This window comes from Shouchella rhizosphaerae, assembly GCF_900142675.1.
In the GTDB taxonomy this organism is placed as follows: domain Bacteria; phylum Bacillota; class Bacilli; order Bacillales; family Bacillaceae_D; genus Shouchella; species Shouchella rhizosphaerae.
In genome coordinates, this window is sequence record NZ_FRBS01000001.1 from 1 (window position 1) to 56,979 (window position 56,979).

The following is a 56,979-nucleotide window of genomic DNA, read 5'->3' on the forward strand; positions in this document are numbered from 1 at the left end:
CTATCCGTCGCGGGCGTAGGAAATTTGAGAGGAGCTGTCCTTAGTACGAGAGGACCGGGATGGACATACCGCTGGTGTACCAGTTGTTCCGCCAGGAGCATCGCTGGGTAGCTACGTATGGACGGGATAAGTGCTGAAAGCATCTAAGCATGAAGCCCCCCTCAAGATGAGATTTCCCATGGCGTAAGCCAGTAAGACCCCTTAGAGATGATGAGGTTGATAGGTCAGAAGTGGAAGCGTGGCGACACGTGGAGCGGACTGATACTAATCGGTCGAGGACTTATCCTATATACATTCTTGACAATTGAGTCTATTTCGGATTTAGTTTTGAAAGAATCACCCATTCTTTTCATCCTTACGCTTCAGTGCAGACGAAGTCATTCGCCGCCTCTGAAGCAAAGCGATTGACAAAGAGAAGCAAGAAGGTCAAGGATTGAAAGTGTTCGACTGAAGGAGCGTACAACCGTACGTGACTGAAGAAGAATCACGAACAAGACGAAGAGATTCACCGCTTATCTGAAGTCAAAAAAGAACTACGAAGAGAAGCGAGGAGTTCGAGGACAGGAGTGCTCGAAGAAGGGAGCGTACCCAAACGTACGTGACCGACTGAGAGACACGAACTGGACGAAGAAATCCGAAGCTTATCTGAAGTAGAGTCCGGTGACAATGGCAAAGAGGTCACACCCGTTCCCATGCCGAACACGGCCGTTAAGCTCTTTTGCGCCGATGGTAGTTGGAGGCTTCCTCCTGCGAGAGTAGGACGTTGCCGGGCTTACATATCGTTCCACAGTAGCTCAGTGGTAGAGCTATCGGCTGTTAACCGATCGGTCGCAGGTTCGAATCCTGCCTGTGGAGCCATTAGGAGAGCTGTCCGAGTTGGCCGAAGGAGCACGATTGGAAATCGTGTAGGCGGTGTAAAACCGTCTCGAGGGTTCGAATCCCTCGCTCTCCGCCATCATACATAAAAGGCCCGTTGGTCAAGCGGTTAAGACACCGCCCTTTCACGGCGGTAACACGGGTTCGAATCCCGTACGGGTCACCATTTTTGAAGAGAATAAATAGAATTGTAGGAAATGATGGAGGATTAGCTCAGCTGGGAGAGCATCTGCCTTACAAGCAGAGGGTCGGCGGTTCGAGCCCGTCATCCTCCACCATCGCAATCAAATTAGAGTAACGTAAAATCTGTATTTATTTCTAACGACGCGGGGTGGAGCAACGAGCGCAGCGAGTTGTCTCGACGCACCAAACATCCCCGAAAAAGCTAGCAGAGGAAGAGACAGCCATGCTCTTTCAATCAATAGCACAGCAAAATTTCATTTATTCCTAACGACGCGGGGTGGAGCAACGAGCGCAAGCGAGTTGTCTCGACGCACCAAACATCCCCGAAAAAGCTAGCAGAGGAAGAGACAGCCTCCTCTATCAACCAATAGTACAGCAAAATTTCATTTATTCCTAACGACGCGGGGTGGAGCAGTCTGGTAGCTCGTCGGGCTCATAACCCGAAGGTCGGCGGTTCAAATCCGTCCCCCGCAACCAATACAAAAACAAAAAATGGTCCGGTAGTTCAGTTGGTTAGAATGCCTGCCTGTCACGCAGGAGGTCGCGGGTTCGAGTCCCGTCCGGACCGCCATTTAAGTAGAAGGGCTCGATAGCTCAGTTGGTAGAGCAACGGACTGAAAATCCGTGTGTCGGCGGTTCGATTCCGTCTCGAGCCACCATCATACGATTTGGGCCGGTCTAGCTCAATTGGTAGAGCAACTGAATCGTAATCAGTAGGTTGGGGGTTCAAGTCCTCTGGCCGGCATCACTTATCAAAAAATCATTGACATTTTGATCAATTATGGATATGATAAGTATTGTCTTTTGAAACTGGAGGGGTAGCGAAGTGGCTAAACGCGGCGGACTGTAAATCCGCTCCCTCAGGGTTCGGCGGTTCGAATCCGTCCCCCTCCACCATTTTCATAGGGGCATAGTTTAACGGTAGAACAGAGGTCTCCAAAACCTCCAGTGTGGGTTCGATTCCTACTGCCCCTGCCAACTTGAATCGTTTAAGCATGTATCAATATGGCGGTTGTGGCGAAGTGGTTAACGCACCGGATTGTGGTTCCGGCATTTCGTGGGTTCGATTCCCATCAGCCGCCCCATTTAAATAGCAATGGGCTATAGCCAAGCGGTAAGGCATCGGATTTTGATTCCGTGATCCCTGGTTCGAATCCAGGTAGCCCAGCCATATGCGGAAGTAGTTCAGTGGTAGAATATCACCTTGCCAAGGTGGGGGTCGCGGGTTCGAATCCCGTCTTCCGCTTTAGTTTTTACGGCGGCATAGCCAAGTGGTAAGGCACGGGTCTGCAAAACCCTTATCACCGGTTCAAATCCGGTTGCCGCCTCCAATTTAAAAATAAGTTGTAGTCCTAGATAGGCCGGGGTGGTGGAATTGGCAGACACACAGGACTTAAAATCCTGCGGTAGGTGACTACCGTGCCGGTTCGAGTCCGGCCCTCGGCATCTTATGAAACGACATGAAGAAAATTGCGCCCGTAGCTCAACTGGATAGAGTACTTGACTACGAATCAAGCGGTTAGAGGTTCGAATCCTCTCGGGCGCGTATGCAAACTGACATTTTTAATGTCAGTTTTTTTGTTTTTAGATGGCTTCCTTCTCTTTTAAACGTAACTGCTTTTTACTAGCAGAATAAAAGAAGGAGGCGTTTTCCTTTATGAAAAACGACGAATGGGAAACATGCGAGGCAAAGGAAGAGGACAAGGCTTTTGAGCATTTGACGAAAACGCTGCAACAAATTGAGGATGCAAGGATAGTTTACATCGATGACTTTATTCCTGAAGGGGAAGAAGAAAGTGACCAAACGAAGTATTTTGAAGAAGCGTTAGGCGACGGAAATGTCAAACTGATTTTAGGGCCAAAACGGTATTATGCCACTGTCAAGCTACCAAGTCGAACCGTGTTAGAAGGGCAAGGGATGGAATTAACAACGATCCAAACGCCTAATCATGCGCCAAGTTATGAATGGACGGTGTCGGTAAAGGATAAGGACAATGGTGCCGAGTATATTGCCGTTCGTCATCTAAGCTTAGACGGTAACCGCAGAAGGGGTGTAGAGCCAGCCGGAGGTAGCCGTTCCAGTTGCTTAACATTCCATGGTGTAAAGTACGGCTGGGTAAAGGATGTATTTGCCTACAACAGCACGTTGCATGGATTTGACGTTACGTCGACCGGTCTAGATTACCACTATGGTGGAGATGGGACCGTTGATTCGGGGCCTTCCCAATATGTTTGGATTGATGGCTGTAAAGCAACTGACTGGATCGATGATGGATTTACCACTCACCATAGTGAATACATCACCATTTCCAATTGCTATGCCTATGAACCTAACAGTAGAGGAAATGCAAATGGAATTGAGATCGATGACGGAAGCCGCCATGTGCTTCTATCAAACAATTACTCTATGGGTTGTTATGGGGGTATTGAAATTAAAGCCCATGCCAACTCCAGTGCAGCGAACAATGTCCATATTCTTGGGCATATTTCTAGGGAAGACACACGTAGCTATAACTTCCGCCATATCGGCCATCATACCGGCGATGATCCTGACTCAAAAACGGCCTATCATATTACGGCTACTAATCTCGTATCGCTGCACCCAAACAAAAAAAGGGGGTTCCAGAACAATACAGATCCCCGTGCTCTTGTGATTAGCGCTTATACCAATGTTAGCATTACCAACTTTACGGCAATTGGCGATCTATCCTACGACTTTGGCAATACGCCTGTCATTGCGATTCAATATAAAGCGAAAAATGTATCCCTTAACGGCATTAACGTAAGCCGTTTTCATAACGCCAGCGACGCTATCATTGTATTTGGTGGAGGAAACCGTGGCGACCACATTTCCTTGTCAAATATTCATATTTATGATGCAGGCAAAAATAACGGAATATACGTCGGCAGCGGACATAGCAACGTCTCCATTTCCAATGTCAATGCAATTAATTCTAAGGGAGAGGGAGAAAATGCAGTGGAAGCGGCGACAAACTCTGTCAACATTAGCGGTGTATCCGTGACTGGATACAAGTATGCTGTCCGCAGCGGTGGTGTGGCCTATAAAGAGCCAATTACAGTGATTAAAGGAGGCGCACGGATTGCTTCAAGTACAGGGGCACCTTCCACCGAACAATCGATCATACTTGCTAGCACTTCGTCGCCAACAGCTTCAGCTTCTAAAACGATGGTGGCTGCCTCATCTAATTCCCACGCAGTTGGCGAAGGGGCAATCGTCCTAGGAAGTGCAGGCAATTCACGGGCGCAAGGGCCTCGGAGCGGCATCCTTAGCTCCAGCGGCGCGGTTGCTGGCCAGTCAGGAGGGGCGTTTAGCTCGATGGTACTTGCGAGTAATTTAGTAGCCAACCCAAATGGCTATTCTGTAGTCGGCGGGTATGGGGCTTCAGGCAACCCAAGCAGCGCCAATATCAAGTGGGAGCTTAATAGCCGTACTGGTACAGTCCGAGCTGCGGGCACGCTTTCAAGTGCACAGACATTTACCGATTATGCCGAGTACTTCGAAAGCATAGATGGAAACCCCATTGCCACTGGCCTGCTTGTCACTCTTGATGGAGATAAAATCCGCGTGGCTGAGGAAGGAGACGATATTCTTGGCGCTATTTCTGAAACAGCAGGGGTGGTCCTTGGAGAATCGGCACTTTATTGGCAAGGCCGATATTTAACTAACGAGTTTGGCGGCATGGTCTATGAGCCACAAACAATCCGCACGTATGATGTCGATGAAGACGGCAATACGCTTCCTACGTATACAGAAGAGGTTGTTGAACTGCCGTTAGAAAATCCCCAATATGATCCAAGCCTGCCTTACACTCCACGCAGTAAACGCCAAGAGTGGAATATCGTCGGGCTAACAGGCCAAATTCACGTCCGTGTCTCTGACTCCGTCCAGCCAGGAGATTATGTAAAAGCCAACGGTGGAATAGGCGTGCCAGGAGAAAATGGACCGATAAAAGTCATGCGTCTTACAAAAGCGTACGATGAGGACAAGGGATATGGTGTCGCTTTGTGTTTTATCAAGTAACCATTCATTGTATAGGAGAGCAGCATTTTTGCTGCTCTCTAATTTATTTTATACTGATGGTTATTTTTTTATTAAAAAGTATTGACCATCTTACCAATGCGTGGTATATTAGTTCTTGTCAGTTGATGAGAGCAACCTAGCTTCTCAAAAAATGGGCCGGTGTGGCGGAATTGGCAGACGCGCACGACTCAAAATCGTGTTCCTTCGGGAGTGTCGGTTCGACCCCGACCACCGGTATTAGGTGCCAAACCTAAGTAATAGCAATGCCTATTACACGAGAGCTTTCTACTTTGTAGGGAGCTTCAGCCTGTCGACAAAGTCTCGATTTTACCGAGACAGTCGGCAGGCTTTTTTGTACAATAAAGAGAGAAAAAAGGTACAGGGCCAGGAGGAATATTGGCCAAACAAAACGAAGCTAGAAAGAAGCAACATCTATGCGAAGGCTTAAAAGTAATGAGAGGATTCACTATCATCCTGTGTGCGGTTACACAGTATACTTTTTGGAGTTTTTAAATATTTGTGATAATTTATAAAAGTTAATAATCTAGAAAATTCTTTGGGAATCTGAAGTAAAATGGGTAGGTAATGGAGGAATTTTATAATGCAACTATTTTTTAAAGGGCTGATTAGAGGTTTAGTTCCTTTTGTTATTCTATTAATAATTTCAATATGGAATATGTTACATGGATCTGCAGCCACGGCAAAAACTTTTCTGTTTTATAGTCTAGTAATCTTTTTTCTAGGTCTAGCCAGCGTGATATATCAAATAAAACAATGGAGCTTTATAAAGCAAATTATTGTTCATTATATGGCAATGCTGATTACAGTGTTTCCAGTTTTACTTCTATACGGTTCCTATCCACTAAATTCTTTTATGGATGTGTTAAAGGTGTATTTCCATTTTAATGAAGTTGGTCTTATTTTATTTATTTCTTCATTTCTTATTATTAAATTGTGCAAGAAGTTTAATAAATCCAAAGAAGAAAAGAGTGAATCTTTATAATAAAAGGATTTACAATAAATGTAATACCCCGGCTACCGGTACCATATTAGCTGGATGTGCTCCCGCATAACATCACATAAATATAACCAATGTAATCTTTACAGTATGAATCCTTAGATGCTGATTTGTTTCCTACTGTTCCTTTAACTTGTTAGGCACTGTATGAACTGCCTACACGTACTGATCGTTCGCTTCGGATACTTAAAAAACCCTTTATCCAAAAGCACAGCAAATAAAAAAGGGAGAAGTTATCAAACGCCACTGGAGCATATTTCTCTAAACATGACCTTTTACCGTTCCATGTTAATTGAAGAGAATCGAATCTATCCGTTTCAAGCGAAAATGGAGACGATCATTAAGGATAAATTAATGGAGGGGTGGAAACCTGCTCAGGAAAACGCCCCATTAGCGATATCCAATGAATTGCTGATCGAATACCTCGGATCGGCTTTCATGGGAATTGTCATTTGGTGGATTAAAAACGATAAGCCCCTTTCTACAGAGGAGGTTTCATCTCAGTTTAGTAAAATCGTTGCCTATGGGCACTTAAGAGCTGCCGGCATCGCCATAGAGGAATAAAATGAGCGAGAGTAGAAGCGAAATAATTAGGATTGACATATCGCAAAATGTAGATATAATAAAAGGCATGGATCCAATTGAAGTATTCAAAGCGTTGTCTAACGAGTCGAGATTACAGATTTTACAGTGGCTCAAGGAGCCTGAAAAACATTTTGTGCCCCATGAAGGAGTGGATATGAGGAAAATCGGGGTGTGTGTCAGTCAAGTGAAGGATAAGTTGAACATGACACAGTCGACAGCATCGCAGTATTTGTTCATTCTACAACGGGCCGGACTGATTCGAACTGAGCGGATCGGCAAATACACGTACTACAAACGAGATGAAGAGAAGATCAGTGAGTTGGCTGCATATTTGAATCAGAAACTCTAATCTGAACTGAATACTGATACTGAATACCTTAAACGTATTCAGTTTTTCGGCCTTACATATCGACATATCGCGATATGTAAATTAAAAAGGATCCTCATATCGGTAACTGTAAAAACAATAAAAAAAGGAGAAGTGAATGCATTGTCTAACACGTGGAAAGTCTATTTATTGGCTTTAGTTACTTTTTTAGTGGGTACATCAGAGTACGTTATTTCTGGCATCTTAGATAAAATCTCGGATACAATGGGTATTTCCGTTACTTCTGCGGGGCAGTTAGTCACGATTTTTTCCTTTGTATACGCCATTGGTACCCCGATCCTGATGGCGTTGACTGCTAAGGTGGAAAGACAAAAACTGCTGGTTTGGGCGCTAGGTATCTTCGTAATTGGGAATGTACTGTCATTCGTTTTGCCTGGCTATGCATCGTTTCTCGCAGCTCGCGTCATCATGGCTCTAGGCGCGGGAATGGTCGTGGTAACTGCTTTGGACATCGCCGCAAAAATTGCTGCTCCAGGCAAACAAGCAAGCGCGATTGCTACCGTGGTCATGGGCTTTACGGCTTCCTTGATTATCGGCGTGCCTCTAGGACGTATCGTTGCAGCACAGTTTGGATGGAAAGCTGTTTTTGGTATATTGGCACTGGCCGGTCTGGTGGCTATGTTCGTTCTGTACGCCATCATCCCTCGAATTCAAGGGGATAAACCGATTCCATTGTCCAAACAACTTGCCCTTTTGAAAAAAGGAAACGTAGCGCTAGGGCTTGCGATTACCTTTTTCTGGCTCGGCGGATACTCGATTGCCTACACCTACATTTCACCGTATCTACTTGATGTTGCCGGATTGAAAGAAGGGATGCTGAGTGGAGTGCTGTTGGCGTTCGGCATCGCTAGCCTGCTCGGATCCAAATTCGGCGGTTTCAGCACGGATAAATGGGGGGTATTCCCGACACTGTCAGGGGGGATGCTCTTGCACGTCATAGCGCTGCTTCTCCTCTCTTTAACCGTTACCTATACGCATGCATGGCTGCCGATTGTCATCCTCTTGATTTTGTGGTCGTTTGCGGCATGGTCTTCCGGTCCAACGCAACAAGTCAATCTAGTTCGGATTGAACCGAATTATTCTGGAATCATGCTAAGTCTGAACCAATCCATGATGCAGTTGTCCATGGCTGCGGGTGCTGCAATCGGAGGCGTTATGGTCGACCGAGTGTCTCTATCATCCATTACATGGGTCGGAGTGGTTGGAGTCGCTATTGCGATCGTAATAGTGACGTTCTTGAGGGCGCGAATGAGTGCCGGCAGTCAAGGTATCGGAGAGTATCTGGATGAAGTTTAAAAAGGCATGCAATTAATGAATTGAAGTTGCACTTGATGGCAAACGACTAAAATGCATCATCTTCTAGTTTCGGAAGATGATGCATGACAACTAAAAGACACGAGGAGAACCGTATCACAAATAGTGGTAAAGCGCAGGATCAAGGCTGTGATGATGGGTTCTGCAGAATTGGAAGAATTTAAGGAATCCAGTTTTATCCTAACCTGAAGACAAGAACTTGATTCCATTGATGGAAAGGACAGTGCTTGTTCAATCATCTACAGACCTGGCCCTAGCTGGGTAGGGAGGCGGTTACACACCTCAAATGAATTCCTAATCCGTAATGTCTCCGCACCAGCGAGTGATTCCTTCGTTTATGGTTTGCATTGGATTTGGCTCGGATAAAGAAATCGCCCAGGCAATATGTCCATCCGGCCGAATAAGCGCTGTATGGACGTCGTTCCAATCCGCATCAGCATCAGCCAAAGAGGCATGTACAACTTGAAGGTTGCTATACGTTTCCCATTGACTGCTATTCTGTTCATTAGAATGGAAATGCAACAGAAGAAAAGTACCTTTGTGCAGGAGCGAATAGGCGTTTATCAATTGCCCGTCTTTCAGCTTTAAGCGAAGATCCTTGAACCGTTTCCCGTTTAAAGGATGGGAAGGGGCTTCGGCGTCGGGTGCATAATGTACATCTAGGGCGGAAATCTGTGCAGCGATTTGATAATTAGCCTCCGGTATTTGAATCAGATCAGCCAGCATGCTTCGCAGTTCCGTGATGGGAGGAGTCACATCCAGAAGCATGGTTTGGACTTCGGTATTCCGGAGCAAAGCCGTATTCCATGGGAAACGTTCGGCATGATAACTGTCCAATAACCAGTCCGGAGCCCAGCCTTTGATTGCCCCTGCAAGCTTCCAGCCTAAGTTCATCGCTTCTTGTAAGCCAACGTTCATTCCCTGTCCACCAGCCGGAAAATGAATATGCGCCGAATCTCCCGCCAAGAACATTCGACCATTCCGATAGCGTCCCGCTTGCCGCGTCGCATTTCCGAAACGGGACATCCATTTCACATCGTTCAATCCTAGGTCGCTTCCGGTTGTACGGATGAGCGATGAACGAAACTCTTCCAATGTTACGGGTTCATCCTTAGAGATGTTACGTCTCTCCATATCGATCATCAAGACCCGATAGAAATAATCATTGATCGGCATGATGCTGACCAAGCCTTGTTCTGTAATCCGGGAGATGACACTCATAGGAGCCAAATCAGATAGAACGGCATCCCCCAGAATAGCCGTGAATGTCGCGTCTGTACCTTCAAACGATATATTTGCATGTTTGCGAACCAAACTTCTAGCTCCATCCGTACCTACCACATAAGCTGATCGTAATGTTGTTTCTCCATGAGGCCCGGCGATCTTAACGTCAACCCCATCCTCATCCTGGTGCACAGATAGAGCCTCAACCTCTCTCCGGACCTCTGCGCCAAGGCTAAGCGCCCATTCCTCCAGCACCTTCTCCGTCTCACTCTGCGGTAAAAAGAGAGTGTGATTGGAAGAGGAATCCAATACCGAGAAATCTAAGGGGGTTTCTAGTCCGGCGAAATGGCCTCTCGAAAGTAAACGGCCTTGCTTGATTAATTGTGATTTCATTCCACGCATATCTAAAATTTCCAGGGTGCGTGGATGTACGGTAAGCGCCCGTGAATAAGGAGTTGTCTCCTTTAGTCGCTCAATGACGCAGGCCTTTACACCGGCTAATGCCAATTCCCCAGCCAACATCATGCCGACAGGACCGCCACCGATAAGGATGACTTCATATTTCATATCAATAACCTCTTTTCTTAAACATTATGGGAAGATCACGATAGCGTCTATTTCGATAAGCCATTCAGGATCGGCTAGCGCTTGAACGCCTATATAGGTACTTGCTGTCTTCGGCCAGTTAGGGCCAAACACATGAAATCCTGCCTCGAAAATAATCGAAATCAATTCCGGGTTGTGGTTTACCACAAAAATATTCATTTTTGCAATGTACAATGGATCCGCCCGCACGGCTTCCAATGCATACTTGAGATTGGTGAACACTTGAATCGCTTGCGTGTAATAGTCCCCTGAACCGATCAATGATCCTGTTTCATCCACAGAAACCTGACCTGAGATGAAGGCCAGTTTGGAGGCAGTCGTTACCACAACATGAGAAATGACAGATGTAACCTTTTCCGTCAATGTCTTTGGATTCACGATTTCCATAGGCCGGTATGCACCTCCTTCATTAATTATTGTTTCTTTGGAAACTCTTTTATTGCTTATAAAAAAAGGCGTGATAAAGGTTATATATAATTTTAGTTTCATATGAAACAATAATAGTGTACTGGGTCACTCTTTATCCTGTCAACCCCCATCTCAACATAAGCATATCCATTTGTTTCTCTTTGTTTCCCAGAAAACAATCTATGATATAATATAATAAATAAGTCAAGGAGCGAGCATAAGCATGGATACTGCCAATAAAAACAAAAACGCCATTCATGAATTATTCGTTCAGTTTCTTGAGCGAAAAGAGCAATATGAAACTCGAATAACTGCCACATACCTGGAGGATATCCGGAAGCATATTGAATCGGAATTCACTTTGAATATGACGGAACTGCACACGATTGCGTGTATCGGTGAATGGGAGCCAATCAATGTCACAACCCTCGCGGAAAGGATAAATGTAAGCAAAGGGAATACCTCCAAAATTACAAATAAATTACTTAAAGCAGGTTGGGTGCGAAAAGCCCAACTCAACGATAACAAAAAGGAAGTGTATTTTCGGCTAACGCCTGTCGGCAAAAAGCTGTTTGCTGCTCATGAGGAGCTCCACGTGAAGGAAAAGCAACGGATGTACGAGTTTTTGGAAAGATACAACGAACGTGAGCTTGAATTTATCAAACAGCTGTTTGGGGATATGGTTGACTTCTATTGCTGACGTACCTCAAGAAACCAGAAAAAAGTTTTTACCAATTTTCGAATCCTATTCTGAGACGGAGTTACGAACGATCGGAAAATTTATGAGTGATTTGTTGGCGCGTGCCGAATAACTCTAGGGAAGGGAAGTTAGGGAGAATGACAACCTTAAAGATTGAGGATTTAAGATCCAAGATTGGCGGGAAGTAGATTTTAAAAGGGCTTACACTGGAGGTTCATGGCGGCGAGATTCATGCGATTATGGGGTCTAATGGGACGTGAAAAAGCACATTGGCTTCGGCCTTAATGGGCCATCCCAAATGCGAAGTTACGGATGGCAAGGTGACATTGGACGCGGACCTTAACCCAAATCTGTATGCAGAACGGGTTTGTAGTAGAACGAATGGAATAGGCTCAATAATCACTTATAATTTCAGTAATAGTTGGTGGTGTAGAAAATCAATGAACGTATTTTCTAAAAGAACAAAAATGGTATTTGTATTGCTCATTTTATTATTAACGATTACAGGATGCTCCACCAAAATGCCTATATCTTCAAATGAAAATCAATCTTTATCTGATCAACCTCAAAATACGAAATCTGTAGAAAATGCTGTACCTGAAACACCAGTTGCCGAAGTGAAGGACATACCACCAAACAAACCGGTTGATTATGATCCTGCCTGGCCGGACCGTTCGGTGAAGTCTTCTAACGGGCATCTTGTGAATACTTGTGTTCCGGATGAGCTGCGAAATAAAGCAACTACATTAACAACCAGTGATGGGGTGTATCTGTCTGCACTTGTGCTTGGCAGTGGAGATAAAGGAGTCCTGCTTGCACACGAGCAAGGCTATAACATTTGCTCTTTTCTAGACATGGGAACTGAACTGGCTGACAGTGGGTATCTGGTTGTTATTCCTGAATATCGTAATCACGGTGCCTCACAGAATTTTCCGGAGGATAATCAGAATATAGATCGTGATGCAGATGCAGCCTTAGGTGAACTCGAGCGATTGGGTGCAAAAAGAGTATTTTTGGCAGGAGCATCATGTGGCGGTAGTACAGCAATCATTGCAGGCGTTCGTCAGGCGCTGCCTATTGAGGGGCTGATTATTCTTTCTTCTCCTGCACAATGTGGGCCCCTTGATTCAATGCCGAGCGTTGAGAAGATTAAAGCACCGTCCATGTTTGTTTTTTCACCTGGCGATTATGGAGGCTCAATTGAAAAAGAAGTGCGCCAATTATATCAAGCATCTGGAGCAACGGATAAAGAGCTAATTGTGGATGAGAGTGGTTATCACGGCACAGATATGTACCATAGGGGAGAGCACGGTGATGCCTTAAAGTCCAAGCTTATTGACTTTGTTAAAAAGGTATTTAATTAAAGTAAATACCTTTTGTAACAAAACCGTGGTTGATAAGGATTGTCATTCCGCCAAAGGTGCCTTCAAGGTCAAGAGCAAGCCGCTCGTTTCCCGACAGGGGAACTGAGCGGTAACATGATGCAGGATCAGGGGATGACCACGATCTATCTACTTTTCTTATTATCTGCTAGACAGTGTATTTAGATTTGTTTCGAAACGGTTCTGATTCACCAGCTTTTCGTTCTAAAAGATCTGAAGAATGCGCGAATGTCATCGGCAAAAAGCTCTGGTTCCTCTAGAGCGGTAAAATGTCCGCCGCGAGGCATCGAAGTCCAGCGGGTTACATTCAGGTTGCGCATGGCCCATTCCTTAGGCGGCAACAGGATATCCGCCGGGAATAGGGCAAGGCCAGTCGGAACCTCGATGTAGCCGATTGGCGGCAAAGAATGCGCATTATCATAATACATATGCGCTGTCGATCCTATGGTGTTCGTCACCCAATACACCATAATATGCGTAAGGAGTTCATCCTCGCTGAATTTTTGCGCAAGATCGCCGTTACAATCGCTCCATGATCGGAATTTCTCCGTCATCCAACCGGCCAAACCTACGGGCGAGTCGGAAAGTCCATATGCGAGGGTTTGGGGGCGCGTCGATTGAATGGACATATAGCCGCCCTCCTGAGCCATCCATGCCGAAGCCTTATTCTTGTATTGCCGTTCTTCTTCCGAAAGCGTGCCCTGGTCAGATGAAGCTATGAGATCTCGGATAATCCCGATATCGGTCAGATGGATTCCGTATAACCGTTCGGGATGGTTTGCCGCCAGGTATCTAGTCACACCGGAGCCTATATCCCCGCCGGCGGCAGCGAATTTACTGTAGCCTAATTTTTCGGTCATGAGCTTAGCCCACATTTCGGCGACACGAAAATTGTTGACCCCGAGGTGTTTAGGGCGGCTGGAGAATCCAAAGCCAGGTAATGAAGGGACGATTACGTCAAAAGAGTCCTCGGGGTTGCCACCATGGCTGGCCGGATCTGTAAGTAGCGGGATGATTTTGTGGTAACGAAGGTAACTGTCGGGCCATCCGTGAGTTAGAATCAGGGGCAAAGGGTCAGGACCTTTGCCGCGTTCATGTACGAAGTGCACGTCGATCCCATCGATCTTGCAGCGAAACTGGGAGAAGCGGTTCAACTTGGCTTCTTGTGCGCGCCAATCATAATGGTCCCTCCAATACGAAACTAACGATTTTAAGTAATTTAATTCCGTGCCCCGTTCCCAATCCGCATTTTCCAATTGATCCGGCCAACGGATGTGATTGATTCTGTATTGCAGATCGTTCAGGATTTCATCAGAGACCTGGATTTGAAAACGTTCAATCGTCAAAATGATTTCTCTCCTCTTCTTAATACATCGTCATTATATCCCTCAAGCTGGTGTGATACGCTGGCATAAATCAATATTTTAACGGACAGAAAGCTCTAATCGTTTCCTCAAATCGTACCATAAAGTTTTCAGCACGTCCTAAATGAATTCACCATTAACACGGATGGTTTGTCCCGTAACCCGCTCTGTAGTTGAAACGGAGAACTGTATCAAAGTAACGGCAAGTTTTAAAAATGCTCCCCTTTAAGTAAGCAAGTTTAATAAATAAACCGGCTACTTGCAGAGGAGCATACCAGTTATCGTGGATGCCGAATTTTTTGGTGTCCTTTACAAGGGTTTTACCACATCATCTGAATCCGTGGAGTAAGCCAGCTCTTTCTGTGCTTCCAGAGCGGCCAGTCTGTCCAAAAGGACTGTCCGGATTTGGTCATAGGCGTCACTGCCCAACGCCATACGTAGCGGGCCCTCTCCCTGGTTGACTCGGCCAATAATCTGCTGCGCCATTTTATCCGGATCGCCGACACTGGGGCTGAACAAATTTCCGAACTGGGTTTGGATAATCTTCAGCGAAAGAAATACTTTGCGAAGCAAATATGAACCTCAAAAAGTCAGCCACCTGGCTCTGGAAGTCAGGTGGCCAAGGCTGGCGGTTCAATGGATTTTTCCTTTTCATACACTAGATTTCCTGTAGTAATTTTCCTGTAGTAATGCTTTTAATCCTGCCGTATTTATTACATTCCATGGAGTATTTAATTCTGGTTGAAAGAAGAAATCGGCATAGGCCAATTGTTCTAATGTGCATCCAGTTTGAATCGCAAGGGAGACCGTATTAATAGTAGCAGTCAAATCAACTTTAGACATGATTTGTCCTCCTAAAATCTCTAAAGTTGTTGGATCGTAAACCAGCTTGAACATAACGATCGTCTCCGGAGAAAACAAGGGCGTCTCTTGTTCCAAGTAAACAGATTTTATTTCAATGCCAAGCTTTTTTGCCGTTTTATCATTCAAACCAGTTGTAGCGAAATAATAATCGAAGATATGCGCACCTGAAGAGCCTTGTACACCAGGAAGCGGATGAATGGCTTCGAATAAATTTTTTACTGCATAATGTGCTTGACGGCGCGCGTTGGTTCCTAATGAAACATTCATCCGCATTTTACCGGGATTGTACCAAACCGTTGTTGCATCCCCAATGGCGAAAATATCGGGATCGCTTGTACGCATGTATTCATCTGTTTTAATTCTGCCATCCGGCCATAATTCCACTGCGCCTCGCAACCATTCCGTGTTGGGACGATTACCGGCAGACAAGATGACTAAGTCAGCTGAATAGGTGCCTTTTGTAGTTACAACCTCGATGACTCTATCATTTTCATCGCCAACAAATTCGGTGATCGAGTTGCCTAGTACCAATTCCACATCTCGATCTTTCATTTCTTTTTCAAGTACATCCGTAAATTCTTTATCTAAATAGGAGCTTAAAGGACGATTGTTGATGTCCATTAACGTAACCTTTTTCCCTGATTCGGCAAATAATGAAGCTGCTCCAGTCCCAATGTATCCTGCGCCAACAATAACAACGTTTTTAATATTTGGATCTGCAGCATGTTTTCTCATATTAAATAGATCTTGTCGACTGCTCATCGTACCGATGTTTTTTAAATGATGTCCAGGGACAGGAAGAATAAAGGGCTTTGCACCAGGACTTAAAATGATTTTGTCATAACCCTCCTTGCGCGTTTCCCCTGTCGCATGATCGAATATTTCCACTTGGTGTTTGCCAGGTTCTACTTTCGTTATTTCAGTGTTGCTGAAGATGGTTACTCCTTGTTGTTGAATGGATTCAAGATCCTTGGCCGAAGTGGAGGAGAAGTCTCCTTTGTCATACCATTGAACGTTTACTTCTGGACACATCATTCGTAATGCCTCAACTGCTTCAATACCTCCATGGGATGCTCCTAAAACAATAGTTTTCATTATTACCTCTCCTTTAAATACATTTCTGTATCTTATTTTATAATTAGGATACACTATTGTATCTTAAAAGGTCAATTAGATACATATGTGAATCTTATTTATTTAAGATACAGTTTGGTGTATAATGAACGTACAAGGAGAGAAAGAATGATGACGGAACCAAATAAAAGCCGCCGCCGCGGCGACAAATTACAAAATGATATTTATGAAGCAACGTATCGCCTGCTGGAAACGGAAGGGTATAGTGCGATTAATTTTACGCGTATTGCTCGTGAGGCGAATACCAGTCGTTCAGTGGTTTATCGTTATTGGGATACCCCGTTTGATTTAGTGTTTGCCGCTGTCCGCCAACGGATGCAACAAGCAGAAGCGAGATTCGAGAATCTGGATTTTGACAGGGGCAGTCTCCGCGATCATTTAGTATATGTTGGTCAACATTTTATTTTGGAGTCCAACAATGGACCGTTTAGATTGTTTAAAATGCTGTTTTCCGAAATGATGAACCAGCAGGAGCGAGAACGGACAGGCCAGATGTTGGCCGAAGCAACGAAATCCAATATTAAGATTATGGATGACGTTCTTCAACGGGCCATACAACGGGGGGAAATCACAAAATTCCCACCTAAAGCGACCAAACTCATTCTTTTTGAGCAAATTCGCTATACGTTTATGCTTGAAAATGGATTGGTGTCGCCTCAAAAATTGGAAGAGATTGTTGATCATGTGGTGTTGCCGGCAATTTTATATTTTTCTAAACAGTGAATTCTCATCTGGAGTACGAATGTAAAATTACCGGTATAAGAACAAAATAAATACAACAGGACGAGGTTACAGTCGATCGATCGGCGGCCTTGCTCTGCTTATCGGCAGGATAACTTAATTTAGTTGATGGTGCCTCAATTTGGGGTGAGACATGAAGCAACTTAGTATCAATTCAGTTTGAAGTTTTAGGTCTATGGTGTTGGGAATGATTACGATTGTCGACTCATGATGAGCGTTCAGATTATCGTAACCGCAATTTTGCCACTCGGGTCAGGTGACAAGTGGGATAAAACAAGAGCCAACAACTGGCGTCGGTCGATGTCTGCTGTTACAATAGAATTACTGATTTTCAATGTAATGAGGTGACGTTAATTTAATGCCAACTGAAAAATACACGCCAACAGCAACGCCCAAATGGTTGGGCTATGCCCTTCAGTCACTCGTGTTCATGTCCGGCCAGCAAAAGTCGCATTGTGCCAGCAATGAAATTGCTGAACATGTTTGCAGTGAAGCCACGTTAACGCGCCGCGTCCTGTCCCGACTGGTCAAGGCGGGAATCGTTGAGGCAAGAGAAGGGCGAGAGGGTGGCTATGCCCTTCGCAGAAAACCGGAGGATATCTCTTTTGCTGATGTATACCGGGCGATTCAGGTGGTCGATCCGCTTTATACGGGTTTGCTTGATACAACCACCAGCGGGCCTTTTGCCCAAGAAACCCGGGAAATGTTCACTACCGTGATTAATGAGTCGGAAAAACAGTTAATTCAGGTTTTAGAGCGGCATACAATAGCGGATTTGATCAAGAAAATCAACGAGGGAAATTAAAATAACTTTAAACCCCAAACTGTGATTGACAAACACACAGTTTATGAATATAATGTAACTTGAGATATCTCAAGTTTTTTTACTTTAAACTGTGATTTTAAAAATCACAGTATGGAAGGGAGGATTCATTTGACTGACATGCAGGCTTTTTCCATACGAACGATTATCGGTCCTTTAATTGCCGTTGTCGTTGGCATGGTGATGGTCATACTGGACAGCACCATTGTCAATGTGGCTTTTCCAAAGTTTCAACAGGAGTTTGGGAGTACATTGGCTGTCGTGCAGTGGACGTTCACCGGCTATACCCTGGCGTTGTCTGCTGTCATTCCACTTGCAGGCTGGATGACGGACAAATTCGGAGCTAAGCGTATTTTTTTAACAACCGTTGCGCTCTTTACCTTGGGATCCGTACTATGTGGAATGGCGCAAACCATTGAGCAATTGATTATTTTCCGGATTGTGCAAGGTATTGGCGGAGGCATGGTAACTCCGATTGGCATGGCGGTGATATACAGGCTGACGCCGTCCCATAAGATAGGGGAAGTAATGGGTGTGCTAGGTATCCCTATCCTGATTGCTCCTGCGCTCGGTCCTGTATTATCGGGTTGGCTTCTCGATTATGTATCTTGGCAATGGATTTTTCTCATTAATCTGCCGATTGGCATTATAGCCATTGCGTTAGGGATGAAATGGTTGCCAGCCTTTCCGCAGGGTGAAGTGCCAAAGCTCGATACACTTGGCATGATACTGGCCCCGTTGGCTTTCTCGATGCTGGCCTTTGGAGTAGGCGAAGGGGCCGTAGACTGGACGTCCACCCGCACTGTGGTTGCCCTTACTGTCGGAGCCGCGGCATTGGTCGGATTGATTGTAACAGAGCTGCGGCACAGGCAGCCTTTGCTTGAATTGCGTGTGTTCAAATCTTCTGATTTCACACGAGGTATTCTGCTTTTATGGCTTGTGCAAATTGCATTGTTTGGCGTGATGGTCCTGTTTCCGGTATATCTCCAGACTGTTCGGGGATATTCGCCGCTTGATACGGGATTGATCATGCTTGCTCAAGCGGTCGGTTCGATCCTTTTCACGCCTGTTGGGGGGCGTCTGTTTGACAAGGTAGGCGCCCGTCCGTTGGCGCTGATCGGTTTAACCGCCGTATCGGCTGCGCTTTTCTGGCTATCGCACGTTTCACCGGAGGCTGGGCTGACGATGCTTTTGCTGCCCTTGTTTATGATTGGTTCCGGCATGGGGCTTATTATGATGGCGCTAAATACTCACGTCCTCAATTCCGCTCCGCTTGATCTCGTCGGAAGAGTTACTTCACTCACTACAGCAGCGCAGCATGTAATAACATCTTTCGCGGTAGCGGGGCTTACGGGATTTCTAGCCTTTCGAATGAATGAGACGACTATGAATGTGGAGTTACAAAGTATTGCCGCAGCTTACAGTGATACGTTTCTATTGACTGCAATATTGGCAGCCATAGGTATCGTTCTCAGTCTTACACTGCGGAAGCCACAGCTTCTTGATTCAGCCGTTCCGACACAAGGACATGATACCAATAAGTGAATAAAAGAGAGGAGTTGCTTGTCATGCAGACAACGACACAACAACAGATAGCCAGTTCCGCTACGATAGGTAGAACATTAATTGCGGGTTCTGCGGCAGGAGTGATTTCAGCCATTGTATCTAATCTGCTGGCCTGGGGAATTATCGCGGCCAATGATTTTCAATTCGAAATGTTGAATGGGTTTTCGATTACATTATCCGCATTTTTCGCTAATGTAATAGGGGCATTCATTTACCGTTTTTGGCAAAAGAGATCGTCCAGGGCAGTAATATACTATGCAATCTTGAGTTTGGCAATGGCTGTACTGATGACCATCAACACGGCCTCAAATCCGATGGAGCCTCATATTGGAACCGTGGCCAATCCCTTGCATTTTGCAGTCGCGTTATTATCGTTGGTGTTAATCCCAAAATTCATGCAGCGCCCTGCCGCGGCAGTGCCGCCAAAAGGTTAGCAGCCGGGCCGTGTGACGACCGAAAAAAACCTCATTCAGAACAATTCGCAAGGTCATAGATGCTTTCTACTTTGTAGGGAGCTTTTTTTATGTAATGGGTTTTTTGTCTCCACTACGATTTTTGTCAGATCATCTCTAGGTTAATAACTGTTTGATTTTTGCTATTTTTTCTTCTGCTTCAAGAGTGCCATCCATTATATAATCCGCATGTTTGCTGACGATCTCTTCATGTGTAATAAATAGCGGTCTTGCTTCTTCTAAATAACATTTAGCCCATTTTAAAATGTCATTCCCAGAGGAATTCGCAAAATCTCTCAGTAGATACCTTGCAAAGGTGATATCCAAGGGGGTTTTTATATAAATGACTTTATCTATGTACATACCCATTTGTTTGTTTTCATAACCGATTGGATAATCGAGAAAAATATAATCATATTTATCTTGTGCTTCCTTCAAGTCGTTTATCATCCTATCTAATCTATAAGCATTAAAATAATCAGCTGGTTTGTTTAGAATGTTTTTCATATCGGGGGCATTTTCGAATTCATAATGATCAAAGTAAAAAGCACATGCGCTCGGAAATTCCTTTACTAACTGATTAACCAAAGTCGTCTTTCCTCCAGCAGTTACTCCACTAATAGCAATAACTTCAGCACTCATTTACTCAACTCCATTCGGGATTATTTCAATGTTTTAAGGCAATATGAGCTAAATCTAATTAGGTACCAGCATATACCTAAGGCTCGTTTTCTGTTCATCATTCACCTCTCCATCCAAAATGGTAAGCTATATTGCACTTAATGTCACTTGCTAGACTTCCTATCTCTATCTACCAAACCATACTAAATAAAGCTTGCGCCTACAGTTACTGTAGGTATTACAATCAGGATAAAAGGAGGCAGTCAAATGGATGAAACCTATTCAATTGGTCAATGTTCGAAACTGACGGGCGTCCCAGTGAGAACGCTCCACTATTATGAAGAGTTAGGTCTTTTAAACCCACTTAGACAGGCAAACGGGCATCGGGTATATCAGATTGAGGACATGGTAGAATTACAGAAAATATTGAGTTTGAAGGCGCTTGGCTTTAGTCTAACCCAAATAGGTGAACTGTTGAAACTGCCAAAATTTGATCAATCTCTGGTTGAGACGTTGAGGTTGCAACAGCAAGCGTTTGAAGTAAAGCTTGTAAAGATAAAACAATCTCTTGAACTGATAAGCCGTATGATGGCAATCGTTCAGTCTGAGGATCAATTGGAGCATCCGCTATTGTTCAGTCTGATTCGCAATATGAACCAAGAAGATATGCAGCGAGAGTGGGTGGCGAACCATCTATCCGAGTATACAGCACAAACGCTATTTGATCGGTCAGCGGAAGCGTTAAAGAAAATGGATGCGGAAACGGTGCGCTTCTCCCGAGATGTGAAACGATTATCGCATGGTCCGAGCAATTCACAGGAAGCTGAGACCGTGATCGGTGCATACGTGAACTGGGCAATGACTTACATTGATCAGAAGGCAATCGACAATTTGAGAAACTTGGATGAGGAACAGCTTACCCAACTTGACCAATTAGTGGAGATGCCATTAAATGAAAAGGAGACAGCATGGTTGGATAAGGCATTGGCACATTATTTTTCTAAATATATGTTGACTGAGCAAGGCGAGCTAACAGCGAGTGCTCCTATTATTACCCGAGAATCATGAAAGTTTCGTAGAATGTGATCGTTCACTCACAATTAAACGGAGGTGCAAAATAGTGAAAAAAGAAAAGGTGGAACAACAATTCAAGGCATTATTCGAAGACGTCAAACAGCAAGGAAGTTTCAATGGTGTTGTTCTTGTAGCTGTTGGTGGGGAAGCAGTGTTATGTGAAGCGATGGGAATAGCAGAATACAAAAGCGGGGGCGCACGCGATTTAACAACGGACTCCATGTTTGAACTCGCTTCTGTATCCAAACCGATTACGGCTGTAGGTATTATCCGTTTGCAGCAACTGGGGCAATTGCACTGCGATGATCTGATCGCTAATTGGATTCCCGAACTGCCGTATCCAGGGATTACGATACGGCATCTGTTAAACCATACATCAGGCTTGCCTGATTACATGGAGTTATTTGCAAACGTGTGGGATCCTACGCGTTATGCTCGCAATGAGGATGTGTTGCAAATGCTGATTAAGCATCAGCCTGATCCGTTGTTCGCTCCTAATGACAGTTGGATGTACAGCAACACGGGCTATATTATGCTAGCTATCCTGATTGAGAAGATTAGTGGCAAGCGTTATGGCGACTTTTTGGACGAGCAGATCTTTCAACCGCTTGGAATGACGCGAACGAAAGTGTATAATCGCCGGGTGGATCCGGGTCCTGTGCCTGATGATTATGCTTGGGGATACGTCTATCGGATTGGACATGGCGGATATGTGCTGCCTGATGAAGTGCCTGAACTACATTACGTACACTATTTAGACGGCTTGCAAGGAGATGGAATGGTCAACAGTACAGTGGGCGATTTGTTGCGACTGGATCGAGCCTTGTATAATGATGAGTTTGTTCGTCCAATGCTGCGTCAACTCATGTTTTCGCCGGTGAAGATGAATAATGGCGAGACATTCAATTATGGGATGGGTTGGCTGATCGAGCGTGACGAGCAGCTGGGGCGTTTCGTCCACCATACCGGGGGATGGCCGGGCTACTCTACATGGTTTAAACGTTATATCGATCGAGATATGACATTGATTATGCTGCAAAACGGAGAGCGCGACCATGCTTATACGCAGCAACTAGTGAAGAGCATCGAACAGATTATGGCTGGAGAAGAATACGATGTACCGAGGCCTTTGGAGACAAAGAAAGTGATTCCGCTTGACCCAAAGAATGTGGAAACGCTGCTTGGTAAGTACAGATTTGCCAGCGAGACGGAAGGTTCCCTTGATGTAGACGTATATATGGAACAGGATAAGCTCTATATGAAGTTGGACAATGGAATGCGGTTGTCATTGCTGCCACTGACATCGACCCGTTATTATGAAGAACAGACGGCGACGGAGCTTGAGTTTCTTGACAGTGAAGATGGCAAGGGCATGCGTCTGATCTGGTATACAGAGGATGAGCCAGAAGTGGCTGAACGGGTCGGCTGTTGACACACTACGCTTTGTGAAAGAAATGACCATCAATGCTGCCGATTCCGAGCAATGATGGTCCGTTTTGGTGATTTTAATTACCATTCCTGAAGCAAGTGCTCCATGTTAATTTATCAATAGAAAGGAGTGTATGGACTAAATTTTCAAGTCTTAATAACCTTGATTGGAAAGAGAGTCAGCAAACTTCTTCACAGGATGAGGCACAGAGAGATAAAATTACTTCTAATCGTTAATAAATTATCGAAAATATGAGGGGAAAAATGGATATTGACAACAGGAGGTGTTATTTCAAAATGAAAACTTATTACTGTGGCTTAGAGGTTTCTTTAGATGTAATTGGAGGAAAGTGGAAGGCTCTCGTTTTATATTATTTGATAAAAGGCCCAAAGCGGACGAGTGAGTTAAAGAGACTGATACCAACTATTACTCAAAAAATGCTAATTCAAACGCTTAGAGAATTAGAAATGAGTGGGCTCATACTCAGAAAAATGTATAATCAAGTACCTCCGAAAGTCGAGTATTCAACTACTGAACTTGGTCAATCTCTTGAATCTATTTTGGAAGCACTTTGCAATTGGGGTGGGATTTATGCAGAGAGCTCATTCGCCCAAGATGAATTCGAAATTTTGCATATGGATTAAACGTATAACGCTGTACGAATGTCCCCACGAAAGGCGTGGGGACATTCTAGTCTTTATCTGAATTAACATTCATAAACCCAAGCCTAGGCTAATTTACAATAACCAATAATAACATTGTAGGATTTCTGGAGTGGATAAAGGTATTGAGCGAAGTGGCTCACCATAGTCCCAAAAATTTAGTTTTCATTTTTAATCAAGGAATGCGCGTGTATGACTACAATGAAAAACACAATTATTACTTTTTGGTTACTATATAACTAAAAAGTGTGTACTTTTCAATTTGACACGTTTGATTCATAATGACTCTTGTGCGATATAGGGAAGGAATGAGGTTTCAAAAACATGTTAAAGGGGTGTGCCTATGTCCACAAATCAAGTTATTCTAAATATCCGTTTCAAAATAAAACCAGGTAAGAAAGAAATTTTTCGCGACAGTCTCTTTGCCATGATTAACAATTTCAGAAACGAACCTACCTTCGTAACGGCCATCGTCTCCGATGATATCGATAATTCGAATGATCTTGTTATTTATGAAATCTGGCAAGGTACAAGAGATCGTTGGATACAGGAAGAATTTCCAAAGCCTTATCGCAAAGAATACGAAGAAGCTCTTACTAGTTTAATTGATGACAGAATTGTTAGCTGGCTTGAGCCTATCGGTGAATGGGGAAGCCAATTGACAAATGTTACTCGTTAAGTAAGACGTGATAATCCTAGTGGAGGCTTGATAAGCTCCCACTACCATTTTTATTTTTTGGTTGAAACAGCGGTTTTCTTGCCGCTGTTTTACGACAATCTGTTTGGAGAGTCGTTTGGATTAAGTCCTTGAATCCGCTAAAGATAACGTTCCACTGAGCTGTGTTGGGCAAGAGAGGCATGATCGTCCTTGCCTCGGAGAAAAGCAGTATCTAAACAGTAGATGGGGGAATGGCACAAAGCTAAACTTATTTTTAGTTCGGTGCAAAACAGCAGAGAGGAATGGGGCCTCGACAGTTCTTTATTTGTTTAATTATTGAATTGTAAAAAATTAAACTAAAGAAGCTTATTAAATGAATAATACAGAACAGATTGTAATGATTTTACACCTCGCTCATTCCAAAAAAGCTAAAATTTGACCATTATATCACATAAAAAGAATTGCAACTGATCCTTATCATTAAACCAAGCCTTTGGCATATAAATAGAACATTCTTGAAATATGGACTGCTGGCGCCGAAACATGGTACACTTTATACTAAGATTTTATTCTTTGCATAGCGAAAGGAGCTGTATTTAAATGACTGCAACTTTTGAGGTGTCCATTACTTAAAACTGAATATGGGCGTAATACTGATTTAATGGGGATAGTGCCCTTTTCTTCAGTATGCCAAAAAGTAACCTTTCGTGAATACTGAAGCGTTGGTCAAAAGCAACGGTAGCACACTCTAGGGTGTGTTATTTTTATGCAAAATTCTTGAATGGCCCGCAGCAGACAGCGATGAACGGTTGTTTGCTGCGGTATTTTTGCGTCAAGAAATTTTTTGATTTATGCGAGATAGATGTTTTTAAGGGCTTTTTTCGGCAAAATCCGGTCTCTGAATCAAGCATCAAAGCGATCCGGTTTATGCCATCAAAGTAGCCTTTGAAAGTGGAGAATGACTCATCGAGTGCTGGGACAGCTACCTTACTTTAAAAGGAGGCGGCATTTGTAGAAAATAGAGCGGAATATTTACGTAACAAGATGCTCAGCATGTTGCTTGAAAGTATGGGAAAGAAAAAAGGAGGAAAAGCCGATGAGCACAGCATTTCATGCGGCGATTAATACAGCCGAAAAATTATTGATTTCTAAAATTCCGGAATTATTTGGTTTGGAAGGTTATTCCTTTTCTCAAATTCCGCCCCATGATGGAGGTAGGAATTTAGTATACACATGCAAAAAGGCAGGTGAAAAGGAAAAAATGCTTAGGATCGCATTTTTAAGCGACAGAAAGAAGGAGGATTTTTTAAGCGAGCTGGAATATGTTCGCTATTTATACGATCACGGCGGCAGCGTTTCAAATGTCGTCGACTCCCAAAAAGGGAATCTAGTGGAAGAGATCGCATATGAGAACCAGACGTTCTTTGTCAGTCTGTTTGAACGAGCCAGAGGGAAGAAGCTCGCAGAAAACCATTATCGTTATCGGGATGGAGCGCCTATCGCTGAATACTTTTATAATTGCGGTAAAACGCTTGGTAAGCTGCACCACTTATCAAAAGAATATAAACCGGTCCATCGGAGGTACGATTTTTTTGATAAATATAATAGAGCATATATTGATCAATTGCTCCCGGATTCATTATCTCTGGTTAAGGAAAAACTGTTTCAGCTTCTGAAAACATTGGAGGGGTTGAACAGGAGTTCCGACCATTATGGCATGGTTCATTTTGATTATAGTGACGGTAATTATCACGTAGATTTTGAAAATGGCGATATTACTGTTTTTGACTTTGATAACTCTTGCTTCTGTTGGTATATGTACGATTTGGCGAATCTTTGGACGATTGGCGCTGGCTGGATTCGATTTGAAAAAGACAACAGCAAACGCAGGGAATTTATGGACGATTATTTTGAAAACGTTCTCGACGGTTACCGATCTGAAACGGAAATCGATGATTTTATGCTGGAGCAACTTCCTTTATTTATTCAAGCGATACTTATGGAAAATATGATAGACGCATTTGAGGTGATGCGAAACAATGGAGAAGAGGCAAAATGCGACGAAGAACTGTCGTACCTAATAAAATGCTTGGAAGAAGATATTCCATATAAAGGATTTTTCCATAAGATTTACTCATGCGAAGCGCCTTTTGAATATGAAGAACGTAAGATTTAAGGCGGCGGCTCTGTCTGTCCTTACTTCGCTGATGGGGGCCAACAAGGTAGCTAGCTAACCGAGAATGAATGGCATTCTTCGGGCAATGAAGTGGTTCATCCGTCATTATGGCGTTTACCCCATTGAAGGGCGATCCGGGCGACTTCTTGCCAAGAATCAAAGGCTTTGAGCGTTCCAGGCTTCATTTTCCAAACAACCCGTGGCTCTTTCTTGGATGTTTAACTGCACCGGGACGGGTGACGATATAATCAATATGCACATAATTGCTGACAGCCGTTTTCGGCTGATTGGGATGAAAGAGTGCTGTTTATAAATCAGCGCTGACATCGGTGTATCTCCTCCCGGCAGTCGTTCCAGATTTTGATCGAAGGCATCGCCGGAAAGGACACAGCTTTTCGGCATCGTTCAGTTTCATCTTGGTGTACTCGACAGCCAATTAACGATGTCCGTTCAATTTCTAGAAAGGTGATGTAACGGTGCGTATCGATGAGGTCGGCAATAATCGCAACCGTGGAATAGTATGCCGCGGCGGACATGATCAGGTCTTTGCTGGCCAGTCCGGCTAATCGATTGCCGAGGCCGTTTATCGCAACGCCAATCTCTTGACGGATGATAGTAGTAATGAAATCAATTTCCTGGGTGTAGACTTCGATGGACATCCCTTTTTGAATGAAAGCCCGTCTGAGTCTGCCATGCTGAAATGCTTGGAAGCCGCGTATTTCTTGAGTGAATCGTACTGTGATTTGGGCAACTTGACGGTGATCTTGTTCGTTTTTTCTCTTCTGGCCAATAGTATCTCCTTTCTCTAAGACTGTTGTATAGCGCCATTCGATTGTCGGAAGGAACTACTAAAAAATGCCAGTGGAAGTTCTGCTTTCATGCTGTTTTCTCGCAAAATGACATTTTGCTATTCCTGCCTGTACACTACTCCCAAGAGTCCCAATTGGAGGGCCTCTTGGAGAGTGGAAAATCTGAAAAGAATAATCAATGAGAAAAAAGATAGGCGTACATATTGGTTTCCTCCATGCTTGTTAGTTAAACCAATAAGAAAAGCAAGAGTATATGAGACTGAAAAAATGGTTACTTTTGGAGGGTTTATGACTTTCGATGTCGAATATTTTTGACAGAGGATACAATGATTCTAAGGAGTTTAATTCACAATGGAAAAAATAGATAAAATTATTAAGCACTATATTGAAAACCAAGAAGACAAAGTCGCTGAGAACGTAACATTTTTGCGAAATAATGTAATTGGTAAATCTAGCAATGAGATCGCTGAATTATTAGCAAATGTTGTACCGGAAGAGACGGGAGGAATAGTGGCAATTTCGGGATTTTATTATCAATTTCTGGTTGCGATTGAGTACATAATTGACATGCTTAAGGACAAGTGGGATTACATTTTTATAGAGCATCTGGATGATATTGTAGTTGGAAAAGATAATACGGTAAGGTTCGTCCAAGTGAAGACTAGCGAAAAAGTAAAAATGAACGCTACTTCCAGTCCCGCATCGGGCTTATACTATCGTTCACCAATAGCAGGAAGGACGGAAAAAAGAAACGATAGTTGGATTGACAAATTGTTATCCAAGGCTGAACTGCTCCAGCAAAAAGATGGGTATTTAACTCAGTTTCAGCTATATTCGAGTTACCATATTATAAAAACCAGAGATTTCGATTTCGATGTGTATACAGGCAACTCAAATTACGATTTGGACATAGCGGATACCGATCATTTGTTTTTAAAAGTCAGTGCTCCTGTATGTGATAAGAATGGAGAGGTTTATGATTATGAAACAAAATGTGGAGAAAAAACCAAGGAACTACTAAGAAGATTTTATTTGCATACCGGAACGGGACTTCAGAAATTAGAGGTGTTTGAGGATCATTTGTGTATGAGACTCAGCGAGTGGCTATTCCACGATGTTGGGGACAGGGTCAGGGTTCATCCAAAGGATCTGAACACTTTAATTGGTCACTTATGCACAAGATGTACATACAGAGATAGTGCGGAAAGGTTACTTATCACCAGGGATAAATTAGAAGAAATTTTGAGTGAAATCAGAACAAGATGTCTAGACGCAGTGGAGCAAACTACTGAAAAGCATGGTAACAAATCAACTATTTCTAGAGTTATTGATTCTATAGTTAGTAATAATGAAACCTGTGCTCATGCAGATGCATTCAAAGATAAATTATATACCTATCGTGAGTATCTTAAACAATGGGTTGATAATGGAGGCAATATTAGATCTCTGATTGAGCGCTATGTGGATGGTACTATTAAAAGCTCAGCTTATGTCAACTTGAATGAGATAAACAGGCAGCAAAAATTACTCGATTTTTTCAATATTGTGTTCATCATGATGATCGTCAAGGATTCCTTTCTAGAATTCACTGATTCAAATAACCTATTAACTAAGAAATGCACGGTTTCAAATCTTTTATTTTCATTCTTAAGCTTGGAATCAAGAAATAATTTAGAAGCAGGTTTACAGAAGCTTGAATCTATCATACAACAATCTGATACAAATGATCATCTTTACTTGTTGGATAAATCGCTTAGAATCGTATTTCAAAATTACGGGGACAGGAGATTTACAGAAACAGTTCGTCGTGAAATTAAAAGCTTCTCCGAGATTCAAATAGAAGGATTTGAAAATGAGCAACCTCTTAATAAAGTAACATATTATGTTGACATCATCCCAGGAACGGAAATGAAATTAGACTTCTCGGAAGCCTTGAATGAACAAGATTGTTTCCAAGATAAGATGCAAGAAATATGGAATAAGTATTGCAATGAGGTGAGATGATGGATATTTTTAACGCAACTCATAACAGGTTACTTGAAAATGGTTTTGAGGTATTCGACATCAAAGAAATCGAAAAATTAGGAGCCTCATTTTATAAATCTTCTATAAATAATGTGGTGTTAAAAAAACTGCATTATAGCAAGGAAATAAATTTGATAAAATCATTCTCAATGGAAATAAGATCGATTTTACTAGAGGGTAAGGAAAATATCTGGAATACATATTTGCTATTCTGCTTTGGCAGTGAAATTGATTTTGAAACAAACTATAAAATTGAACGAGACACTAAGGCGCTGCGTAAATATGCAATAAGTAGTGAATTAGACTTGAACCGAGTTCCCTTTTTAGACGAATTTAGGGTGATCAAAAAGCCGATTAAGAATGAAGTAACGTTAGAAGATGAAAGTATATATCTACAAGAAATCATTCATTTTCTTCAAGAAAGTGATGGGAAGCATAATAAATTGAGCCTAGATCAGTTGGATGTGTTGATGAATAAATTATTAAAGATGGTGGAGCAGCGCTATGAAAATAGATAAAATAACTCTTAAAAATTTCAGGAATTATTATGGGGAAGTTTCATTTGATCTAACGAGAAAAATAACCATTCTGCACGGAGATAACGGATTTGGAAAAAGTTCATTTTTTGACGCCATCGAGTGGTGCTTTACAAGTAAAATTTCGCGAATGAATGGCACCGATGCAGAAGTAAAGAGGGATATATTTAACAAACGGTGTAAATTTCAAGAGAATGAGATTTTATCAGTTTCTATTGAATTCGAAGGAAACACATTAACCCGATGGTTCAATGTCACTGGAAATATTGATCATGGAAACGACTATGGGAATACGCAGGTTTCCTTGAGTAGTAGGGATGGAAAGCTATATCGAGGGCAAGTAGATGTTGAAACATTCTTAAAACAAGGGACTTTAGATCAGACAAGTTTTGGACGCGGTAATTATGGACAACTAATTAAACAGACATTTATATTATCTCAAAGCCAAGTCGCAGATTTTGTTACATCAGAAGAACCTTCTGAACGATTCAGAGCGTTAGCGGACATTATGGGGTTTAGGGCTTTACTAAATGAGTCTGATAACATGAAGAAAATACATACTTCTTTAATCAAGCAATCTGAGGTTATACGTAATCAAATTATCTCACTTGAGAATTCGATAAAGGGAAAGGAAGAGGTAAAAAAGGAAGTCGATATTTTTGAGTTTAATAAGAAACTATACGACATTGGTATTACTGAACTAGATAGCGATCTGGATACTCAAATTGCTCAATCAAACAGGCAGGCACTGGCTGATAAGATTAACGCTGAGGAATTTTTAGAACTTTACGAGGTGATGAATCTAGAGCGTTTCTATACTGTCAGCATAATTGTAAATCAAATTTCTAAGAAAGAATCAATTCATGAAAATTTGGAGACCCGAAGAGAAGAAATAAAAGAATTCTTGAAGAAAATAAATCAGAGAACAAGTTCCCTTATAAAAGAAAGGGAGAACATTCAGAAGTACAATCAAACGCGAACAATTATTCAAGAAAAGGAGCAAGAGTTAGCTGCTTATGACATGAATTCCATAGACTTAAATAAAGTCAGAGAGAACCTTAGCGTTTTACGAAAGCAGGCTTCTTCCTTAGAATTTGCGTTGTCTTTTCAGACTACAATAGAACAAAATCTAGAACAACAAAAAAAATTGCCCGCTAACCGGGAACTTTCCATAAAAAAAGAGGCAACTCTGAGAAAGAGAAAAGAAAAGTTGTTGGTTTTGAAAGAAAAACTATCTTTTGTAATACAAGAAAATAAGGATAATTTACTACTTCAACTTATTGCAAACATAAAAGATATAAAGGGTTACGTTGTTGCAAATAGCTTGGAGAAATGCCCGGTGTGCTCTTCTACCCCTGAAGAAAACCTGGAGTCTTGCATTGATCATAATATTCTTTTATATACAACAAAGTTAGAAGAGGATACTTCTTACGTAAGTAAAGCCATCTCATTAAATACCAAGATTTCGAATAAGTTAGCTAAAATAGCCGAGCGAATCAACGAAACGAACAATAGCATTACTAAAATGAATTTAGAGCTAGATCGTTTAAAAGAGGAGTACAACAACTACAGAAACAACGATTTGTTTTCTGAAGAACTGAGTCAAGCTGATACTGCCGATTTAAAAGACGAGTTAAGTAAAGTAAGAGAGGAAATTATTTTACAGCAAAAAATCATTGAATTAATAATCTCTCTTGAAAAACTTAAAGAAGAATTGAAGGATTTAGATAGCGAGTCTTCTTCAAAGAAAATAAAAACAGAAAACGAGGTAGAACAGTCGATTGAACGAATGACAAGAGCGAGCGATAGAGTAGTAAAACATCGGAACCAAATAGAAAGTAATATTCAAAAACTGTATTCTGAAATTCAGGATGACCACATTATTTTAAAGCGTCTGCAATCATTTTTAAAGCCTGAACAATATGATATTCCACTTCAATCGTTAATTTCAAAAAATAAAAATATGATATCCAGTAATGAAAGGAAGATAAGCAGACTATCGGATATAAACCAAGTGCAGTATGTAATTAGGCACAATCAGGAAATTCAAACTCAAATTCAAGAAGTCAAAAATACAGTTGAGGATCTTAATAACAAAAAAATTGAAATTGATAAGATTGCTGATTCCCTGAAAAATTACAAAATGAAGTTATTTGATTTCTTCGATTCTGATACAAAAGATTATTTAAATGATAGTAATTCTCCTATACAGAAGTATTACAGGTATTTAAATCCGCTTCCATCTAATAATCTAATTCAATTCGACGGGGCAGATGAAAAACTGTCTATTAAAGTTGTTTTTGAGGATAGATTCGAAGAAAGTAATGCTCAAAATATTCTGAGTTCCGGGCAACTAAACGTACTAGCGATTTCTATTTTCTTAGCAATTAATGAAGCTCAAAATATCAATGCTCTCGATTTCATTGCAATTGATGATCCCATTCAAAATATGGATGATGTAAATCAATACTCAATTTGCGATGTGTTGGGTCAGATTGATAAGCAAATTATTTTCTCTACTCATGACCTAGACTTTGTAAAACTATTTCTGAAAAAGAATGAATATAAAAAAGATGATATGCAAGTTTTTAGTTTTACAAGCCCGTTTCTTACGCAGAACAAAATACAGCAGATACTTTATGAGTGAATTTTTTACTCTCCAATCTCTGTTCATTGTTGCGGAAAAAAAGTTAGTTTTGGGCAAAAAAGCAACATTATGATCTTCACCAGATCTATAAAGGTAAAAAGATTTCGTTACTTCTACAACCATTCTTGTCACCTTAAAAGGAAGGTAGTCACAATCTCGATTTTGAGTTGCAAGGGAATAGGAGTCGTAAGAAGAGTGCTGGCAGCCCCCCCACTAATCCAACTCCCTATTTTTCCCCGGCTTTGCGGCATACAATTTCCGGTACGTCTCTGGCGTCATCCCTTCTTTCTGCCGGAACGTGGCGACGAAGTGGCTCGCATCGCGAAAGCCGACCGCTTCTCCGATGCGGCGAACGGTCCAGTCGGGACGGGAAGGAAGCCATTCTTTTGCTTTGCGGAGCCTTAATTGGATCAAGTAAGCGTATGCGGTCTGGCCGAATAGATCGCGAAAGCGTTCGTTCAGTTGCCGTTTCCCGATGCCGAGCTGTGCCGCCATCTCCGCCAATCCGATTTCTGGGTTGGCGTATTCTTGTTCGAGCCAGTGAAGCAAGTCTTGGACTCGGTCTAGTCGTTTGGAGATAGGCGGCCGTTTATCGGTGCGGGCTTCTGTTCGAAGCAACGTCAGAAAGCGGTATAAGTCGGCGGAGTAGCGCCATCCCGACGGATCGCCGCCAGATTCGGCAAAGGCAAGCAAGCTCTTCATTTGGCCGGTGATTGGATCGTGGCCCGCTCCCCACTGAAAGTGTTCAATGATGCTCCAACCGAGTGATTGGACGATGTTCCCAGCCGTGCTCCCGTGAAACGTAATGTAACCGGTTTGCCAGCTGTCGCTTCTTGGCTTGTAGTGGTGGGGTGTGCCTGGCGCGAGGAGAATGCCTGATCGTTCTGGCATGTTCCAGGTGCGCCCGTTCATTGACAGTTCGCCTTCTCCTGCCAGCGTTTGAAGCCAATGGTAACATGGGTACCCGTGTGGCCTTGTTACCGGTTCTTGGTCATATTGAATGCCGATTGTCTCTAGCTGCAAGGGCAACAGCTCCGATGGGGTGGCAGGGACGGCTCGACGCATCTTACATACCTCCATATTCTTATATCCATGTACATCAATTTTATATTGGATCTAGTGATTACAACACATATGATTAAACTATTAAATGCAGTTTTATCATATATGGTGAGGTGTGGCAAGATGATTAATGCGAAAAAACCGAAGATTTGGTTCGGCGGTGATTACAATCCTGACCAATGGGATTCATCGATTTGGGATGAAGATTTACGCATGTTTAAACTGGCGGGAATCGACGTGGTGACGCTCAATGTGTTCGCTTGGGCAAAAAACCAACCGGATGAGAATACATATGACTTCGGCTGGCTTGATACGATGATGGATAAGCTGCATGAAGACGGGATTGGCGTCTGCCTTGCGACGAGCACGGCCGCCCATCCGGCTTGGATGGCGCGCAAGTACCCTGATGTGCTCCAAGTCGACTTTTACGGGCGCAAACGAAAGTTTGGCGGACGTCATAATTCTTGTCCGAACAGCCCGACTTACCGCAAGTATGCAGTTCGCATGGCAGAAAAGCTTGCCGAGCGTTATAAAGATCATCCGGCTTTGCTTATTTGGCATATTAACAACGAGTATGGCGGGGCAGGCAATTGTTACTGCGACAATTGTGAAACCGCTTTCCGGGAATGGGCGAAGGCGCGTTACGGTTCCCTTGATGAAGTGAATCGAGCATGGAATACCGGATTTTGGGGGCACACGTTCCATAGTTGGGAAGACATCGTTTTGCCGAGCGGACTGAGCGAGGAGTGGCCAGGTGCGAACGGGCGGACGGAGACGAATTTCCAAGGAATCTCCCTCGACTATATGCGCTTCCATTCCGACAGTTTGCTCGAATGTTACAAGCTGGAATACGAAGCAGTCAAAAAGCATACGCCGTCCATTCCTGTCACGACGAATCTGATGGGCGCCTTTAAAAAACTAGACTACCATAAATGGGCAAAGCATATGGATGTCGTATCATGGGACAATTATCCACGGTTCGATACGCCTCACAGTTACACGGGGATGATGCACGACTTGATGCGCGGTTTGAAGCACGGACAGCCGTTCATGCTGATGGAACAGACGCCAAGCCAGCAAAATTGGCAGCCGTACAACTCGCTAAAACGTCCTGGTGTCATGAGGCTATGGAGTTACCAAGCAGCGGCGAGGGGCGCCGATACGATTCTGTTTTTCCAGCTTCGCCGCTCAGTCGGCGCCTGCGAGAAATATCATGGTGCCGTGATCGAGCATGTCGGCCATGAGCATACGCGCGTCTTTCGAGAATGTGCCACACTCGGGCAGGAGCTCGGCAAGCTTGGAAATACGCTTTTGGATGCTAACGTTCAGGCGAAAGTCGCATTGCTGTTTGATTGGGAAAACTGGTGGGCGGTCGAAATGTCCAGCGGCCCGTCGATCGATCTTCGCTATGTGGACGAAGTCCATAAATATTATGATGCCCTTTACCGTTTAGGCATCTCGGTGGACGTCGTCGGCGTCGATGCCGATTTCAGTAGGTATGATCTTGTCATTGCCCCAGTGATGTATATGGTGAAAGCAGGTATAGCTGACAAGCTAGAAAAATATGTACATGGCGGCGGCTCCCTCATCACAACCTTCTTCAGTGGCATCGTCGATGAAAATGATCTTGTCAAAACAGGCGGATATCCTGGCGAACTGCGGAAACTGCTTGGCATATGGGCGGAGGAAATTGACGCCTTGCTTCCGAGTCAACGTAACCGAATTGTCCTCTCAGATCAAGCTCCCGGATTAAAATCGGAATACGAGTGCGGCATTCTTTGCGACTTGATCCATTCAGAAGGAGCAGAGGTCAAAGCGGTGTACGGCGACGATTTTTACCGAGGCATGCCGGTTCTGACCGTGAACAAATTTGGGGCAGGCCAAGCCTGGTATGTGGCGACTAGCCCAGAAGCGTCGTTCCTGCAAGATTGGTTGTCTCAGCTATGCTCTTCCATTGGCATTCACCCTCTCATTAACGAGATGCCGGTAGGAGTGGAAACGACGCTTCGTTCAAAGGAAGGTCAATCGTATCTCTTCGTACTTAATCATAACGAGAACCCTGTCAACATCAAGCTTGGCGAACGTGCTGGCGTTGAGTTGCTGAGCGGCCGCACGCTAGATGGTGAACAAGAGGAGCTTGCTGGCCGTGATGTATGGATTATTAAACAGAAACCATAATTTCTAGTGTGTAAACCTCTTGTGCTCTAGCATTGCAGGACAAGGAACAAGCATTAAAAGAAAGAATGGGAGTAGAGATCAAGTCTGATCGCTGCTCCCATTTTTTGGCCATTTTTTCTGCAATTGCTCCAATATTCAAGGGATTTCACTAAGGATGGGGAAGTAATTTTGTCTGTCCGATCTAGGTAAATGTACTTATAATTGATCTATAATCGATTATGAATCACGACTACTAGTAGAGTGGTGAAATCATGCTAAGCGCAAGGGAATTTCATTTAACAAATAAGCTGTTGAATACGAAAGCTCCGATTAGAATCAAAGATTTGTCAATCGAGTTTGGGGTGAGCACAAGAGCGATTAAGTATGACCTTGAAAATGTTCGCAAATGGTTTAAGTTGCAGGGGAAGACGGTGAATTCCCAGACAAGCAAGGGGATTTGGCTTCAATGCAGTGATCGGGAGCGGACTGAATTAAGGGGGATTTTGACACAATTTAAGCGATCGCAAATTTACCCCGATCAAACGATGCGTGTCAGAAGGATTATTCTGTCCCTATTATGGACGAATGATTATAAAACCGCTGCTCAATTATCGGAGATGCTAGCGGTCAGCAGAAACACGATTTTAAGCGATTTGAATCATGTAGACGAGTTTTTAACGTCATGGAATATTGAGTTGGAGCGGAAGCAAAGAACAGGGTATCGCCTTCATGGCAATGAACTTCAGCTGCGGCTGATGCTTGAGCATATTATTTACAACAGCTTAGATGATTATCAAATCTATAAGCTAACGACTCGAATTACGAAAAAAGAGCGGCAAATCGAGATTGGCACGATATTGGAAGAGCCATTAAAACCTATTTATGAAATGGCTGAAAATCATATGAGCGCGTTCTATTCGCCATCCTTGGCATCTTTGTTGCGGCTCTCTGATTTGTTGAAATTCCTACTGCGGCTCACGTTTTCGGTGAAAAGATTAACGATGGGGCGTGCCATTCATAGCTATCGGATGTTGCAGCCTTCTCATGATCAAGATGAACTCTCCTTGTTTCTGGTGAACGTTATGGAGAAAGTCTACACAGATATGCAGTTGCCGTTGCTCGAGGAAGAATACGCGTATGTAGCCGGAATCATGGAAAAAGAATCTGAACAAATCGATGTAGTCGATATCACAGAGAAGATGATCCAGTATGTAAGCGAACAAGAAAGAATTGACTATAAAAAAGACCCTAAACTTTATAGCAATCTGCTCTCTCATTTGTCACTGAGGCTTCAAAATGGCTCATTTTATTTAAATGAAATGAACCCAATGGAGGACGAAGTGAAAAGAAACCATGCGTCTCTTTTTCAAAGCGTCAAGGAATCTTGTCGAAAGTATGTGAAACAACACACATTGATAGCCCAAGATTCTTTTATCTCTTTTATTGTTCTGCACTTCCTCGTTTCCTATGAAAATACATTTAAACGAAAAAAGAAAGTAAAAGTTTTATATGTATGTTCAACAGGAAGAGGGGTTGCCCGGTTAATCAAAAATCGGGTAGAAAAAGAAATTCCTGCCGTCGATATTGTCTGTTATTGTTCCTTGCTTGAAGTGGAAGAGATTTGTCAGGCTGAAGAGGTGGATTTGATTATCAGCGTTTTTCCTGTTGAAGCCGCCGTTCCTGTTGTCGTTGTCGAGCCGCTGCCTGCAAAAAGAGATATCGAAGAAATTCGCAAACAAGTACGAGCGATGATCGGTTCAGACGACGAGCAGACGAACGAGCTGTTGGAGAACAATGAGTTTACGATCAGTGAAGATAGTGAGAACCTCAGCCAGGAAATTATTTTAAAAGGCTTTGAAGCTGCTCACGCATTGTTGGAAGCCTTTCCAATTAAATCAGAAGAAAGATGGAAAAATGCGTTTATGATGCACGTTTTTTTAATGGTTCACCGCTATTACTTTGATAAGCAATATGACCAGTACCTCTATGCAAATAATCAAATGCTAGACAGCGACGAGGAAATGTTCCATAGCGTGCAGCAAATTTTACAGGATAAAGATTTACATGTTCATGAAGCTGAGGTTATTACTCTTTTACAGTACTTGAAAAAATGGAAGTGATTATATGATTCAAGGCATTATTATCCAGAACGGCTTCGTGATTGACCCGGAAACTTTAACGATTAGCAAAAAAGAGATTGGCATCGTCAATGGTGTTTTTACGGCAGTAGAAGATGTGATACAGGCAGGTGGAGAGGTTCAGTATATCGATGCAACCAATCATTATGTTGCACCAGGTTTTATCGACTTGCATGCCCATGTGTTTGAAGATTATACCGAGCTGGGCATTGAGCCCGATTTAGTAGGGATCGATCAGGGAGTCACAACAATCGTGGATGCTGGCAGTGCGGGGTACGAGAACTATCCACTTTTTAAGGAAACCGTGATCGAGAAAAGCAAGACAGAAATATTGGCCTTTTTAAACCTGTCACGAAAGGGCTTATGTAATGGCCTATCTGAGCTTGCCAAATTAGACGAGTTAATGACGCTAAAAGAAGCAAACGAAATTTTCCAACAAGAGCAGAGCCTTGTAGGCATAAAAGCGCGTATGAGCGGTTCCGTTGTGAAAAACAGTGGAATCAAGCCATTAGTCCATGCCAGACAGTTGGCAGACCGGCTTGGCAAGCCAATTATGGTCCATATCGGGAATCCACCGCCGCCTTTACAGGAGATTTTTCCCCTTCTTAAACAGGGGGATATTGTCACGCATGCTTTTCATGGAAAGAAGCATGGAATTTTAACTGAGTCAGGAGACATGATTCCGGAAGCAAGAAGTGCGATTGAAAGAGGCGTCCGCTTCGATGTGGGGCATGGCACTTCGAGCTTTAGCTATAAAACAATGAAACGATTTAAGGACAACTATGATCTTCCATTTACGATAAGCACAGATATTTATAAAAACAACTATGCAACTCCAGTAGGCAGCCTGATGGTGACGATGACCAAGCTTCTTGCACTAGGGTACCGATTGACAGATGTGGTTGCCGCTGTAACAAAAAGAGCAGCCGACACGCTTCACTTAACAGAGCAAGGAACATTTCGCCTTGGGACCATAGCAGATGTGACGATATTCGGCCTTAAAGAAGAAGGGATGTCTACACTTATTGATTCAGAAGGTGAACAACTGAGCTATCATCAAGTGCTTACCCCGTATATAACCGTTAAGACTGGAAAGGTGGCATACACGAAGGAAAATGGAAGGGAAAGTGCAAGAATTATACCGCAAGAGTGAAAACTACGAACTGTGCGTGGAAGTGATGCAATTTACAGAAAACCTATTAAGGCAAGAGCATATTCAGACGACAGACGCGCAGAAGCTATCGTTATTGTCCCATCTTTCAGCGATGGTCTACCGTTCCACGCATAAGGAACGGATCGAGCCTATCGATAAACATCTATTTCAGGAAGTATCCAAGCAATCAATCGAAATGGCAGAAAAAGTGTGCAACAGATTGACGGATTTGCATGAGGATGAGAAATACTTGCTTTCTATCCATTTTGAAACAGCTAAAATGAAGGATTAATCATTGGAGGGGGAATGTAAAATGAGTCAAGTTGTTGTGGTTATCGGGGATCGCTTAGGTAAAGGACATCATGTAGCAAAAGGCGTTGAAGCTGCTGGTGGGAAGGCGATTGTCATTCCCGGTGTTGGCGCGGACATGCGTCTTGGTGATGTTATGGATACAGAGAATGCTGATATCGGTATTTCATTCTGTGGAAGCGGTGGAGCAGGTGCCATCACTGCACAAACAAAATACGGCTACCCAGCACATTATGGCATGCGTTCTGTTGATGAAGGCATCACAGCCATTAATGAAGGAAAAAAAGTACTCGGTTTTGGTTTTATGGATACAGAAGAGCTTGGCAAGAGAATTACGGAAGCCTATTTAAAGAAAGTGCAAGGGTAACATGATGGAGAAGATGGTCCAGCACACCGTTCTAGTAAGCGGCAAAGGAAAGTCTAAGGAGCTTGCCATTAACACGGCGCTCGGGAAAATCCAGAGAAAAGTAATGGATGAGTATAAAGCGATGATTATCCGGATTGAACCTGTAAGCATCCATGTCAATGAAGCGATTGAGCATACGTACACGGAGCGCTTTTTGCTCTTTTTCTTCCCGAGAAAAAGAAGCGAGTATACGGTCAAGTTAGAAGTGGATGTAAAGATTACACTGCTGAAAGTAGAGGAGATTCCTTTTAAAAAAATCGAGTCGCCTGATGGGATTGTAAATCATATTTTCCGCAATAGACAAGTAGCGGATAAATAGCGGAGGAGAAACATATGGAGATGATAGAGGTAGCAATAAAATCAATCATTATTGGTGCTTTTGTCGGTGTTGGTGTCGGTGCTGGGGCCGCCCGGATGTTCCATGCACCAAAAGCACAAGGAATGGGGGCATTCCGGACACTTGGGGAGCTAAATGCTTGCGCGGGAGATGCGGCGTCCCACTTTTCATTCGGATTAGGCTTCTTCTTTAATGCGTGGGCGTCCTCTGTCGGGGCAGGTGCCTTCACACAGGATGTGGACCACCGTATTATTCCTAACTGGGCGGCAGCGGTATTAATGCGCAAAGGCAAGCGCCCAGAAGATACGCTACATAATCCGAAAAAAATGGCGATTTCAGGCGGCATTATTGGGATTATCGTCGTTGCCTTTTTGAACTTGACAGCTTCTGCGATTCCGGAATCATTGCAAGCGATTGCCGTCCACGTCCTTGTGCCGGCAGCCAATTTGTTAATCGATCCGATTATGCCCGTCATTTTCTGGTTGGCCGCATTAGACGCTGGCAAGCGCTCTGGTTTCTGGGGGACGATTTTCGGTGGTGCTGCCCATTTGATTATGGGGAATGCCGTGCCAGGTGTGGTGCTTGGCATATTAATCGGCAAGGGAGTCGATGATAGCGGTTGGACGAAAGTAACGAAGACATTGCTTATTTCAGTTATTGTTCTCTTTATTTTAAGCGCATTTTTCCGTGGCTTCGATATTCAGTTATTGGAGAGCATGAACATGGCTCCACCAGAATGGCTTTTAGACTTTCATAAACTGTTAGGATTAGAGGTGAAGTAAGGTGACAACGCAATCAAAGTCTCTCGCTGAAAAAGATATGTATAAAACATTTTGGTATGCGGACTGGTCCTTTCCCATTTTTGTCGCCCTTCTTTCGTCAGGCATTTTTGCCGGAACGCATATGTACTATGTGTATAAAATTGGCGCTTTTAATGATGTCGCAATTGTCGCTATGTTGGAAGCTGGGATTCAAGGAGCAGGCTATGGGGCAGCTGCCGCTTTTGGCGCGAGCTTTTTATTCGCCCGCGTGTTGGAAGGGGCGCTTGTAGGGATATTAGACATTGGCGGATCCTTGCAAACCGGTCTTGGCATAGGTGTGCCGGCAATCCTGCTAGCGTCGGGTATCACAGCCCCAATTGAAAATTTTATCCTTTCCTTGCTAACAGGCGCTGTGTTAGGGGCACTCGTTGGCTATGCCATTTTAGCGATTCGCAAATTAACAGTCGGGCAATCCAATTCCACGTTTGGTGCTGATATTATGATGGGCGCCGGAAATACATCGGGCCGCTTTCTCGGACCGTTAATCGTCCTTTCTGCAGCAAGTGCTTCGATCCCAATCGGAATTGGTTCAACCATTGGTGCGGCGATTTTCTATATATGGAAAAAGCCAGTAGCAGGCGGAGCGATTTTAGGCGCCATGATTTTTGGCGCAATATTTCCAATCTCTTTAGAATAGGATGAGTGAGCGATGAGTTTTTTTGCACAGTTGGGTCTTCGTAAAGTCATTAACGCAAGTGGGAAAATGACGGCTCTAGGTGCGTCTGCAGTCAGTGATGAAGTTGCAGATGCGCTAAAGCGTGCCGCGCAAGATTATGTCGATATCGATGAAATGATGGAATTCGCCGGCAGTGTGATCGCAGAATACACAGGCGCGGAAGACGGCTGCCCTACATGCGGGGCAGCCGCAGGAATTGCCATCGCCACAGCTTCGGTGATAACCGGAAAAAATCTTTCATTAATCGAAAGAATGCCGGACTCCGAAGGGCTCAGAAATGAAGTAATTATTCAAAAAGGCCAGCAAGTTCATTTTGGGGCCAGCATTGCGCAAATGGTTCGAATCGGTGGCGGGAAACCGATCGAGGTTGGCAATGCGAATAAGGTCGAGCCAGATCATATCGAACAGGCGATTACAGAGAAAACAGCCGCACTTCTTTATATAAAATCCCATCATGCTGTTCAAAAAGGCATGCAGTCGCTTGAAACAATGATGAGGATTGCGAAGGAACACCAGTTACCATTCATTGTTGATGCAGCGGCAGAAGAAGATTTTCAAGCATATATCCGAATGGGCGCAGATATCGTTATTTACAGCGGTGGAAAAGCATTGGAAGGTCCCACGTCTGGTTTGATTTGCGGGAAAAAGAAATGGATGGAAGCGTGCCGCATGCAATATAAAGGAGTTGGCCGGCCAATGAAAGTTGGGAAAGAAGGGGTTGCCGGGCTTATTGCTGCTTTAAAACAATATCCGTCTAAGGAAGACAATGGCGATGAACAGATTGAACGTATGACAAAGCTGACCGAGGCTTTGGCAGATGCGAAAGGATTGCATTGTTCGATCAAACAAGACGAGGCGGGAAGAGCCATTTACCGTGCGCAAATTCAAGTCGATGCCAACAAAGCAGGCATGACAGCTGCAGAGCTTCTCCACCGGCTTGAATCAGGCAACCCAGCCATCTTTTTACGGCATCATTATGTAAATGTGGGAATATTATCGGTTGATCCCCGTCCTTTACTGAAAGGACAAGAAGACATCATTGCAAGTGAAATCAAACGGATACTGAAAGAGGGGCAGTCCTCATGAACGAAAAAGTCATTTTCAACGTATTGGCCAAAGATGTAGAAAACGCAAAAGAGCTAGTGCAAGTAGCAGGAGACCGTGTGCTCATAGGCGTAATGGTCAAACATTTTCCATCAGCCAAAGAAGCAATTGAACAGGTGGCATTGTATAAAAACAACGATATTCCTGTCTCAGTAGGACTAGGAGCTGGCGACCCTGCAATGTGGAAAATGGTTGCTGATGTTTCCGCCAAGACGGTGCCAAACCATATCAATCAAGTCTTTCCAGCAGCCGGCTATACACGTGGGCGGATGAGCGAGCTAAAGGCGTCGACTACACTCGTCAATGCACTCATCGAACCATCTGGGACAGCTGGTGAAGTCTATATTTCTACTGGTCCAAGCAGTTCTAACTTTAAAGAAAACGTTTCCTGTGAACTGGCTGCGGCCATGCTTGCTGAAATTGGCGTAGATTCTGTCAAGTTTTATCCGATCGATGGTGAAAAACGTCTTGACGAAGTCGCGGCAATGGTCAAGGCGGCTGTCAATGCCGGTTTAACAATCTTTGAGCCAACAGGGGGAATTGATGTGGACAATGTCGAGCGCATCGTTCAAGTCTGTCTTGACAACGGGGCAAAAACGGTGATTCCTCATTTGTATACATCACTGATTGACCAAGAGACCGGCAAAACAGAAGTGGAGAAAATCAAGCAGTTAATTAGTATGAAATGGAAGTAAAAGGATGAAAAAAGACGGCGCATATGCAGTCATTTTTGATATGGACGGTGTGATTGTCGACAGTGAGCCTGTTTATCGCAGTTACATGATCAACGTAATCTAAAAATGTCAAAGAAGCTTGATCAAACCATACAGTTCAATCAAGATCGGACATTCTTTGTCTTTGTCGGTACATCCCATGTTATTCTTGAACTAAGTATCCCTACATTATTAGAAAAAGAGGGATATAGAGTAGAACGAATTTTATAATCTATGTGGACGTTATACGTGTTAAATTTTCATCTACACTCCGTTTCATGTCATTAATAAGAAACCGGTCTAAGTGGCATGATTTGGCTGACATGGTTCAAACCAATTTCATAAGTTCCTTGTCTTTCAAGATTGATCATCTTGAAAGGGTTAGCCCTTCCTATGCTTGTTAAGGAAGAAATATCCTACTTATGGGAGGTTTAAACCTTAAGATGAACGGTAAAAGATGCATATGAATGAAACGGAGGAGAATGACACATGAAGCACATAAAAGAATTACTGACCCAAAAAATAGGACTTGGAACAGCACCACTTGGTAATATGTTTCGTGAAGTGCCAGAAGAAGAAGCCCAAGCGACGATCGAAGCAGCCTGGAATGCAGGCATTCGTTATTATGACACAGCACCATTTTATGGGGCAGGTCTGGCAGAGCTTCGTTTAGGGAAGTTTCTCTCCAAGCAAAATCGAGATGACTATGTTTTAAGTACAAAGATCGGTCGTGTCATTGAAGACGAAACGGAGGAAAAAGAAGGCCTCTTTACGAATGGTCGAACCAATAAAATGACAACAGACTACTCTGCAGAGGCTACGCACACCTCCATTGATCAAAGCATGGAAAGACTGCAGACCAATCGTCTGGACTTTGTGTTTGTACACGATCTGTCACCTGATTTTCATGGGGACGAATGGATCGCCAAATTTGAAGAAGCGCGAACAGGTGCTTTCCTTGTACTTGATGACTTACAGAAACAAGGTGTCATAAAAGGATGGGGTCTCGGTGTAAACACAACAATCCCAATTGAGCTTGCCCTTCAACTTGAAGAAGTGCATCCAACTATTAGTTTACAAGCAACCCAATACACCCTTCTTGATCATGAAGACACACTGCGCAGAATGATGCCTGAAGTCGAGCAATCGAATTCAGCCATTGTTGTAGGTGCACCGTATAGCTCGGGAGCCCTACTTGGCGGAGATCACTATAACTACGGTGAGATCCCACGAGACGTTCAAACGAAAATCAACAAAGTAACAGAAGTAGCAGAGTCTTACGGCGTCAGCCTAAAAGCAGCAGCGCTACAGTTTTCAACAGCGCATCCAGCTGTTGCTGCGGTCATTCCTGGATCAACGAGACCCGATCGCATTAAGGAAGACCTCGAAGCCTTACGAGAGAAAATCCCAGAAGCGTTCTGGCAGGAATTAATTGAAAAACAACTCATCTCAGCGGTCGCACCATTGCCGTTGTAAAGGAAAGAGACATCCAGTGTTTGTGCTGGATGTCTTTTTATCTGAAAGGAACGATTCAAAACCTAACAAAAAAGGAGACGCGTTGCTCATGGTAAAATCTTAAGCTAGGCATTAGTCGCAACAGGCTGTTTTCTTCCCGCTTGTGAATAAGTTTTCGCACTGGGCAAGAAGGAATGGTATCTTATTTACAGATAATCTTACGAACGACAATTGAACGAGCACATGCTGCGAGAATCTAATTCATGGCGGCCGCGAAACGCTAAAGGAGCTGAACAAAGCTCTTAATCCACGTAAATGGATGCATAGAGTGACTTGACGAATTATCCCTCATCTATCAGGACGACCATTTTATCATATCCATGCGGTAAATCCTTATGAACCGTTGGACTAGTGAGCTAGCAGTTGTACATCCCGCAAGGATTAAACGTTCCGAGCTTGGTCTTGCGGGATGCTGTCTGATCAATTAAACAAGCTTGCTTACACTTTCTTACATAGGTGAATCGGGTTTACTTTGATCATCAATTTTTACTAGCTTTCGCGGCTTTTGTTCTTTTTTACCGTACCAGAGCAATACATCGGCGAATAAATCTAAAATACGGATGAAATTTTCCTTGTCTTCCTCTGAAATTTTGTCTGCGTATTGAAAGATTTCCTCAAAGCAGAGCTTGTAAACAAATCGCGTATATTGTTCGTACACTTCGCGTCCTTTGGCAGAAGGCTTAACATAAATATCTTTACGATTTCCGCTTAAGTGATACTTTTCCAGTAAGCCTTTTTCTGTTAGGTGTTTAACATTCTTTGAGAACGTGCTGCGGCTGACTCCAAGGCGCGCAGCCATTTCGGACATTTTCTCATCCTTCTCCTCAGCTTCTAGAATATACTCCAAAGTTTGGATCTGCGCTGCGGAAAACGTTATATCTGTACCATAGCTTCGCTGCTGCTTATAAGTATTGGAATAGGCGTTGCCATACTTAATGATCTTCTCAATAAGGGCTCGATGCTTCCCCATCCATTCTAGTTTCATTAATAAATCCCTTCCATAGTTAAATCGTGTTCCTTTAGAAAGGATCATAACATATTCTGATTACGTATTTCACAGACCTTTACAATTAGATGCGTTTTTCTAGCCACGCAATCGCTTCTGCGATGACTTCGTCGCGGCTCGGCTCGTTGAAGATTTCATGCATCAAATGAGCATAAATTTTTAAAGATTTATCAGCGGATGCGATATCTCCATAAAAATCACGGGAATCCTGCTCGCTGACAAGGCCGTCATTCGCACCATGCATGACAAAGACCGGATCAACGAAATTTTCAGCATACTGCTTTAGCCACGCTACACCCTCACCTAAACGATTAAACAGATCCACGGAAATTTGCTTTTCTACAAGCGGGTCATTCGCATAGGCCGCTACAACTTCAGGGTCGCTGCACACTCCGCTGCCAAGTTCATTCGGAAGATAAGTGCCCGCGGGAAGAGCAAGCGGGAGTTCCCCTGCAACTTGGGTATTATAGCGGGTAAGTGCTCCTGACAACACGATTCCTTTTACCTTGCCCGGGTATTTAGTGCCAAATGCTGCTGACGCAAAGCCACCCATACTATGTCCAATCACAAACACGGGCTTATTGGCGCTTTCCTGCAATGCTTGATCAACCATTACATTCACGTCATCAATAATTTGGTGAAAGTTGCTATAAAATGTGCGTTTGCCTTCTGATCTGGCATGGCCGCGATGATCAAAACGGTATACATTAAAGCCGCGCTCGTTTAAGTTTTCCGTCAAATAGTCGTAGCGTCCGGCGTGCTCACATAAGCCATGAACAATGACGACGGCAGCCCTCGCATTGTCTACCAAATTTTTTACAAAGTAAAGCTTTGTACCATCAAAAGACGGAATAGTTGTTTCAATAGAATCCATGAGTCATGTCCTCCTTTTGTATTCAATAAAAATAAAATTGTTTCCTATAGAAATTATTTTATCACCAACAGCATAGTTTGTATATAAGAAATTGAAGCGGTTACAAATGACGAAGTTTTTCGCGCGGTGAGAAATGAACGCATCGGCTATGTAGTTGCTTAGACCGGACTTACTGAACTACCAATCCTTGTAACGGGGTAGGTTGAATTTATTCTTGCTATAATAAAACAAGTGCAGAAATGATGATTATTATTGATAAAAACAGATTGGCAGCTTTCTCAAAACCTCGAACTACGACTAATCCATATATTGTTAATGCAAATGAAGCAATAAAAGCTATAATTACTAGTGTATAAGCGACTCCTGTTTGCGAAGTAATCCATTCCATACTATTATGTTTATAATTACTACTTCAATATAAGGAGCACTATAATGAGTGAACAAAAAAAGAAGATCATCTCAGCAGCTAGAAATTTATTTCAAACAAAAGGTTTTTCAGAAACCTCAATGAATCAAATTATAGAAGCTGCACAATCAAGTAAAGGGAATTTGTATCACCATTTCAAAAACAAAGAAAATCTGTTTGTATATATTCTTGAAGAAGATGCTAATCAATGGCTGAAAGATTGGAAAATAGAAGCTGAAAAAAAACAAAATAATTCAAACCATATTTTATATACACTCTCAGAATTTGTAGCCAAGTCAAGCGTTAACCTTTATTACCATAAAGCAACAGAAGAGTTTTATCTTAGTGCGTTCAAATCAGACGAGGTCATGAAAAAGATTAAAAATATAGATAAACTATACCTTGATTTTTTTGTGGATATTATTAAGGAATGCCAAACGTCTAAACAAATCAACCAAAATGAAGACCCGAGCGTATTAGGCTATTTTCTTATGAGTCTATTATTTATAAGTAGTGATTATAAACATTATTATGATGATTTTGAGGAAAATGAGAATAATTTTCATAAGAAAGCCATAGATATTTTCTTAAATGGGGTAAGAAGGTAGCATAAATTTCGCTTCCTTCGAATCCCTGTTGTTAAATATATTTTTTTATATTACAATAGACCGAACGGTCTGTCTGTTATTGAGAGGAGAGTAAATGTCATGAATCATAAGCATGTAGCGATTATTGGAAGTGGTGTTGCAGGGGTAGCTACCGCATTATTTTTAAAAAAGGCAGGCATTGAAAGTACTATTTATGAAAGTAGATCAGCCGAAATAGAAACGGGTGCAGGTTTTTTACTGTCTCCAAATGGAGTGAAAGTTTTAGGTGAAATAGGGTGTAAGGATGAGGTCATTGCTAATTCAACGATCATAAAAAGTATTTGTCAAATAAACAGTGAAAATGAAGTGGAAGCAATCATAAATAATTACAATGAAAAACACTTTAATGCTCCTTTAATTAATGTTATGAGGTCAAATATCTTAAATCCTCTTTTAAAAGAAGCTCAGCGTCAAGGGATAGAAATTAAATACAGCAAAAAGTTGATTTCGGTAAAGCAACTTTCTAATTCAATTGAAGCTTTTTTTGAAGATGAAACATCAATAAAAACCGATATTCTTATTGGGGCAGATGGAACTTTTTCAACAACTAGAGAAGCTGTTGCATCAAGCGCTAAATTAGATTATAGCGGTATGTGGGGACTTCAAGGGGTCTCGTATGTCGAAGATTTTGAATGGGATGAATCCAGTAGTTATTTATACTACGATGAAAATCTATTCTTTATTTTTGGAAAAGCACATCCTACAAACAAGTTAAATATTCTATGGCAAGCCTTCTCTATGCGTCCTGAGAAACTTCCTACAAAATATTTTGAGAAAGCCAATAAAGAAACCATTAGAGAGTTTATATCTAAACAAATGAATGATTGGAAAGTGACTAAAAACCTTCGGCGTATGATAGAAAACACAGAGATGTTTTTCCCTAGGAGTATTTACGAGGTCAACGATTTACCTATGTGGTCAAAAGGTCGTGTTGTTCTCGTTGGAGACGCTGTCCATACAGCGAATCCTTTTTTAGGTCAAGGAGCTTCATTTAGTCTAGAAGATTCGATGGTACTTGCAAAAATGCTCAGAGATCATGATTACCGAGATGCGTTTTATTATTATGAAAAAGACCGAAGAAAGAGGACAGAAGAAGTAACTGCTATGTTCCAGAACATGGATATTGAATTGAATATTGAAAAAAAGATTAACGAATACAAAATTACGTGGGAAGAAGAAAAGAATGATTTAACGTAACGTAATTGATATTATTTTTTAGGACAGACAAACCGATCGGTCTGTCTGTCTAACTATCTACTTGAGAGGACAATTTTTAATGGAAATTTCATTATCACTTTATAAAAATCGTACGTTTATTTTATTATCTATAGCAAACATGTTTGCTATATCAGGATTTAGTATGTTTTTAACCACCACTACGTGGTACATCGTTTCGGATTTAGGTATGGCAAGTATACTGGGAATCGTGTTAATTGCATCGAGTGTACCTAGACTTGCTTTGATGGTATTTGGTGGTTTTTTAGCTGATAGATTTAAGAAAACAACTATTATGTTTTCAACTAACTTAGTTCAATTTCCTGTATTAGGACTGTTAACATTTTTGGTAGCTTATGATTATATAAGTGTGTTTTCTTTAATTGCTATTTCTGCTGTTTTCGGTGCTTTGGATGCGTTCTTCGGTCCTGCGAGTACATCTATGATACCTAAGATTGTAAAACACTCTCAAATTCAAAAAGCAAATGCTGTATATCAAGGTATCACACAAGTATGTTTTCTTGTAGGTCCTATTTTAGCCGGAGTCCTTTTGGAGTATGGTGATGCCTCAATCAGTTATTTGGTAGCTACAATACTTATTGGATTTTCAGCCTTTTTCGTATTCCCACCATTTATTCAAGAGGCTTCTGTTGACAGTGACAATTTAGAGTCACCGTTAAAAGATATTAAAGAGGGTTTTCGATATGTAATGTCCTCTTCATTTTTAAAGACGGGCATTATGGTGTTAATCTTTAGTAACTTCTTTGTATTTGGAGGGTTACATTTAGCTATCCCTATTCTCGTTGACACATTCGGTGGAACGCCACTTAATTTAAGCTTTATGGAGGTTTCATTAGGTATAGGCATTGTTGCAGGAACATCCATACTAGCAAAAGTACAGATTGATCGTAAGGGATACCTAGCACTTTTATCTCTGTTCGCTTTGCTTGTATTTTTTATTCTCTTTAGCCAAGCAACTAATCTGTATTTACTCACTGTCCTACTCTTCTTTATTGGTGGTGGATATGCACTTACGTATATTCCAGTGTTTTCAGGTGTTCAAGAAAAGACACCACAGCACATCATGGGCAGGGTTACTAGCCTAGTTTATCTTGCCATGAATGGGTTTGACCCTATTGCGTATGCTGTTTTAAGTGCTTTAATAGCTGCCGCTTACCCAATTCAATGGATTCTGTTCTCCTTTGGATTAGCTGGATTGTTTGCCAGTATCATTTTATATACGCGAGCTAAAGAATTTATTCAATATAGAAGCATGAACAAGAATCAACCTGATGAATTCTAAATAGAGTCCCACCTAATTGCAGTAAAAGCTCGTTCTAAGTAAATAGAACATATTCGTAGGCCGATAAACTCACTAATTAAACGCCTTACGGAAAAAAGGAACCCACCATTTGGTGAATGCTCTCCGTTCGCTACAACGGAGATGCTATTCACTTAAATGGTGGTTCTAGGCGTTTAGGGATGATGACATTTACGTAATACGTAGTTTTTTCCTTGATCGTTTGTTTAAATCAATCGTTGATAGTGGCGAAATGCTCCAACAACAAGCAGACATGAAGCTGCAAAGAGAAGAAGCAGGTAGCTTCCATGTTGTAGGACAAGGCTCCAATCAGGCTGTGCGCCAAGCACTTCCCGTCCTGCTTCAACCGCCCAATTTAGCGGGTTGAAACGGGCGATGACCTCAACCCAATGTGGCACTAATTGCAAAGGCATAAACAAGCCTGACAAAAACAATAAAGGCATCGTCGCAAAGCTGACGGCAGCGGTTAAGCTAGATTCGTTGCGGACGATCAGCCCAAGTGAGATGGATAAAGCGCCCATCGCAAGTCCTAGTAGCACGGCAATCAGGATGAGCTGGACAATGCCTAACAATCCTCCACTAAAGCTGGCGCCTAGTATCGCGGCGACACCAATCATAAGCGCAGCCTGAAAGGATAAGGTTAATGCATCTTGCAGTAAGGAGCCGAGCAGCAAAGCGAGACGGCTTATCGGTGAAATCAACAACCGGTCAAGCACTCCATCTTTGTAGTCGCTCAGGACGCCCATACCGCTGTAGGCTCCAGCCATCATCGTGCTCATCATCACAATCCCTGGACCAAGATAATCGATATAAGAGCTGGCAGCAAAACCAGGAATACTCCCTATGCTGGAAAAGACATGGCCAAACAAAATCATCCACAACATTGGCTGTACCACGGTTATGATCAATACAAAAGGGGAGCGGAGCAAGCCTCTCAAATAACGCATGAACACCCATGCCGTATCCGTAAACAGCTTCATGAAGTCTCGTCCTTCCTTAATGTTTTTCCTGTATACAACAGGTAGGCATCCCCAATATCTGGTCTTGATACCTTAATAGAATCTACTGGTATATGTTGTTCTTCCAGTAGTCTGATAACATTGGGGAGCTTCTCAGCTCCGTTCTCTGTAACGACATGCAATGTCGATTCATCTTGCTGTTCCGGCTGTTGGACGGAATAAGCTGCAGCGAGCACTTGCGCAGCTACTTGAGCTTCTCGGCATTCGATTGTAATTGTGTCCCCGCCGACCTTGTTTTTCATCTCATCTGGTGTGCCCTCAGCAACGATTCTGCCTTCATTCATAAATGCGATCCGGTCAGCTAGCTCGTCGGCTTCTTCCATATAATGAGTCGTCAGCAAAACCGTCATGCCAGCATCGCTTTGCAACTGTTTGATCATTTGCCACAGCTCCGCGCGAGATTCGGGGTCAAGTCCGGTAGTCGGTTCATCAAGAAAAAGCAGCTTCGGGCGATGAATAATCCCCATTGCGAGATCCAGCTTTCTTTTCATTCCACCAGAGTAATGTTTGCTCAGTCGATCGGCGGCCTCTTGCAAATGAAAGACAGTAAGCAGCTCATTTACTCTTTCTTTGAGCGCCTTCTTAGGCAGGCCGTAAATTCTGCCTTGCAGCATTAAGTTTTCCCTTCCTGTTGCTGTCGGGTCGACGCCTGAGTTTTGGGCGACACATCCAATCATTTGTTTATTGATTTTGGGAGAGCCAAAATAGTGGATTTCCCCTTGATCAGCCGATGCCAAGGTGGTCAGGATGCGAAACGTTGTTGATTTGCCGGAACCATTCGGTCCTAGCAAGGCATAAATGCTTCCTTCTGCTATTGTTAATGACAAATCTTGAACCGCTTTTATTTTTTTTCCGTACGTTTTTCTAACCTTTTTTAACTGAATCGCTGCATTCATCCGTTCGATTCACCTGCTTTCCTTTCTTTTTCCTTGATTGCTTCTGAAATAAAATCCACCACTTCCTTAGTCATCGGATAAAACATAACACCGTTACTTTCCTCTTTTATTGCGTTCCAGGCATTGCCTAAAAATTCGTCATCACGTCCAAACATTTCATAGGTTCCTTCCATCCAGCGTTCAGCAAGTTTTTGGGCGATCGGAGAGTCAGGCAGTTCGTGGAGGTTTTCTCGAATTTCATAAATGAGCGCTACCCACCGATCCAATTTTTGCTGATCCATATTAACGGACAGCATTTTTTCCTGTTCCTCCCGGCTCATATACCGATCGAGCACTTTTATTGCTTCTCGTTCACCTTGCTGAAACATTTGCATAACGCCAAAAATCAGCGGCCAATTTACCTGTTTTTCAATCTGAATCGAATATAAAATTCCTTGCAATGAGCGTTGAAGGTCATCAAGCCTTTTCTTTTCTTCATCGACCATTAACAACTGCTCGGTAAGCGCTGATTCCCACGATGGGGGAGGTTCCCTCAGAATAAACTGAATTTTTTCTAAAGAGAATCCTAAGTATTTTAACGCTAAAATTTGCTCCAAACGCATCACTTCTTGGTCGCCATACAAACGGTGGCCGCCTTCTGTGGCGGCAGCAGGTTTCAGCAAGCCAATCTCGTCATAGTAGTCAAGTGTTCTAACTGTAACGCCTGTTTTCTTGGACAGCTGGCCGATTGTGTACATCACTAGCCTCCTTCAAATCTAAGTGATTGAATTTATTATAAAACAGCACGTAACGTGGCGTTCAATCCCTAATTTTTATTTTGAATGACATACAGATTTAATTTTTGTTAAAGAACATAAGTAAAGCGTTAACTAAATTGCCGCTTGGTCCGGTCGAAAGAAGTATGGGGGGCGAGCTTTTTTGTAGAAGAGGCTAAGTAGGCACTACGTACAGTGACTATCTTTGAAGATAAACGCTCATGTCATCAGTGGCGAGAGTGGACTGCCAGTGACATGAGCGTTCACAGTTTTCGGGAGGTACTCTTTTTATACACGTCAAAGCGTGAAATAGTAAAACTTACTTATTTAATAGTGGGATTTGCCGAAGTAAGTTCTTTAAATTAATAGCATCCCACGGCATATGCTCCGTTATTCCTAATCCGACGACATCCGTTTCTTCAGATAGCTCTTTAATCAGATTAATCAGTTGAGGGATTTGCATCGTTCCCTCCGGAGTAAGGTTAAAAGGTGCTTCAGGGTTGGCGAATAACAAAGAACGGAATGCTTTTGGGTCAAGGACATCTAAGTCAAGGTGAATGGCCAGGTGCTTAATGCCGCTTTCTTTAATCCACTTTTTAATGGATGCAGTACTATTTGCTAACTCCTCAGTCCCAGCCGTTCTAATACCGAGTCTTTGAATTACTTCTGTATCTGGTTCTGTAGGAGCTATACCCAGTCTTTGAAACGCTTCTGCAAACAATTCCATTTCTTGCTCTGTAGGAGCCGCTAATCCCGCGATAAAGACATTTTCTGGTTTTAAAGGGATTTTCACATGTTTTGCGAACTCCTCATCTCCTTCTCCCAGAAGATTCCCGAGAGGTAACGAATGTGCATTGTCATATCCGACATATCTAACTAAATCACTATGAGCATCAATCCAAATCAATCCTAATTCTCCGCCGTATCGTTCGTTTAAATAGGCAAATGGGGCCTGCTCGACTAAGCAGTCGCCACCAAACATGACAATACGATCCGGTTTATGGGCCTTGATGATATGCTGCGCAGCTTCTAACTGTGCAAGCAACTGCGTTCTCCCATTCATACCGTTCTCGTTCTCAAGCGGAGTACCATCATAAGCTTGAACAGGCACATGAATAAGAGGTTGATCATTGTCTGGAGCAAGCCAAGCAAGCAGTTCGGCTCCAAAAGAGTAGTTAGGGTTGTTTCCTCCTTGCCATTGGGGCATTAATAAGCGTACTGTTTTTTGTGTCATCGTTTTTCTCCTTTACTTCAAAGTAAGGTAAATTAAAAAGTAGTACGCACTATTTTGATAGGTACTACCCGAAAGGATAGTGTAAAGATGAGTATGGCTGAATACAAAGGCAAAGTGAAACATATTCAAGATACGCCTTTTGGTTACACATTGTCTGTTATTGGCGGTAAATGGAAAATGGTTATTATTTACCTTTTGGCGGAAAACGAAACGGTACGCTTCAATGAGTTGAAAAGGCAAATAGGAACAATTACTTATAAAACATTAAGTTCGCAACTGAAAGAATTGGAAGCTGATGGCATGGTGAAACGGAAAGAGTATCCGCAAATCCCTCCTAAAGTCGAGTACAGCCTCACTGAAAAAGCAGAGACATTATTACCTGTTTTGGAGGAATTATGTGAATGGGGAGTCGCTAACCAAAACAATTAAACTGGCAATTTCCTAGCAAGTTTACTAGTTAGGGGAGTGCGCAGTGGGTTGCCCGTGCCGCATATCTCGCCGCGAAATGGTTTGGTATCACTTGCAAAAAAACAGATGTTTAAAATGAACATATAAAAGAAAGCAAAATCCCTAATCGTGGCCTGTAGTACTCTTCCTAAGTGGTTTGCTTATTTTTCACATGTCTTAAAGAAATCATATATTGAATACCGCTTTTTTTAGCTGCAGAGGTGGAAAGCTGTTTTCGTTTGTATTCTTCAAAGCCGAGCTTGCGATACAATTTCATTGCAGGCAAGTTGGTATCGGCTACTTCCTCTATAATGTATTGCTCAAACGGTGTCATTTCCATGATCGTATCGATAAGATGAGAAGCTGCCCCCTGGCTTCTAAATTTAAGAGCGGTGCCGACAAATTCAATTGATCCGGTGTTAGACGGAGGATCTTCAAAAGGTTTTTCAAACGCCCGTTTTAAAATGATCCCTGCTAACACCCCTTTATAAAGGCCCAGGAATTTTCTTAGCTGTTTTCTGTCCAACTGTAACGATAAGGTATGGCAGTCGGTACATGCTGCCATAGCCGCAATTTCCTGCCCAGATACAGCTACATAAAACTGGTCCATTTTGAACATATGGGCAAAAGCGTTGGCAATTACTTTTTTGTCATTGGAGAAATAATCGAGCCATTGGCTGAATCCATCGGCAAATATATGGGCCATTTGATTTCTTGCATCATGGGGCATTTGATCTGCTCTAACTACTTCGAATGGCGGGCGAATGTTCATGCTATTTTTCTCCTTCCTTAGAAAGTCCAGCAATAATGATTTGTACTGAAGGCATTATAAATCGTTCTTTTAATGTAATTTTCATAATGGCCAGTCCTTGTATAGTTGAAAAAAAATGCATTGCCATTTCATCCGGCGGTCCTTGCTTAAATTCATTTTTTTTCTGTCCTCTTTTGATTAAATCAGCTGTCGCCACTAGCATTTGTTTATTCAATGCCACGATTTCATGATGTTTCTGGCTGGCACCTCCTGAGAAGAAGGACTGTGTCATCAGAACCATCAAGTTGGCAAGGTCGTCACTTGTGGACAAATCGGTATATATTTCTTTTACAAATTGCTCAAGTTGTTTTTTAGGTGAATCCCCCGTGCGGAATGAATCAACTACTGCTTGCAGCCCGGCCATTGCGAAATCCACCAACTCAATAAAAAGGACTTCTTTGTTTTTATAATGTCGGTATAACAAGCCAATGCTGATACCAGCTAAATCGGCAATTTGCTGCACATTCGTCGAGCCATAACCTTGATGAACAAACAGGTGCATGGCGGCAGATTGAATTTTATCACGAGTTGCGCTACGCATTTCTTCGAATTGTTTTTTGGTACGGGGCATAGCTGTAGTTGCCTCCTCACTTTTATGAGTGAAATTTTACTCATTCATTATAAAACGAAAAGATGATAGAAGGCAAGCAAAAAAACGTGGAAGAGCTTCTTGCTTCTGTTACCGAAAATCAAAAAACTGTATTTTTTCTCTTGACTTTGAGTGCGCTTTAATTTGTAATATTAAAATTCAAAGGGGGGAGTAGCATGGATGGTTGGTCCATTCAAGAAGTGTCGAAGAAAACAGGCTTATCCGTTCATACGCTTCGTTATTACGAACGCATTGGGTTAATGGACTATATTGCCCGTACCGATTCAGGGCGCCGAACTTACAGTGAGCATGATCTGGAATGGCTTACGTTGCTAACGAATTTGCGCTCAACTGGAATGGCAATTAAAGACATGCAGCATTTTGCTGAAATGGTGCGGAATGGAGAGGCCACCATTCCTGATCGACGTAAACTGCTGGAAGCACATCAACAAAAGTTGGAGAAGCAACTAGAGGGTATTGAACGTACGTTAGCAATTATGGAGAAGAAAATTTCGGTTTATCGATCATGGGAGGAAAGTTTAGGTACTACATAAAAAAGAAGAGGTGAATCGTCATGAAACAAGTACTTTTAGGGCAAACAGGCGTAACGGTAAGCGAGCTTTGCTTAGGATGTATGAATTTTGGCACAAAAACGGAGCAAGTTGTTTCTGAGAGGCTGTTAGACCAATACGTCGATGCTGGTGGAAGTTTCTTGGACACAGCGAATAATTATGCGTTTTGGAACGAAGGGGGAGAAGGCGGTGAGAGCGAACGGCTCCTTGGCCACTGGATGAAGGAGAGAGGGAATCGTAGCAACTTGTTTCTGGCCACAAAGGTTGGTGCTCTACCGACTGTACCTGGAGGGGGACTAAGTGATGGAGAAGGATTGTCGAAACAATCGATAGAGCGGGCCATAGACCAAAGCTTGCAGCGTTTACGGACCGATTACATTGATTTGTATTATGCTCATATCGATGATATAAAAACCCCATTAGAGGAGACACTCGAAGCGTTTGAGAAGTTAGTCCGCCTCGGCAAAGTCCGTTTTATAGGCTGCAGCA

The 56,979-nt window shown here is 42.7% G+C and carries 53 protein-coding genes, 17 tRNA genes, 2 rRNA genes and 1 pseudogene (1 of these 73 only partly in view); 57 read left to right on the forward strand and 16 right to left on the reverse strand.

Going from position 1 to position 56,979, the window contains the following annotated elements:
* From BUC05_RS00005 to BUC05_RS00120, 24 genes are all read left to right on the forward strand, one after another.
* Positions 1-288 (forward strand): 23S ribosomal RNA (locus BUC05_RS00005); the annotation flags it as partial.
* A 368-nt stretch (positions 289-656) separates the two neighbouring features.
* Positions 657-772 (forward strand): 5S ribosomal RNA (gene rrf / locus BUC05_RS00010).
* Positions 773-783: 11 nt separating this feature from the next.
* A tRNA-Asn gene (locus tag BUC05_RS00015) sits at positions 784-858 on the forward strand.
* 3 nt (positions 859-861) lie between these two features.
* Positions 862-955 (forward strand) — tRNA-Ser (locus BUC05_RS00020).
* 12 nt (positions 956-967) lie between these two features.
* Positions 968-1,042: transfer RNA gene (locus BUC05_RS00025), tRNA-Glu, on the forward strand.
* A gap of 36 nt (positions 1,043-1,078) precedes the next feature.
* Positions 1,079-1,154, forward strand: a tRNA-Val gene (locus BUC05_RS00030).
* Positions 1,155-1,459: 305 nt separating this feature from the next.
* Positions 1,460-1,536: transfer RNA gene (locus tag BUC05_RS00035), tRNA-Met, on the forward strand.
* A gap of 17 nt (positions 1,537-1,553) precedes the next feature.
* Positions 1,554-1,630, forward strand: a tRNA-Asp gene (locus BUC05_RS00040).
* Positions 1,631-1,642: 12 nt separating this feature from the next.
* Positions 1,643-1,718 (forward strand) — tRNA-Phe (locus BUC05_RS00045).
* A gap of 13 nt (positions 1,719-1,731) precedes the next feature.
* Positions 1,732-1,804: transfer RNA gene (locus tag BUC05_RS00050), tRNA-Thr, on the forward strand.
* 67 nt (positions 1,805-1,871) lie between these two features.
* A tRNA-Tyr gene (locus BUC05_RS00055) sits at positions 1,872-1,956 on the forward strand.
* Positions 1,957-1,963: 7 nt separating this feature from the next.
* Positions 1,964-2,037, forward strand: a tRNA-Trp gene (locus BUC05_RS00060).
* 30 nt (positions 2,038-2,067) lie between these two features.
* Positions 2,068-2,144 (forward strand) — tRNA-His (locus BUC05_RS00065).
* Between the two features lie 12 nt (positions 2,145-2,156).
* Positions 2,157-2,230, forward strand: a tRNA-Gln gene (locus tag BUC05_RS00070).
* Positions 2,231-2,233: 3 nt separating this feature from the next.
* A tRNA-Gly gene (locus tag BUC05_RS00075) sits at positions 2,234-2,305 on the forward strand.
* Positions 2,306-2,316: 11 nt separating this feature from the next.
* Positions 2,317-2,390, forward strand: a tRNA-Cys gene (locus BUC05_RS00080).
* A gap of 29 nt (positions 2,391-2,419) precedes the next feature.
* Positions 2,420-2,505: transfer RNA gene (locus BUC05_RS00085), tRNA-Leu, on the forward strand.
* A gap of 26 nt (positions 2,506-2,531) precedes the next feature.
* Positions 2,532-2,605: transfer RNA gene (locus tag BUC05_RS00090), tRNA-Arg, on the forward strand.
* Between the two features lie 111 nt (positions 2,606-2,716).
* A complete protein-coding gene (locus BUC05_RS00095; protein WP_051881208.1) occupies positions 2,717-5,101 on the forward strand; it encodes a peptidase G2 autoproteolytic cleavage domain-containing protein in 2,385 nt (794 codons plus the stop codon).
* A gap of 155 nt (positions 5,102-5,256) precedes the next feature.
* Positions 5,257-5,338 (forward strand) — tRNA-Leu (locus BUC05_RS00100).
* A gap of 364 nt (positions 5,339-5,702) precedes the next feature.
* On the forward strand, positions 5,703-6,104 hold the full coding sequence (locus tag BUC05_RS00105) for a DUF3021 family protein (protein WP_051881209.1): 402 nt from the start codon (positions 5,703-5,705) through the stop codon (positions 6,102-6,104).
* 162 nt (positions 6,105-6,266) lie between these two features.
* A complete protein-coding gene (locus tag BUC05_RS00110) occupies positions 6,267-6,683 on the forward strand; it encodes a TetR-like C-terminal domain-containing protein (RefSeq protein ID WP_259406093.1) in 417 nt (138 codons plus the stop codon).
* 67 nt (positions 6,684-6,750) lie between these two features.
* A complete protein-coding gene (locus BUC05_RS00115; protein WP_011246232.1) occupies positions 6,751-7,053 on the forward strand; it encodes an ArsR/SmtB family transcription factor in 303 nt (100 codons plus the stop codon).
* A gap of 141 nt (positions 7,054-7,194) precedes the next feature.
* On the forward strand, positions 7,195-8,388 hold the full coding sequence (locus BUC05_RS00120; RefSeq protein WP_035204316.1) for an MFS transporter: 1,194 nt from the start codon (positions 7,195-7,197) through the stop codon (positions 8,386-8,388).
* Positions 8,389-8,700: 312 nt separating this feature from the next.
* Here the strand turns inward: BUC05_RS00120 and BUC05_RS00125 are convergent, their stop codons facing one another.
* Together BUC05_RS00125 and BUC05_RS00130 are read right to left on the reverse strand one after the other, a co-directional pair.
* The gene (locus tag BUC05_RS00125; RefSeq protein WP_035204319.1) at positions 8,701-10,197 is read right to left on the reverse strand and encodes a monooxygenase; all 1,497 of its coding nucleotides are present in this window, start codon (positions 10,195-10,197) and stop codon (positions 8,701-8,703) included.
* A 24-nt stretch (positions 10,198-10,221) separates the two neighbouring features.
* The gene (locus tag BUC05_RS00130) at positions 10,222-10,623 is read right to left on the reverse strand and encodes a RidA family protein (RefSeq protein ID WP_035204322.1); all 402 of its coding nucleotides are present in this window, start codon (positions 10,621-10,623) and stop codon (positions 10,222-10,224) included.
* A gap of 244 nt (positions 10,624-10,867) precedes the next feature.
* Between BUC05_RS00130 and BUC05_RS00135 the strand changes: the two genes are divergently transcribed.
* The 3 genes and pseudogenes from BUC05_RS00135 to BUC05_RS00145 all read left to right on the forward strand — a co-directional run bounded on the left by BUC05_RS00135 (position 10,868) and on the right by BUC05_RS00145 (position 12,708).
* Positions 10,868-11,344, forward strand: coding sequence for a MarR family transcriptional regulator (locus BUC05_RS00135; RefSeq protein WP_035204324.1), 477 nt, complete (start codon positions 10,868-10,870; stop codon positions 11,342-11,344).
* A 188-nt stretch (positions 11,345-11,532) separates the two neighbouring features.
* Positions 11,533-11,682, forward strand: a pseudogene (locus tag BUC05_RS00140) (ATP-binding cassette domain-containing protein); the annotation flags it as partial.
* Between the two features lie 102 nt (positions 11,683-11,784).
* A complete protein-coding gene (locus BUC05_RS00145) occupies positions 11,785-12,708 on the forward strand; it encodes an alpha/beta hydrolase (RefSeq protein ID WP_035204327.1) in 924 nt (307 codons plus the stop codon).
* A 206-nt stretch (positions 12,709-12,914) separates the two neighbouring features.
* Here BUC05_RS00145 and BUC05_RS00150 read toward each other — a convergent pair whose 3' ends face one another.
* The 3 genes from BUC05_RS00150 to BUC05_RS00160 all read right to left on the reverse strand — a co-directional run bounded on the left by BUC05_RS00150 (position 12,915) and on the right by BUC05_RS00160 (position 16,049).
* Positions 12,915-14,072 carry an epoxide hydrolase family protein gene (locus BUC05_RS00150; RefSeq protein ID WP_035204329.1) on the reverse strand — a complete coding sequence of 386 codons (1,158 nt, stop codon included), beginning with the start codon at positions 14,070-14,072 and terminating at the stop codon, positions 12,915-12,917.
* A 327-nt stretch (positions 14,073-14,399) separates the two neighbouring features.
* The gene (locus tag BUC05_RS00155; protein WP_035204335.1) at positions 14,400-14,663 is read right to left on the reverse strand and encodes a Rossmann-fold NAD(P)-binding domain-containing protein; all 264 of its coding nucleotides are present in this window, start codon (positions 14,661-14,663) and stop codon (positions 14,400-14,402) included.
* A 78-nt stretch (positions 14,664-14,741) separates the two neighbouring features.
* On the reverse strand, positions 14,742-16,049 hold the full coding sequence (locus BUC05_RS00160; protein ID WP_063608250.1) for an FAD-dependent oxidoreductase: 1,308 nt from the start codon (positions 16,047-16,049) through the stop codon (positions 14,742-14,744).
* A 147-nt stretch (positions 16,050-16,196) separates the two neighbouring features.
* On the opposite strand from BUC05_RS00160, the gene BUC05_RS00165 reads away from it, so the two are divergent.
* The 4 genes from BUC05_RS00165 to BUC05_RS00180 all read left to right on the forward strand — a co-directional run bounded on the left by BUC05_RS00165 (position 16,197) and on the right by BUC05_RS00180 (position 19,652).
* Complete coding sequence (locus BUC05_RS00165; protein WP_235360739.1) at positions 16,197-16,811, forward strand: TetR/AcrR family transcriptional regulator; 615 nt, start codon at positions 16,197-16,199, stop codon at positions 16,809-16,811.
* A 376-nt stretch (positions 16,812-17,187) separates the two neighbouring features.
* On the forward strand, positions 17,188-17,634 hold the full coding sequence (locus BUC05_RS00170; RefSeq protein WP_011246241.1) for an RrF2 family transcriptional regulator: 447 nt from the start codon (positions 17,188-17,190) through the stop codon (positions 17,632-17,634).
* 138 nt (positions 17,635-17,772) lie between these two features.
* Positions 17,773-19,197, forward strand: coding sequence for an MDR family MFS transporter (locus BUC05_RS00175; protein ID WP_244153282.1), 1,425 nt, complete (start codon positions 17,773-17,775; stop codon positions 19,195-19,197).
* 23 nt (positions 19,198-19,220) lie between these two features.
* A complete protein-coding gene (locus tag BUC05_RS00180) occupies positions 19,221-19,652 on the forward strand; it encodes a hypothetical protein (protein WP_073303760.1) in 432 nt (143 codons plus the stop codon).
* Between the two features lie 135 nt (positions 19,653-19,787).
* On the opposite strand, the gene BUC05_RS00185 is transcribed toward BUC05_RS00180, so the two are convergent.
* Positions 19,788-20,312, reverse strand: coding sequence for a nucleoside/nucleotide kinase family protein (locus BUC05_RS00185; RefSeq protein ID WP_073303763.1), 525 nt, complete (start codon positions 20,310-20,312; stop codon positions 19,788-19,790).
* Between the two features lie 246 nt (positions 20,313-20,558).
* Between BUC05_RS00185 and BUC05_RS00190 the strand changes: the two genes are divergently transcribed.
* From BUC05_RS00190 to BUC05_RS00210, 5 genes are all read left to right on the forward strand, one after another.
* The gene (locus BUC05_RS00190; RefSeq protein ID WP_073303766.1) at positions 20,559-21,359 is read left to right on the forward strand and encodes a MerR family transcriptional regulator; all 801 of its coding nucleotides are present in this window, start codon (positions 20,559-20,561) and stop codon (positions 21,357-21,359) included.
* Positions 21,360-21,411: 52 nt separating this feature from the next.
* On the forward strand, positions 21,412-22,797 hold the full coding sequence (locus BUC05_RS00195) for a serine hydrolase domain-containing protein (RefSeq protein WP_073303769.1): 1,386 nt from the start codon (positions 21,412-21,414) through the stop codon (positions 22,795-22,797).
* Positions 22,798-23,090: 293 nt separating this feature from the next.
* On the forward strand, positions 23,091-23,438 hold the full coding sequence (locus BUC05_RS00200; protein ID WP_035204350.1) for a winged helix-turn-helix transcriptional regulator: 348 nt from the start codon (positions 23,091-23,093) through the stop codon (positions 23,436-23,438).
* Between the two features lie 361 nt (positions 23,439-23,799).
* Positions 23,800-24,135 (forward strand): putative quinol monooxygenase, encoded by a 336-nt coding sequence (locus tag BUC05_RS00205; protein WP_035204352.1) that lies wholly within the window; start codon positions 23,800-23,802, stop codon positions 24,133-24,135.
* Positions 24,136-25,210: 1,075 nt separating this feature from the next.
* Positions 25,211-26,290, forward strand: a complete 1,080-nt coding sequence (locus BUC05_RS00210; protein ID WP_170969649.1) for a phosphotransferase enzyme family protein — start codon at positions 25,211-25,213, stop codon at positions 26,288-26,290.
* Between the two features lie 314 nt (positions 26,291-26,604).
* On the opposite strand, the gene BUC05_RS00215 is transcribed toward BUC05_RS00210, so the two are convergent.
* Complete coding sequence (locus tag BUC05_RS00215; RefSeq protein WP_051881210.1) at positions 26,605-26,949, reverse strand: hypothetical protein; 345 nt, start codon at positions 26,947-26,949, stop codon at positions 26,605-26,607.
* Between the two features lie 501 nt (positions 26,950-27,450).
* On the opposite strand from BUC05_RS00215, the gene BUC05_RS00220 reads away from it, so the two are divergent.
* From BUC05_RS00220 to BUC05_RS00230, 3 genes are read left to right on the forward strand one after another with little or no spacing between them, the layout of a single operon-like run.
* Positions 27,451-29,103 carry a dsDNA nuclease domain-containing protein gene (locus tag BUC05_RS00220; RefSeq protein WP_051881211.1) on the forward strand — a complete coding sequence of 551 codons (1,653 nt, stop codon included), beginning with the start codon at positions 27,451-27,453 and terminating at the stop codon, positions 29,101-29,103.
* Positions 29,103-29,642, forward strand: a complete 540-nt coding sequence (locus BUC05_RS00225) for an ABC-three component system middle component 1 (RefSeq protein ID WP_073303772.1) — start codon at positions 29,103-29,105, stop codon at positions 29,640-29,642. Before BUC05_RS00220 ends, BUC05_RS00225 begins: the two co-directional genes overlap by 1 nt.
* Complete coding sequence (locus tag BUC05_RS00230) at positions 29,629-32,307, forward strand: AAA family ATPase (protein ID WP_035204353.1); 2,679 nt, start codon at positions 29,629-29,631, stop codon at positions 32,305-32,307. Before BUC05_RS00225 ends, BUC05_RS00230 begins: the two co-directional genes overlap by 14 nt.
* Positions 32,308-32,520: 213 nt before the next feature.
* Here BUC05_RS00230 and BUC05_RS00235 read toward each other — a convergent pair whose 3' ends face one another.
* A complete protein-coding gene (locus BUC05_RS00235) occupies positions 32,521-33,372 on the reverse strand; it encodes an AraC family transcriptional regulator (RefSeq protein ID WP_035204355.1) in 852 nt (283 codons plus the stop codon).
* Positions 33,373-33,492: 120 nt separating this feature from the next.
* Here BUC05_RS00235 and BUC05_RS00240 point away from each other — a divergent pair, with 120 nt between their 5' ends.
* From BUC05_RS00240 to BUC05_RS00295, 12 genes are all read left to right on the forward strand, one after another.
* Entirely contained in the window at positions 33,493-35,547 is a 2,055-nt protein-coding gene (locus tag BUC05_RS00240) for a beta-galactosidase (RefSeq protein WP_035204357.1), read from the forward strand.
* Positions 35,548-35,798: 251 nt separating this feature from the next.
* Positions 35,799-37,646: a BglG family transcription antiterminator gene (locus tag BUC05_RS00245; protein ID WP_011246252.1), complete on the forward strand. Its 1,848-nt coding sequence runs from the start codon at positions 35,799-35,801 to the stop codon at positions 37,644-37,646.
* A 4-nt stretch (positions 37,647-37,650) separates the two neighbouring features.
* A complete protein-coding gene (locus tag BUC05_RS00250; RefSeq protein WP_035204361.1) occupies positions 37,651-38,817 on the forward strand; it encodes an amidohydrolase/deacetylase family metallohydrolase in 1,167 nt (388 codons plus the stop codon).
* Positions 38,792-39,109: a PRD domain-containing protein gene (locus BUC05_RS00255; protein WP_160162505.1), complete on the forward strand. Its 318-nt coding sequence runs from the start codon at positions 38,792-38,794 to the stop codon at positions 39,107-39,109. Before BUC05_RS00250 ends, BUC05_RS00255 begins: the two co-directional genes overlap by 26 nt.
* A 21-nt stretch (positions 39,110-39,130) precedes the next feature.
* Positions 39,131-39,493, forward strand: a complete 363-nt coding sequence (locus tag BUC05_RS00260) for a glycine-rich SFCGS family protein (protein ID WP_035204363.1) — start codon at positions 39,131-39,133, stop codon at positions 39,491-39,493.
* Positions 39,494-39,497: 4 nt separating this feature from the next.
* On the forward strand, positions 39,498-39,851 hold the full coding sequence (locus BUC05_RS00265) for a DUF4312 family protein (protein ID WP_035204366.1): 354 nt from the start codon (positions 39,498-39,500) through the stop codon (positions 39,849-39,851).
* A 14-nt stretch (positions 39,852-39,865) separates the two neighbouring features.
* Entirely contained in the window at positions 39,866-40,651 is a 786-nt protein-coding gene (locus tag BUC05_RS00270) for a DUF4311 domain-containing protein (protein WP_035204369.1), read from the forward strand.
* A 37-nt stretch (positions 40,652-40,688) separates the two neighbouring features.
* Entirely contained in the window at positions 40,689-41,327 is a 639-nt protein-coding gene (locus BUC05_RS00275) for a DUF4310 family protein (RefSeq protein ID WP_035204593.1), read from the forward strand.
* 12 nt (positions 41,328-41,339) lie between these two features.
* The gene (locus BUC05_RS00280; RefSeq protein ID WP_035204371.1) at positions 41,340-42,452 is read left to right on the forward strand and encodes a DgaE family pyridoxal phosphate-dependent ammonia lyase; all 1,113 of its coding nucleotides are present in this window, start codon (positions 41,340-41,342) and stop codon (positions 42,450-42,452) included.
* Positions 42,449-43,165 carry a KDGP aldolase gene (locus tag BUC05_RS00285; RefSeq protein ID WP_035204373.1) on the forward strand — a complete coding sequence of 239 codons (717 nt, stop codon included), beginning with the start codon at positions 42,449-42,451 and terminating at the stop codon, positions 43,163-43,165. The genes BUC05_RS00280 and BUC05_RS00285 overlap by 4 nt, the downstream gene beginning before the upstream one ends.
* A gap of 105 nt (positions 43,166-43,270) precedes the next feature.
* The gene (locus BUC05_RS21590; RefSeq protein WP_082111787.1) at positions 43,271-43,414 is read left to right on the forward strand and encodes a TraB/GumN family protein; all 144 of its coding nucleotides are present in this window, start codon (positions 43,271-43,273) and stop codon (positions 43,412-43,414) included.
* A gap of 258 nt (positions 43,415-43,672) precedes the next feature.
* Positions 43,673-44,659, forward strand: coding sequence for an aldo/keto reductase (locus BUC05_RS00295; protein WP_063608262.1), 987 nt, complete (start codon positions 43,673-43,675; stop codon positions 44,657-44,659).
* A 487-nt stretch (positions 44,660-45,146) separates the two neighbouring features.
* Here the strand turns inward: BUC05_RS00295 and BUC05_RS00300 are convergent, their stop codons facing one another.
* Together BUC05_RS00300 and BUC05_RS00305 are read right to left on the reverse strand one after the other, a co-directional pair.
* Positions 45,147-45,683: a MarR family winged helix-turn-helix transcriptional regulator gene (locus tag BUC05_RS00300; protein ID WP_063608263.1), complete on the reverse strand. Its 537-nt coding sequence runs from the start codon at positions 45,681-45,683 to the stop codon at positions 45,147-45,149.
* A gap of 85 nt (positions 45,684-45,768) precedes the next feature.
* Positions 45,769-46,578, reverse strand: a complete 810-nt coding sequence (locus tag BUC05_RS00305; protein WP_063608264.1) for an alpha/beta hydrolase — start codon at positions 46,576-46,578, stop codon at positions 45,769-45,771.
* Between the two features lie 432 nt (positions 46,579-47,010).
* Here BUC05_RS00305 and BUC05_RS00310 point away from each other — a divergent pair, with 432 nt between their 5' ends.
* The 3 genes from BUC05_RS00310 (at position 47,011) to BUC05_RS00320 (ending at position 50,149) form a co-directional block, all read left to right on the forward strand.
* Positions 47,011-47,592: a TetR/AcrR family transcriptional regulator gene (locus tag BUC05_RS00310; RefSeq protein WP_011246267.1), complete on the forward strand. Its 582-nt coding sequence runs from the start codon at positions 47,011-47,013 to the stop codon at positions 47,590-47,592.
* Between the two features lie 99 nt (positions 47,593-47,691).
* Entirely contained in the window at positions 47,692-48,828 is a 1,137-nt protein-coding gene (locus BUC05_RS00315) for an FAD-dependent oxidoreductase (protein WP_011246268.1), read from the forward strand.
* A 79-nt stretch (positions 48,829-48,907) separates the two neighbouring features.
* Positions 48,908-50,149: an MFS transporter gene (locus BUC05_RS00320; RefSeq protein WP_073303779.1), complete on the forward strand. Its 1,242-nt coding sequence runs from the start codon at positions 48,908-48,910 to the stop codon at positions 50,147-50,149.
* Positions 50,150-50,373: 224 nt separating this feature from the next.
* On the opposite strand, the gene BUC05_RS00325 is transcribed toward BUC05_RS00320, so the two are convergent.
* The 4 genes from BUC05_RS00325 to BUC05_RS00340 form a co-directional block, all read right to left on the reverse strand.
* On the reverse strand, positions 50,374-51,147 hold the full coding sequence (locus BUC05_RS00325) for an ABC transporter permease (RefSeq protein WP_073303782.1): 774 nt from the start codon (positions 51,145-51,147) through the stop codon (positions 50,374-50,376).
* Positions 51,144-52,082: an ABC transporter ATP-binding protein gene (locus BUC05_RS00330; RefSeq protein WP_073303785.1), complete on the reverse strand. Its 939-nt coding sequence runs from the start codon at positions 52,080-52,082 to the stop codon at positions 51,144-51,146. Before BUC05_RS00330 ends, BUC05_RS00325 begins: the two co-directional genes overlap by 4 nt.
* Positions 52,079-52,819: a MerR family transcriptional regulator gene (locus BUC05_RS00335; RefSeq protein ID WP_073303788.1), complete on the reverse strand. Its 741-nt coding sequence runs from the start codon at positions 52,817-52,819 to the stop codon at positions 52,079-52,081. Before BUC05_RS00335 ends, BUC05_RS00330 begins: the two co-directional genes overlap by 4 nt.
* Before the next feature lie 337 nt (positions 52,820-53,156).
* On the reverse strand, positions 53,157-54,071 hold the full coding sequence (locus BUC05_RS00340) for an arginase family protein (RefSeq protein ID WP_073303791.1): 915 nt from the start codon (positions 54,069-54,071) through the stop codon (positions 53,157-53,159).
* Positions 54,072-54,158: 87 nt separating this feature from the next.
* On the opposite strand from BUC05_RS00340, the gene BUC05_RS00345 reads away from it, so the two are divergent.
* Positions 54,159-54,500: a winged helix-turn-helix transcriptional regulator gene (locus BUC05_RS00345; RefSeq protein ID WP_073303794.1), complete on the forward strand. Its 342-nt coding sequence runs from the start codon at positions 54,159-54,161 to the stop codon at positions 54,498-54,500.
* 166 nt (positions 54,501-54,666) lie between these two features.
* Here BUC05_RS00345 and BUC05_RS00350 read toward each other — a convergent pair whose 3' ends face one another.
* Entirely contained in the window at positions 54,667-55,290 is a 624-nt protein-coding gene (locus tag BUC05_RS00350) for a GNAT family N-acetyltransferase (RefSeq protein WP_073303797.1), read from the reverse strand.
* Between the two features lies 1 nt (position 55,291).
* Entirely contained in the window at positions 55,292-55,900 is a 609-nt protein-coding gene (locus tag BUC05_RS00355; RefSeq protein ID WP_073303800.1) for a TetR/AcrR family transcriptional regulator, read from the reverse strand.
* A gap of 194 nt (positions 55,901-56,094) precedes the next feature.
* Here BUC05_RS00355 and BUC05_RS00360 point away from each other — a divergent pair, with 194 nt between their 5' ends.
* Together BUC05_RS00360 and BUC05_RS21845 are read left to right on the forward strand one after the other, a co-directional pair.
* On the forward strand, positions 56,095-56,472 hold the full coding sequence (locus BUC05_RS00360; protein ID WP_073303803.1) for a MerR family transcriptional regulator: 378 nt from the start codon (positions 56,095-56,097) through the stop codon (positions 56,470-56,472).
* 20 nt (positions 56,473-56,492) lie between these two features.
* On the forward strand, positions 56,493-56,979 hold the 5' portion of the coding sequence (locus BUC05_RS21845) for an aldo/keto reductase (RefSeq protein ID WP_208610211.1). Its footprint extends 38 nt past the window's final position; only the first 487 of its 525 coding nucleotides appear in the window; it begins with the start codon at positions 56,493-56,495; its stop codon lies beyond the right edge, outside the window.

Excerpts from the sequence above, each read along its gene's own strand:
- BUC05_RS00110 (WP_259406093.1), top strand. The coding sequence starts at position 6,267 with ATGAACTGCCTACACGTACTGATCGTTCGCTTCGGATACTTAAAAAAC.
- BUC05_RS00275 (WP_035204593.1), top strand. The coding sequence starts at position 40,689 with ATGTATAAAACATTTTGGTATGCGGACTGGTCCTTTCCCATTTTTGTC.
- BUC05_RS00130 (WP_035204322.1), bottom strand. The coding sequence starts at position 10,623 with ATGGAAATCGTGAATCCAAAGACATTGACGGAAAAGGTTACATCTGTC.
- BUC05_RS00345 (WP_073303794.1), top strand. The coding sequence starts at position 54,159 with ATGAGTATGGCTGAATACAAAGGCAAAGTGAAACATATTCAAGATACG.
- BUC05_RS00190 (WP_073303766.1), top strand. The coding sequence starts at position 20,559 with ATGGATGAAACCTATTCAATTGGTCAATGTTCGAAACTGACGGGCGTC.
- BUC05_RS00220 (WP_051881211.1), top strand. The coding sequence starts at position 27,451 with ATGGAAAAAATAGATAAAATTATTAAGCACTATATTGAAAACCAAGAA.
- BUC05_RS00225 (WP_073303772.1), top strand. The coding sequence starts at position 29,103 with ATGGATATTTTTAACGCAACTCATAACAGGTTACTTGAAAATGGTTTT.
- BUC05_RS00350 (WP_073303797.1), bottom strand. The coding sequence starts at position 55,290 with ATGAACATTCGCCCGCCATTCGAAGTAGTTAGAGCAGATCAAATGCCC.
- BUC05_RS00265 (WP_035204366.1), top strand. The coding sequence starts at position 39,498 with ATGGAGAAGATGGTCCAGCACACCGTTCTAGTAAGCGGCAAAGGAAAG.
- BUC05_RS00165 (WP_235360739.1), top strand. The coding sequence starts at position 16,197 with ATGATGACGGAACCAAATAAAAGCCGCCGCCGCGGCGACAAATTACAA.
- BUC05_RS00205 (WP_035204352.1), top strand. The coding sequence starts at position 23,800 with ATGTCCACAAATCAAGTTATTCTAAATATCCGTTTCAAAATAAAACCA.
- BUC05_RS00175 (WP_244153282.1), top strand. The coding sequence starts at position 17,773 with ATGCAGGCTTTTTCCATACGAACGATTATCGGTCCTTTAATTGCCGTT.
- BUC05_RS00160 (WP_063608250.1), bottom strand. The coding sequence starts at position 16,049 with ATGAAAACTATTGTTTTAGGAGCATCCCATGGAGGTATTGAAGCAGTT.
- BUC05_RS00340 (WP_073303791.1), bottom strand. The coding sequence starts at position 54,071 with ATGACACAAAAAACAGTACGCTTATTAATGCCCCAATGGCAAGGAGGA.
- BUC05_RS00250 (WP_035204361.1), top strand. The coding sequence starts at position 37,651 with ATGATTCAAGGCATTATTATCCAGAACGGCTTCGTGATTGACCCGGAA.
- BUC05_RS00260 (WP_035204363.1), top strand. The coding sequence starts at position 39,131 with ATGAGTCAAGTTGTTGTGGTTATCGGGGATCGCTTAGGTAAAGGACAT.
- BUC05_RS00230 (WP_035204353.1), top strand. The coding sequence starts at position 29,629 with ATGAAAATAGATAAAATAACTCTTAAAAATTTCAGGAATTATTATGGG.
- BUC05_RS00095 (WP_051881208.1), top strand. The coding sequence starts at position 2,717 with ATGAAAAACGACGAATGGGAAACATGCGAGGCAAAGGAAGAGGACAAG.
- BUC05_RS21590 (WP_082111787.1), top strand. The coding sequence starts at position 43,271 with ATGTCAAAGAAGCTTGATCAAACCATACAGTTCAATCAAGATCGGACA.
- BUC05_RS00245 (WP_011246252.1), top strand. The coding sequence starts at position 35,799 with ATGCTAAGCGCAAGGGAATTTCATTTAACAAATAAGCTGTTGAATACG.
- BUC05_RS00270 (WP_035204369.1), top strand. The coding sequence starts at position 39,866 with ATGGAGATGATAGAGGTAGCAATAAAATCAATCATTATTGGTGCTTTT.
- BUC05_RS00325 (WP_073303782.1), bottom strand. The coding sequence starts at position 51,147 with ATGAAGCTGTTTACGGATACGGCATGGGTGTTCATGCGTTATTTGAGA.
- BUC05_RS00330 (WP_073303785.1), bottom strand. The coding sequence starts at position 52,082 with ATGAATGCAGCGATTCAGTTAAAAAAGGTTAGAAAAACGTACGGAAAA.
- BUC05_RS00170 (WP_011246241.1), top strand. The coding sequence starts at position 17,188 with ATGCCAACTGAAAAATACACGCCAACAGCAACGCCCAAATGGTTGGGC.
- BUC05_RS00135 (WP_035204324.1), top strand. The coding sequence starts at position 10,868 with ATGGATACTGCCAATAAAAACAAAAACGCCATTCATGAATTATTCGTT.
- BUC05_RS00315 (WP_011246268.1), top strand. The coding sequence starts at position 47,692 with ATGAATCATAAGCATGTAGCGATTATTGGAAGTGGTGTTGCAGGGGTA.
- BUC05_RS00360 (WP_073303803.1), top strand. The coding sequence starts at position 56,095 with ATGGATGGTTGGTCCATTCAAGAAGTGTCGAAGAAAACAGGCTTATCC.
- BUC05_RS00180 (WP_073303760.1), top strand. The coding sequence starts at position 19,221 with ATGCAGACAACGACACAACAACAGATAGCCAGTTCCGCTACGATAGGT.
- BUC05_RS00335 (WP_073303788.1), bottom strand. The coding sequence starts at position 52,819 with ATGTACACAATCGGCCAGCTGTCCAAGAAAACAGGCGTTACAGTTAGA.
- BUC05_RS00105 (WP_051881209.1), top strand. The coding sequence starts at position 5,703 with ATGCAACTATTTTTTAAAGGGCTGATTAGAGGTTTAGTTCCTTTTGTT.
- BUC05_RS00200 (WP_035204350.1), top strand. The coding sequence starts at position 23,091 with ATGAAAACTTATTACTGTGGCTTAGAGGTTTCTTTAGATGTAATTGGA.
- BUC05_RS00305 (WP_063608264.1), bottom strand. The coding sequence starts at position 46,578 with ATGGATTCTATTGAAACAACTATTCCGTCTTTTGATGGTACAAAGCTT.
- BUC05_RS00355 (WP_073303800.1), bottom strand. The coding sequence starts at position 55,900 with ATGCCCCGTACCAAAAAACAATTCGAAGAAATGCGTAGCGCAACTCGT.
- BUC05_RS00295 (WP_063608262.1), top strand. The coding sequence starts at position 43,673 with ATGAAGCACATAAAAGAATTACTGACCCAAAAAATAGGACTTGGAACA.
- BUC05_RS00185 (WP_073303763.1), bottom strand. The coding sequence starts at position 20,312 with ATGAGTGCTGAAGTTATTGCTATTAGTGGAGTAACTGCTGGAGGAAAG.
- BUC05_RS00285 (WP_035204373.1), top strand. The coding sequence starts at position 42,449 with ATGAACGAAAAAGTCATTTTCAACGTATTGGCCAAAGATGTAGAAAAC.
- BUC05_RS00300 (WP_063608263.1), bottom strand. The coding sequence starts at position 45,683 with ATGAAACTAGAATGGATGGGGAAGCATCGAGCCCTTATTGAGAAGATC.
- BUC05_RS00240 (WP_035204357.1), top strand. The coding sequence starts at position 33,493 with ATGATTAATGCGAAAAAACCGAAGATTTGGTTCGGCGGTGATTACAAT.
- BUC05_RS00310 (WP_011246267.1), top strand. The coding sequence starts at position 47,011 with ATGAGTGAACAAAAAAAGAAGATCATCTCAGCAGCTAGAAATTTATTT.
- BUC05_RS00115 (WP_011246232.1), top strand. The coding sequence starts at position 6,751 with ATGGATCCAATTGAAGTATTCAAAGCGTTGTCTAACGAGTCGAGATTA.
- BUC05_RS00125 (WP_035204319.1), bottom strand. The coding sequence starts at position 10,197 with ATGAAATATGAAGTCATCCTTATCGGTGGCGGTCCTGTCGGCATGATG.
- BUC05_RS00215 (WP_051881210.1), bottom strand. The coding sequence starts at position 26,949 with ATGTCCATCGAAGTCTACACCCAGGAAATTGATTTCATTACTACTATC.
- BUC05_RS00320 (WP_073303779.1), top strand. The coding sequence starts at position 48,908 with ATGGAAATTTCATTATCACTTTATAAAAATCGTACGTTTATTTTATTA.
- BUC05_RS00280 (WP_035204371.1), top strand. The coding sequence starts at position 41,340 with ATGAGTTTTTTTGCACAGTTGGGTCTTCGTAAAGTCATTAACGCAAGT.
- BUC05_RS00210 (WP_170969649.1), top strand. The coding sequence starts at position 25,211 with ATGAGCACAGCATTTCATGCGGCGATTAATACAGCCGAAAAATTATTG.
- BUC05_RS00235 (WP_035204355.1), bottom strand. The coding sequence starts at position 33,372 with ATGCGTCGAGCCGTCCCTGCCACCCCATCGGAGCTGTTGCCCTTGCAG.
- BUC05_RS00145 (WP_035204327.1), top strand. The coding sequence starts at position 11,785 with ATGAACGTATTTTCTAAAAGAACAAAAATGGTATTTGTATTGCTCATT.